This window comes from Methanoregula sp., assembly GCF_052325125.1.
In the GTDB taxonomy this organism is placed as follows: Archaea; Halobacteriota; Methanomicrobia; order Methanomicrobiales; family Methanospirillaceae; genus Methanoregula.
This window is the reverse complement of the sequence record NZ_JBKQWO010000006.1, coordinates 1-46036: the sequence shown is the minus strand read 5'-3', so window position 1 is coordinate 46036 and position 46036 is coordinate 1. Positions and strand designations below refer to the sequence as shown.

Annotated in this window: 55 protein-coding genes and 2 tRNA genes; 22 read left to right on the top strand and 35 right to left on the bottom strand. The window is 54.8% G+C overall.

Going from position 1 to position 46036, the window contains the following annotated elements:
• Positions 1–6: 6 nt before the first annotated feature.
• A tRNA-Arg gene (locus ACLQMU_RS01910) sits at positions 7–81 on the bottom strand.
• A 63-nt stretch (positions 82–144) separates the two neighbouring features.
• Here ACLQMU_RS01910 and ACLQMU_RS01905 point away from each other — a divergent pair.
• Complete coding sequence (locus ACLQMU_RS01905; RefSeq protein ID WP_424039643.1) at positions 145–1269, top strand: tRNA (guanine(10)-N(2))-dimethyltransferase; 1125 nt, start codon at positions 145–147, stop codon at positions 1267–1269.
• A 174-nt stretch (positions 1270–1443) separates the two neighbouring features.
• Here the strand turns inward: ACLQMU_RS01905 and ACLQMU_RS01900 are convergent, their stop codons facing one another.
• Positions 1444–2559, bottom strand: coding sequence for an OBG GTPase family GTP-binding protein (locus ACLQMU_RS01900; protein ID WP_422148236.1), 1116 nt, complete (start codon positions 2557–2559; stop codon positions 1444–1446).
• A gap of 226 nt (positions 2560–2785) precedes the next feature.
• Here ACLQMU_RS01900 and ACLQMU_RS01895 point away from each other — a divergent pair.
• Positions 2786–2860: transfer RNA gene (locus ACLQMU_RS01895), tRNA-Glu, on the top strand.
• A gap of 44 nt (positions 2861–2904) precedes the next feature.
• On the opposite strand, the gene ACLQMU_RS01890 is transcribed toward ACLQMU_RS01895, so the two are convergent.
• The gene (locus ACLQMU_RS01890) at positions 2905–3528 is read right to left on the bottom strand and encodes a hypothetical protein (RefSeq protein WP_422148235.1); all 624 of its coding nucleotides are present in this window, start codon (positions 3526–3528) and stop codon (positions 2905–2907) included.
• Between the two features lie 976 nt (positions 3529–4504).
• On the bottom strand, positions 4505–5416 hold the full coding sequence (locus ACLQMU_RS01885) for a tetratricopeptide repeat protein (protein ID WP_422150415.1): 912 nt from the start codon (positions 5414–5416) through the stop codon (positions 4505–4507).
• 134 nt (positions 5417–5550) lie between these two features.
• On the opposite strand from ACLQMU_RS01885, the gene ACLQMU_RS01880 reads away from it, so the two are divergent.
• Entirely contained in the window at positions 5551–5826 is a 276-nt protein-coding gene (locus tag ACLQMU_RS01880) for a hypothetical protein (RefSeq protein ID WP_422150414.1), read from the top strand.
• 197 nt (positions 5827–6023) lie between these two features.
• Here the strand turns inward: ACLQMU_RS01880 and ACLQMU_RS01875 are convergent, their stop codons facing one another.
• Both ACLQMU_RS01875 and ACLQMU_RS01870 read right to left on the bottom strand, forming a co-directional pair.
• A complete protein-coding gene (locus ACLQMU_RS01875; RefSeq protein ID WP_422150413.1) occupies positions 6024–6491 on the bottom strand; it encodes a GtrA family protein in 468 nt (155 codons plus the stop codon).
• An 11-nt stretch (positions 6492–6502) separates the two neighbouring features.
• A complete protein-coding gene (locus ACLQMU_RS01870; RefSeq protein WP_424039640.1) occupies positions 6503–8719 on the bottom strand; it encodes a glycosyltransferase family 39 protein in 2217 nt (738 codons plus the stop codon).
• A gap of 468 nt (positions 8720–9187) precedes the next feature.
• Between ACLQMU_RS01870 and ACLQMU_RS01865 the strand changes: the two genes are divergently transcribed.
• Positions 9188–11782, top strand: a complete 2595-nt coding sequence (locus ACLQMU_RS01865) for an oligosaccharyl transferase, archaeosortase A system-associated (RefSeq protein ID WP_422150411.1) — start codon at positions 9188–9190, stop codon at positions 11780–11782.
• 393 nt (positions 11783–12175) lie between these two features.
• Here the strand turns inward: ACLQMU_RS01865 and ACLQMU_RS01860 are convergent, their stop codons facing one another.
• Entirely contained in the window at positions 12176–13072 is an 897-nt protein-coding gene (locus tag ACLQMU_RS01860; RefSeq protein WP_422150410.1) for a tetratricopeptide repeat protein, read from the bottom strand.
• 353 nt (positions 13073–13425) lie between these two features.
• Here ACLQMU_RS01860 and ACLQMU_RS01855 point away from each other — a divergent pair, with 353 nt between their 5' ends.
• The gene (locus ACLQMU_RS01855; protein ID WP_422150409.1) at positions 13426–13986 is read left to right on the top strand and encodes a flavin reductase family protein; all 561 of its coding nucleotides are present in this window, start codon (positions 13426–13428) and stop codon (positions 13984–13986) included.
• A 43-nt stretch (positions 13987–14029) separates the two neighbouring features.
• Here ACLQMU_RS01855 and ACLQMU_RS01850 read toward each other — a convergent pair whose 3' ends face one another.
• Positions 14030–14377 (bottom strand): hypothetical protein, encoded by a 348-nt coding sequence (locus ACLQMU_RS01850; RefSeq protein WP_422150408.1) that lies wholly within the window; start codon positions 14375–14377, stop codon positions 14030–14032.
• 414 nt (positions 14378–14791) lie between these two features.
• On the opposite strand from ACLQMU_RS01850, the gene ACLQMU_RS01845 reads away from it, so the two are divergent.
• Positions 14792–14941 carry a hypothetical protein gene (locus tag ACLQMU_RS01845; RefSeq protein ID WP_422150407.1) on the top strand — a complete coding sequence of 50 codons (150 nt, stop codon included), beginning with the start codon at positions 14792–14794 and terminating at the stop codon, positions 14939–14941.
• 272 nt (positions 14942–15213) lie between these two features.
• Here the strand turns inward: ACLQMU_RS01845 and ACLQMU_RS01840 are convergent, their stop codons facing one another.
• Complete coding sequence (locus ACLQMU_RS01840; RefSeq protein ID WP_422150406.1) at positions 15214–15378, bottom strand: hypothetical protein; 165 nt, start codon at positions 15376–15378, stop codon at positions 15214–15216.
• Between the two features lie 99 nt (positions 15379–15477).
• Entirely contained in the window at positions 15478–15666 is a 189-nt protein-coding gene (locus ACLQMU_RS01835) for a hypothetical protein (protein WP_424039797.1), read from the bottom strand.
• Positions 15667–15878: 212 nt separating this feature from the next.
• On the opposite strand from ACLQMU_RS01835, the gene ACLQMU_RS01830 reads away from it, so the two are divergent.
• The 5 genes from ACLQMU_RS01830 to ACLQMU_RS01810 all read left to right on the top strand — a co-directional run bounded on the left by ACLQMU_RS01830 (position 15879) and on the right by ACLQMU_RS01810 (position 19094).
• Positions 15879–16283: a hypothetical protein gene (locus ACLQMU_RS01830; protein ID WP_422149018.1), complete on the top strand. Its 405-nt coding sequence runs from the start codon at positions 15879–15881 to the stop codon at positions 16281–16283.
• Between the two features lie 110 nt (positions 16284–16393).
• On the top strand, positions 16394–16741 hold the full coding sequence (locus ACLQMU_RS01825; RefSeq protein ID WP_422149017.1) for a hypothetical protein: 348 nt from the start codon (positions 16394–16396) through the stop codon (positions 16739–16741).
• Positions 16729–17241 carry a HEAT repeat domain-containing protein gene (locus ACLQMU_RS01820; RefSeq protein WP_443673508.1) on the top strand — a complete coding sequence of 171 codons (513 nt, stop codon included), beginning with the start codon at positions 16729–16731 and terminating at the stop codon, positions 17239–17241. The genes ACLQMU_RS01825 and ACLQMU_RS01820 overlap by 13 nt, the downstream gene beginning before the upstream one ends.
• Before the next feature lie 157 nt (positions 17242–17398).
• On the top strand, positions 17399–18307 hold the full coding sequence (locus ACLQMU_RS01815; protein ID WP_422149015.1) for an ABC transporter ATP-binding protein: 909 nt from the start codon (positions 17399–17401) through the stop codon (positions 18305–18307).
• Between the two features lies 1 nt (position 18308).
• Positions 18309–19094 (top strand): ABC transporter permease, encoded by a 786-nt coding sequence (locus ACLQMU_RS01810; RefSeq protein ID WP_422149014.1) that lies wholly within the window; start codon positions 18309–18311, stop codon positions 19092–19094.
• A gap of 40 nt (positions 19095–19134) precedes the next feature.
• Here the strand turns inward: ACLQMU_RS01810 and ACLQMU_RS01805 are convergent, their stop codons facing one another.
• Together ACLQMU_RS01805 and ACLQMU_RS01800 are read right to left on the bottom strand one after the other, a co-directional pair.
• Entirely contained in the window at positions 19135–19713 is a 579-nt protein-coding gene (locus ACLQMU_RS01805; RefSeq protein WP_422149013.1) for a hypothetical protein, read from the bottom strand.
• Between the two features lie 173 nt (positions 19714–19886).
• Positions 19887–20444, bottom strand: a complete 558-nt coding sequence (locus ACLQMU_RS01800) for a HemK2/MTQ2 family protein methyltransferase (RefSeq protein WP_422149012.1) — start codon at positions 20442–20444, stop codon at positions 19887–19889.
• Positions 20445–20670: 226 nt separating this feature from the next.
• Between ACLQMU_RS01800 and ACLQMU_RS01795 the strand changes: the two genes are divergently transcribed.
• On the top strand, positions 20671–20940 hold the full coding sequence (locus ACLQMU_RS01795) for a DUF4405 domain-containing protein (RefSeq protein ID WP_422149011.1): 270 nt from the start codon (positions 20671–20673) through the stop codon (positions 20938–20940).
• A gap of 300 nt (positions 20941–21240) precedes the next feature.
• On the opposite strand, the gene rsmA is transcribed toward ACLQMU_RS01795, so the two are convergent.
• From rsmA to pfdA, 9 genes are read right to left on the bottom strand one after another with little or no spacing between them, the layout of a single operon-like run.
• A complete protein-coding gene (rsmA, locus tag ACLQMU_RS01790) occupies positions 21241–22005 on the bottom strand; it encodes a 16S rRNA (adenine(1518)-N(6)/adenine(1519)-N(6))-dimethyltransferase RsmA (RefSeq protein ID WP_422149010.1) in 765 nt (254 codons plus the stop codon).
• Positions 22002–22565, bottom strand: a complete 564-nt coding sequence (locus tag ACLQMU_RS01785) for a DUF655 domain-containing protein (protein ID WP_422149009.1) — start codon at positions 22563–22565, stop codon at positions 22002–22004. The genes rsmA and ACLQMU_RS01785 overlap by 4 nt, the downstream gene beginning before the upstream one ends.
• Before the next feature lie 10 nt (positions 22566–22575).
• The gene (locus ACLQMU_RS01780; RefSeq protein ID WP_422149008.1) at positions 22576–22926 is read right to left on the bottom strand and encodes an RNA polymerase Rpb4 family protein; all 351 of its coding nucleotides are present in this window, start codon (positions 22924–22926) and stop codon (positions 22576–22578) included.
• Between the two features lie 21 nt (positions 22927–22947).
• Positions 22948–23238: a 50S ribosomal protein L21e gene (locus tag ACLQMU_RS01775; protein WP_422149007.1), complete on the bottom strand. Its 291-nt coding sequence runs from the start codon at positions 23236–23238 to the stop codon at positions 22948–22950.
• A 3-nt stretch (positions 23239–23241) separates the two neighbouring features.
• Positions 23242–24474, bottom strand: a complete 1233-nt coding sequence (locus ACLQMU_RS01770; protein WP_422149006.1) for a tRNA pseudouridine(54/55) synthase Pus10 — start codon at positions 24472–24474, stop codon at positions 23242–23244.
• The gene (gene trmY / locus ACLQMU_RS01765; protein WP_422149005.1) at positions 24465–25040 is read right to left on the bottom strand and encodes a tRNA (pseudouridine(54)-N(1))-methyltransferase TrmY; all 576 of its coding nucleotides are present in this window, start codon (positions 25038–25040) and stop codon (positions 24465–24467) included. The genes ACLQMU_RS01770 and trmY overlap by 10 nt, the downstream gene beginning before the upstream one ends.
• Position 25041: 1 nt before the next feature.
• Positions 25042–26367, bottom strand: a complete 1326-nt coding sequence (locus ACLQMU_RS01760) for a signal recognition particle protein Srp54 (RefSeq protein WP_422149004.1) — start codon at positions 26365–26367, stop codon at positions 25042–25044.
• On the bottom strand, positions 26367–27395 hold the full coding sequence (gene ftsY / locus ACLQMU_RS01755) for a signal recognition particle-docking protein FtsY (protein ID WP_422149003.1): 1029 nt from the start codon (positions 27393–27395) through the stop codon (positions 26367–26369). The genes ACLQMU_RS01760 and ftsY overlap by 1 nt, the downstream gene beginning before the upstream one ends.
• A 17-nt stretch (positions 27396–27412) precedes the next feature.
• Complete coding sequence (gene pfdA / locus ACLQMU_RS01750; protein WP_422149002.1) at positions 27413–27895, bottom strand: prefoldin subunit alpha; 483 nt, start codon at positions 27893–27895, stop codon at positions 27413–27415.
• Between the two features lie 780 nt (positions 27896–28675).
• On the opposite strand from pfdA, the gene ACLQMU_RS01745 reads away from it, so the two are divergent.
• The 4 genes from ACLQMU_RS01745 to ACLQMU_RS01730 all read left to right on the top strand — a co-directional run bounded on the left by ACLQMU_RS01745 (position 28676) and on the right by ACLQMU_RS01730 (position 33899).
• Positions 28676–29197, top strand: a complete 522-nt coding sequence (locus ACLQMU_RS01745; RefSeq protein ID WP_422149001.1) for a hypothetical protein — start codon at positions 28676–28678, stop codon at positions 29195–29197.
• A gap of 319 nt (positions 29198–29516) precedes the next feature.
• Complete coding sequence (locus tag ACLQMU_RS01740; protein ID WP_424039801.1) at positions 29517–30848, top strand: hypothetical protein; 1332 nt, start codon at positions 29517–29519, stop codon at positions 30846–30848.
• Between the two features lie 108 nt (positions 30849–30956).
• Entirely contained in the window at positions 30957–33047 is a 2091-nt protein-coding gene (locus ACLQMU_RS01735) for a hypothetical protein (protein WP_443673507.1), read from the top strand.
• A gap of 186 nt (positions 33048–33233) precedes the next feature.
• On the top strand, positions 33234–33899 hold the full coding sequence (locus tag ACLQMU_RS01730; protein WP_422148998.1) for a cytochrome c biogenesis CcdA family protein: 666 nt from the start codon (positions 33234–33236) through the stop codon (positions 33897–33899).
• A gap of 109 nt (positions 33900–34008) precedes the next feature.
• Here ACLQMU_RS01730 and rpl18a read toward each other — a convergent pair whose 3' ends face one another.
• The 12 genes from rpl18a to ACLQMU_RS01670 all read right to left on the bottom strand — a co-directional run bounded on the left by rpl18a (position 34009) and on the right by ACLQMU_RS01670 (position 40488).
• Entirely contained in the window at positions 34009–34200 is a 192-nt protein-coding gene (gene rpl18a / locus ACLQMU_RS01725) for a 50S ribosomal protein L18Ae (protein WP_422148997.1), read from the bottom strand.
• 6 nt (positions 34201–34206) lie between these two features.
• Entirely contained in the window at positions 34207–34869 is a 663-nt protein-coding gene (locus ACLQMU_RS01720; protein ID WP_424039558.1) for a translation initiation factor IF-6, read from the bottom strand.
• A 4-nt stretch (positions 34870–34873) separates the two neighbouring features.
• Positions 34874–35140 (bottom strand): 50S ribosomal protein L31e, encoded by a 267-nt coding sequence (locus tag ACLQMU_RS01715; protein ID WP_422148995.1) that lies wholly within the window; start codon positions 35138–35140, stop codon positions 34874–34876.
• A gap of 4 nt (positions 35141–35144) precedes the next feature.
• On the bottom strand, positions 35145–35297 hold the full coding sequence (locus ACLQMU_RS01710; protein WP_422148994.1) for a 50S ribosomal protein L39e: 153 nt from the start codon (positions 35295–35297) through the stop codon (positions 35145–35147).
• 9 nt (positions 35298–35306) lie between these two features.
• Complete coding sequence (locus tag ACLQMU_RS01705) at positions 35307–35906, bottom strand: DUF7411 family protein (RefSeq protein WP_424039560.1); 600 nt, start codon at positions 35904–35906, stop codon at positions 35307–35309.
• Complete coding sequence (locus tag ACLQMU_RS01700; protein ID WP_424039562.1) at positions 35906–36244, bottom strand: DNA-binding protein; 339 nt, start codon at positions 36242–36244, stop codon at positions 35906–35908. Before ACLQMU_RS01700 ends, ACLQMU_RS01705 begins: the two co-directional genes overlap by 1 nt.
• A 15-nt stretch (positions 36245–36259) precedes the next feature.
• Complete coding sequence (locus ACLQMU_RS01695; protein WP_422148991.1) at positions 36260–36859, bottom strand: 30S ribosomal protein S19e; 600 nt, start codon at positions 36857–36859, stop codon at positions 36260–36262.
• A gap of 111 nt (positions 36860–36970) precedes the next feature.
• The gene (locus ACLQMU_RS01690; RefSeq protein WP_422148990.1) at positions 36971–37222 is read right to left on the bottom strand and encodes a YhbY family RNA-binding protein; all 252 of its coding nucleotides are present in this window, start codon (positions 37220–37222) and stop codon (positions 36971–36973) included.
• Positions 37219–37533: a ribonuclease P protein component 4 gene (locus ACLQMU_RS01685; protein ID WP_422148989.1), complete on the bottom strand. Its 315-nt coding sequence runs from the start codon at positions 37531–37533 to the stop codon at positions 37219–37221. The genes ACLQMU_RS01690 and ACLQMU_RS01685 overlap by 4 nt, the downstream gene beginning before the upstream one ends.
• 104 nt (positions 37534–37637) lie before the next feature.
• The gene (gene purN, locus ACLQMU_RS01680) at positions 37638–38243 is read right to left on the bottom strand and encodes a phosphoribosylglycinamide formyltransferase (protein ID WP_422148988.1); all 606 of its coding nucleotides are present in this window, start codon (positions 38241–38243) and stop codon (positions 37638–37640) included.
• Between the two features lie 29 nt (positions 38244–38272).
• Positions 38273–39550, bottom strand: coding sequence for a hemolysin family protein (locus tag ACLQMU_RS01675; RefSeq protein ID WP_422148987.1), 1278 nt, complete (start codon positions 39548–39550; stop codon positions 38273–38275).
• 110 nt (positions 39551–39660) lie between these two features.
• A complete protein-coding gene (locus ACLQMU_RS01670; RefSeq protein ID WP_422148986.1) occupies positions 39661–40488 on the bottom strand; it encodes a sugar phosphate isomerase/epimerase family protein in 828 nt (275 codons plus the stop codon).
• A gap of 43 nt (positions 40489–40531) precedes the next feature.
• On the opposite strand from ACLQMU_RS01670, the gene xseA reads away from it, so the two are divergent.
• Together xseA and xseB are read left to right on the top strand one after the other, a co-directional pair.
• Positions 40532–41806 (top strand): exodeoxyribonuclease VII large subunit, encoded by a 1275-nt coding sequence (gene xseA / locus ACLQMU_RS01665; protein ID WP_422148985.1) that lies wholly within the window; start codon positions 40532–40534, stop codon positions 41804–41806.
• The gene (gene xseB / locus ACLQMU_RS01660; RefSeq protein WP_422148984.1) at positions 41790–41975 is read left to right on the top strand and encodes an exodeoxyribonuclease VII small subunit; all 186 of its coding nucleotides are present in this window, start codon (positions 41790–41792) and stop codon (positions 41973–41975) included. Before xseA ends, xseB begins: the two co-directional genes overlap by 17 nt.
• Here the strand turns inward: xseB and ACLQMU_RS01655 are convergent.
• Positions 41959–42387, bottom strand: coding sequence for a DUF371 domain-containing protein (locus ACLQMU_RS01655; RefSeq protein WP_422148983.1), 429 nt, complete (start codon positions 42385–42387; stop codon positions 41959–41961). The genes xseB and ACLQMU_RS01655 overlap by 17 nt on opposite strands.
• Before the next feature lie 34 nt (positions 42388–42421).
• Between ACLQMU_RS01655 and ACLQMU_RS01650 the strand changes: the two genes are divergently transcribed.
• Positions 42422–42997 carry an HVO_0476 family zinc finger protein gene (locus ACLQMU_RS01650; protein ID WP_424039566.1) on the top strand — a complete coding sequence of 192 codons (576 nt, stop codon included), beginning with the start codon at positions 42422–42424 and terminating at the stop codon, positions 42995–42997.
• Between the two features lie 654 nt (positions 42998–43651).
• Here the strand turns inward: ACLQMU_RS01650 and ACLQMU_RS01645 are convergent.
• Positions 43652–44365: a hypothetical protein gene (locus ACLQMU_RS01645; protein ID WP_422148981.1), complete on the bottom strand. Its 714-nt coding sequence runs from the start codon at positions 44363–44365 to the stop codon at positions 43652–43654.
• Positions 44366–44880: 515 nt separating this feature from the next.
• On the opposite strand from ACLQMU_RS01645, the gene ACLQMU_RS01640 reads away from it, so the two are divergent.
• The 3 genes from ACLQMU_RS01640 (at position 44881) to ACLQMU_RS01630 (ending at position 45869) form a co-directional block, all read left to right on the top strand.
• Positions 44881–45084 (top strand): hypothetical protein, encoded by a 204-nt coding sequence (locus ACLQMU_RS01640; RefSeq protein ID WP_422149867.1) that lies wholly within the window; start codon positions 44881–44883, stop codon positions 45082–45084.
• Positions 45085–45283: 199 nt separating this feature from the next.
• Positions 45284–45673: a hypothetical protein gene (locus ACLQMU_RS01635; RefSeq protein WP_424039569.1), complete on the top strand. Its 390-nt coding sequence runs from the start codon at positions 45284–45286 to the stop codon at positions 45671–45673.
• Positions 45648–45869, top strand: coding sequence for an Hsp20/alpha crystallin family protein (locus ACLQMU_RS01630; protein ID WP_422149866.1), 222 nt, complete (start codon positions 45648–45650; stop codon positions 45867–45869). The genes ACLQMU_RS01635 and ACLQMU_RS01630 overlap by 26 nt, the downstream gene beginning before the upstream one ends.
• Positions 45870–46036 lie beyond the last annotated feature (167 nt).

Genomic DNA, 46036 nt, shown 5'->3' with positions numbered 1-46036 from the left:
GCCTGACGGGCGAGGGGGGATTTGAACCCCCGACCATTAGCTTAGGAGGCTAACGCTCTATCCGGACTAAGCCACTCGCCCACTGCTCATACCAATTGCAGGGGAATATGTATAAGTTTTGCGCGCTTCAACATCTCTCCCGCAATGGACACAATTGAGGCAACGGAAGGAAAAACGACGTTTTTTGTCCCGGTCCAGGACACCCGCGAGCAGTTCCCCCCCGGTACCGCCCCGGTCTTTTTCAACCGCCGTATGGAGCTCAACCGGGATGCGACCGTCCTCCTCCTCTCGGTGCTCCAGCCCTCCGATTACCTCGATGCCATGGGTGCGACCGGTGTCCGGGGGCTCCGCGTGGCAAACGAGTGCGGGATCCCGGTCACGATAAACGACCGCGACCCGGCAGCAATCCCCCTCATCCGGCAGAATGTTGCCCGTTCCGGGCTTCCCGTCACGGTCACCTGCCGGGACGCCAGCTCCCTGCTCTCCGAACAGTCCTTCGACGCGGTCGACATCGACCCGTTCGGGACGCCGGCGCCGTTCATCGATGCCGGCGTGCGGGGGTGCCGGCGGTTCCTCCTCGTAACCGCGACGGATACGGCACCGCTCTGCGGGGCGCATCTCCGGGCCGGCATCCGCCGGTACTTCGCCCGCCCGGCGAACACCGGGTACCACGCGGAGGTCGGGCTCCGCATCCTGCTCGGGTTCGTTGTCAGGGAAACGGTAAAATACGACCGGGGTATCGAACCGCTCTTCTGTTTTGCCCGGGAGCACTTCGTACGCTTAAATCTGATGCTCACCCGGGGCGCACAGGCAGCAGACCGGACGATCGCAAAGATCGGTTTTCTGATGCAGTGCCCTTCCTGTGCCTACCGTGAGGAACAGCCCGGGATGATCCCTGCCGCTGCCTGCTGCCCCCACTGCGGAAAGCCGCTCCGCCCCATCGGGCCGCTCTACCTCGGAAAACTTTTCACCGATGAGGTACTGGCGCAGATGCAGGAACGGCTCGCCTGCAGTGAGCTGGGCACAAAAAAAGATCTTGCAAAACTTCTTGGTACCTGCTGGGAGGAACTGCCACTCTCCAGCCACTACGATTACCATCTCCTTGCCCGGTCGCTTGCCGTCTCCCCGCCGCCTATTGATACGGTTCTTGAACGGCTGCGTTCCGCCGGGTATGCCGCAAGCCGGACGCACTTCTCAGGTACCGGGGTAAAAACCGACGCTCCGCTTCGAGTGCTCCTCGAGACGATCGGCACTGCCGGTAGGGCCTGAATTACGCCAGACACGAAAAATGCACCGCATCAGACATCTCATAACAGGGATGCTTACGACAGGATTCCGGGGATCATCCGGCATGCCGGTTCTCCGGGCCGTATCCCTGCCGGAAGACCTTCTCTTTTCACAGAGCGGTTTTCGGACGACGTGCCTTAACCGGAGGCGGGGGATCTAGTGTTCGATGATGATGGTAAGGATGTCCCCGTCGAGGAGCTTGTGCGTCAGGCCCACCCGCTGGCCGCCGTGTTTCACGGATCTTCCCCAGACGCGGGCATACCGGAACCGGCGCACGAAGTCCCGGTGGAGCTTGGTGCAGACCGTCTCGACCGTGCTCCCTGTCCTGACGATCAGCGGCTCTTCGAGATCGGCCTCGCCGCTCTGGGGCTTGAGGTAGACACGCATGAACCCGAGGCAGTCGTAGATCGCATCCTTGAGCTCCTCCATGTGGTACCCGGAATGGGCGGAGATCATGAGCGGCGTGGTGCCGAACCGGTCCTGAATGTCGTGCTCGATATCGAGGTACGTCTCCTTGTCGATGAGGTCCACCTTGTTGACCGCGATGAACGCAGGGACGTAGACCCGGTTCCCCTGCACGGCGTCGATTAAGTCTTCCTGGGTCGCGTTGCCGCGGATCAGCACTTCGGCATTCATCATCTTGCTCTCGGCAAGGATCGACCGCACATCCTCGATGTCGAGATCGAGCGTCCCGACCGCCGAGAGCCTGACCCCACCGACGGAGGTCTTCTTGATGGTGATGTCGGGTTTTGGCACGTTGATACGGATGCCTGCATCGTAGAGTTCCTTGATGAGGACGTTCACGTGCTTGCCGTTGAAGACATCGACGAGGATGATGATGATGTCGGCGCTCCGCACGACGCCGATAACTTCCTTGCCCCGGCCCTTGCCCATGGCGGCGCCGGCGATAAGTCCCGGGATATCGAGCAGCTGGATCTTCGCACCCTTGTGCTCGAGGGCGCCGGGCACTACGGTCAGCGTGGTAAATGCGTAGGCGGCCACCGCGCTCTCGGTGCCGGTGAGCTTGTTGAGGAGCGTGCTCTTACCGGTCGACGGGAACCCGACGAGGACTGCGGTCGCATCGCCGGACTTCTTGACGGAGTAGCCTTCCCCGCCCCCGCCGGACTTCATCGCACGGAAGACCGCTTCGTCGCGAAGTTTTGCCATCTTCGCTTTTATCCGCCCGATATGCTTGGAAGTAGCCTTGTTGTACGGAGTCTTTACGAGCTCCGCTTCCAGCTCGGCTATCTGCTCTTCAAGACTACCAGCCATTTCTCATATTAATCGACGCCCGTTCGGGATATAGTTGTTTATGGGGATGCCCGGTAATCGCACAAAAACGCCCGGGCACGGCCGGATTGAAAAGAACCCCGTAATTTCCCCTCTCCCGGCCCCGGGGGATTTTTTCCTTTTTCCTTTTCGCGCCATCCCTTTGCAGGGCGGACAACGGCTGACAAACTTTAAGTAACTCCATCGCCCATGTTACTAGAGCAATTACGCTGCTATAGTGTAGACCGGCCAATCATGCGAGCCTCTCACGCTCGCGACAGGGGTTCGAATCCCCTTAGCAGCACTCTAACATTGATGGTATAATGCTCTATTTTGAAAAATTAACCACTATTGTGTGAAAAGTCCGATGATGTGACCGATTACATCGCGTTGCATTGGATCTACTAACCCAAAAACAAAAAATATAGGTTTTTGAAGACCATGATACAATTCCATGCCATCGTCATAAATATGAAATCCTTCAACTTTTTTATATGGAATCTTCATTGGATTCCCCCACGAAGTAAATAAATGAATATTCTTGTTTGTTATCACTAAAGCACCAAGAGCAACATCAACCATTTGATAGGTAGGTATTGATTGGCCTATATACATCCGAAAACCTTTCAATCCAAAGACAGGCGCGGATAAACCAGATCTACGAGATCCCATATATTTCGATTTCTTGGCCTTCGCCGAACATGCAATATATACAATTTCGTCACTTTTCATTGAATTTGCGAGTGAGTGAATGCCGGGAAAAGCCGTTTCAAAATTTTTCCATTCTTCAAGTTGGTCAATAGATGTCGCTTTAAGATTTTTTTCAAAGAACATGTGATATTCGGCTAACATTTTTGCTCTTTGTTGAGCTATAGCAAGATTTTCAGCCTCTTCACATTCTTTGCACATTTTCTTTCCCAATAACGATTTGAAAAAGCCAAGATCTTTACCACATTTAATGCAGGTTGCCATCGTTCATCTATCCTTGTTTGATAAAGATTCACTCACATTTTCTACAATATCCATTTACATGCGTCCCATCTTTACGACAATAATCATGTACCCAGCATTTACCAATTGGACAGGTGCCGGTCTCATAATTTACCGTGCATACAGGTGAAACTACCATTGTTGTAGCAGTCGAGGGAGTGGAGGTTATTGAGGTAGTCATCATTGAAGGTGCATTTTGGGTCACATCCTGATCTGTGACGGACGGAGATACGGTTGTAGTCGGTACATTAACCGAATTATCTGAATTGTTCATACATCCAGTTATTAAAATCATGACGATACAAACGGTAATTAATAATAAAAAAATATTTGTTCCCATAGATCCTTGGTTATAATTCCATAGTAATAATATCATCTCGATTCTTTTTCTCCCCCCTCCCTGCTCTGCAGGGAGTCGCTCTGGCGCCTCGTCGGGCCCTCGCTGGGCAAGGTTCCTGATCATCAGCTGAACAGGTAAGTGCGTAGCGCAAAACCCGACGAGGCGTTTTGCGCGTCAGGCATCGCTCAATATGAGAGAGCAGATCCAGCATTGTGCCTGCATGAATGCCACATAACAGATCTCCCGGCCCGGCATCCCCAAACCCCTATGGGGGGGAGGGTGCCTCCCACCTTCGCGGACAAGGGGGGTAGGGGGTGATCCCCCCTCTCAGGTCAAAGAGGGGTGGGGGGTACCCCCTCACCCCCCTCCCCCCTCCGGCCGTATCCGGCAGAACGGCTCCGTCGGAGTTTCCACACGAAATGCAGGATAAGGTACTGAAACCACTAGAGGGGGTACCCCCTACCTTCACGCACGCAAGGGGTGGGGGGTGATCCCCTCTCTCAGGTCAAAGAGGGGTGGGGGGTACCCCCTCACCCCCATTTTGCTTTTCCCGGAGCACGGGATCCCCCGAACCTGTAGACTTCTAAAAAAATTCCCGGAATTCCTAAAACAAAGGGCTCAGGCCCCGGCCGGTGCCGTCACGTTCCCCGTACTATTGCCGGCCACCGATGTCGCCACGGATGGTGGAATGACTGCCAGAACATCAAGGACCCCATAGGGAAGCGTTGTTGAATCTGTCTTGATCAGGGTGCCATCAGAATAGACCCTGACGGTCAGCTTATCTCCCGAGCCATCGTTTTTCTGGATGGACGCAGAAACAAGACCATCATTTGCTGCCGGTATCAGGTAGAAGTGATCACCGGTGTTGGGCAATACCTGCTGGCTGCCGGTCACCATCCGCTGGTCACCCGGTGCACCTACAGATCCTGAATAGAACTGGTCATAGATGATCTCCATCCAGATCCCTGAAGACGGTACGACCGGAGGAGTTGGCGTCGGTTGGGGTGTCTCGACCACTGTCGGCAACGGTGTCGGCACGGGTGTCGGTTGGGGTGTCGGGACGGTCGTTGGCTCCGGTGTGGGGGCTGCATGCAGGAAGGTACCGGCAGGATTCTGCATCGTTTTCATGACAAGGAACCCCCCCGCTGCGATGACCAGGATCACGATGACCACTGCCGTAAGGAGTTTTGAGCGCTTTCGTTTTAGGGCGGCAGGATCCTGCGGCGGGGGAGATGCTGCCGGTCCCGGTGCAGTATCTGCATTTTCCGGCTCTTTCAAGAGATCAAGAACGATTCTCTTGGCTTTCTGGGCATTATCGTAACCGGGATGGAAAGATAATGCCTTGTTTATGGACTGGAGGGCTTCCTGGTATTGGTCCGTCTGAATTAACGCTAACCCGCGATTATTCCACACTTCGGCCATAGTCGGGTCAATGGCGATGGCTTTATCAAATGCGGTTATTGCACGCCGGTAATCACCCTTTTCGTAAAGAGCCACACCTTCATTGAACCACGTTTGGGCCTCATCCATAATGTATAAAAAACACTTATGGGATATACGAGTTCCTAAATATAATTCCCCCATTATCAACCGGAAATCCAATACCGTAAAATACCAGACGTTTGAGCAATAGTTTCATAATCTCAAAACAGACATCTCAAACTATGACTCGTGACGATACTGCCGTCTCGTTGAAAATACCGACCGGGTTGGTTGAAAAACTGGATACTATTGCAAAACAGAAGTACCTGAATCGCGATGACATTATTATCGATGCGTGTGCCTATTATTGCCAGTTCTATGATATGAACAGGGAACAGTTTCCTGAAACAATGCGCAGTGTATTCTTCAATCTCGCCCGTCACGATGGTGAATTTCGTACACTCCTGCGGCAGGTGTTACGGGAGGATCCCACCGCTGATTCTGATAACCCCAAATAATTTTTCCATCCCGCTTTTTCACTGACGGTTATATTTTCCATTCTGAAGTGGCATCGAAAGCGAAAAAAGTGCCGTATCGTATTATTAATTCAAAAGGGGCAGCGTGCTGGCTCAAAACCCGGACTTCTCCGTCATCAAAAAGGGGACATCGATGGTGGCGCCCAACCGGTCCGGAACTTCCGGAAGTTACCTGATCATCAGCTTACATATTCTTTGAGATCTCCGCTTATCTCGACCGTACCCAGATGGAAGGTTATCCTGCTCTGGCCGAAATAATTCCAGAGAAATGCAATAATGACCGCAATTCCCTTTCCGATGAGATAGTTGACGGCAAAGATTTCCACCGCAAGAGAGAGGATTACGAGAGTCAGGGCGAGGCTGATCAGGGAAATGAGGGCAAAGAAGAAAAACTGGCGGAGATAGTTCCGGCTCGTATCCCGGAAATTGAGGTATTTGTTCAGGAAAAAATTAACAACCATTCCACAGGTGTACGAAAATGTTGCAGACCAGATGTACCAGACACTGAAATATTCGGTAAAAACATACAGGAGGCCCACATCGATGATGGTGGAGAATAATCCTATGAGAAAAAACCCGATAATTTTTTCCCGGTTAAGTACGGCGAGTATTTTACACGAGGCCCATCGTGCTCTGAGGTAGTTCATAAAAAGGTGAATTACCCGGAGCCTGCCGCCCCGGCGCAATCATACAGGGATATGGCGGTTCCTGATCCCGCAGCGACGGCCGCATTCATCCCGGTACCGTTGCCGGAAGGCAGGTTCACTGCCGTGCAGTGATCGCTTACCCAGCTGAATATTTCGCTGTTACCCGAGCTCATCCCCCCGCCCATTCCACCTGAACCGCCGGTGAGGAAGTACCGGACTTTGCCCTCCTGGATAAGAGTGGTCAGGGAGGTTATGGAAAGGATCCGGTCGCTGCCGGAGAATCCCCCGATGGACATGACCGGTTTTCCTGTTTCGATGATCAGGTTTGCACCGGTCTGGCTGCTTGGGACCGCGAGTATCCAGGTCTCATTCGTAGTGTGGGAGAGCAGGAAATTTACCAGCTGGGCATCCGAAGCACCACCGGTACCCCGCATGGTCATGGAAGTACTGCCTGATGCATAACCGGCGTTTACCTGCCCCGCGAGGCGTTCCCGGCCGGCCCGGTCCTGCAGGAAACCGCCCGTTCCCATGCCCGGCACCGTTCCGGCTCCCGCACCCATACCCCCGACTGTCCGTGCTCCGGAGGGGCCTGCTACTCCCTGGCTGCTCCCGTACATCAGGGGTGTGCAGGACCAGGCGAAGGGGGCGACAAAGAGGAGCCCGATGGCGACGGCCACCATGTATTTCTGATGGTTGGGTGAAACCACATTTTTCCGTATCTTTATGTATGCAAGAATTCCTGCGCACCCGATAGTCCCAACGAGGACGAGCGGGATCAGGAGACCGGACCATGCGGCGTCATACGAAAGGAAGAGGGCCTGGAGGAGCCCGGTGATGAGAACTGCCCCGACAAGGAGCCAGCCTTTCCACCCTTCAGTCAGGTACTCCCAGTACATCGCGACAGCACCGATCCCGACAAGCGCAGCAAGAGGCGGTGCAATGGTCGCAATATAGTAGGTATGCCCAAACGCGGTCGTAAAACTGAAGAACAGGAGGCCGGGCACGAGCCAGAGCAGCATCGCGATGAGGGTGAGCCCCCTCTCTCCCGCGATCCCGGCATCCTCAAACCCTTTGAGCGTGAGGGAGGCCGGTCTCCGCACCCATGCGAGGAGCCCGATCAGGGCAAGGGGGAGGAGCCACGAGAACTGTCCTGCGAGCTGTTCCCCGAAGAAACGGGTGATGCCCGGTGCTCCCTCTCCGTTTGCCATGCCGCCGGCAGCGCCTCCCCGGGCGGCTGCCAGATCACCATAAGGATTCGCACCGGCTGCCCGGGCGCTGCTCTGTGGTCGTTGGCCTGCTTCCCGGAAGGTGCCAGTCCCCTGCTCCCTCGCGCCATCACCTATGAAAGCCATCCCACGGCTTTCCAGGCCCAGGCGCTCAAGGCCGTTGTAGTTAACGATGAGGCCAAGGACCGTGTTGTCCCCGCTGCCACCGATATAGGGGCGCTCGCTGGCAGGGACCATATCGACTGCAACTGCCCATGAGAGGGAAACCCCGATCAGGATGATGATGGCAAGTCCGATATGGAGCGCCCGTTTTCTCAGCATCAGGTCAGGTGTGCCCAGGAAATAGATCACGAGAACGGCGGGAACAACAACGAACGCCTGGATCATCTTGATATTGAAGCCGATCCCGATGAGAATGACCGAGACGAGGAGCCACGGGAGGGACCGCTCCCGTGCGGCCCTGATGGCAACCCAGACCGCCAGAAGAAGGACAAAGATGAGCTGGGTGTCCATGGTGCCGTTCCGGGAAACCGCGACGAGAATGGGGGTTACGGCAAGAGCAAGGGCTGCAACAAGACCTGCCGGTTTTCCGAAGGGACGCGCGACAATGAAATAGATGAGGGCGACCGAGCCGATCCCTGCAAGGGCCTGCGGGAGGACGAGGACCCAGCCGGAAAACCCCAGTACTGCGGCAAAGACTGCCTGCACCCAGAGGCCGACCGGCGGTTTGTCCACGGTCACAAATCCCGCGGGATCAAAGGAGTTGAAAAAACCGGCGGCCGGGTTGACGAGCGTGCTCTTGACGGCGGCTGCATAAAAGGTATTCGTGAAGCCCTGGTTCCAGATGTTCCAGAGGTTCAGGAACGCGGATAAAACCAGTATTCCGGCAAGAAGGATCTCGGCTTTGTACTTCAGGATAAATTCCCGGTTGATCAGATCAATCACCCTGCCCCGGGCAGAACCCGGATACCCTTCCCTTTCTGCCCGGGCATATATTGTCATGTTTATTGGACATATTGTAATATATGTTTTACCGAAGGCGCTGGTAGGGCAGATTACCGGTATTTATCCTGTGGTTTCATGTCCCCCAGGATCACGAGTGATGCCGTTGCAGGGTTTTGATGGGGTAACCGCGGATATCCGGCTGTTCATACCGTACATAACCACGGTCAGCCGACACCTTGTCAGGACCTGCCGGGCAATGCCGGTCGCTGACGAGGATGGCCCTCTACAGAATCCTGCATCGCCTCATACCGGATGAACGCTGATCGTGGTGCCCCGGCTCTGTGCCGTTGCAGAAATCATCCTTCCCCCTCCTGCCCGAGGGAAAAACCCCGGAACTGCTACAGCAGGGCAGGGACACCCCCTCATTTGGCCCGGCCAAAAAATTTAGGCATAACCAAATGAATAATAGCCATAGCATCCAAGTTAGTGTAAAGTTTAGTATACATCGCAGAAAAGGGGATTGCCGTGAATTTAACGATCCTGAAAGATCACCGGAAATTAGTAATCGTCGGCCTCGTCGGCTTTTTTGTCCTCGTGGCCCTCGGGCTTCGTCTTATACCCATGCTTACCATGGGTCATACCGATATCCTCTCGATGGTCGCAAGCGATGACCCCCAGTACGATCTGCGGCTGGTCGAACTGTCCCTCGCCAATCACTTCCAGTATCCCTGGTTTGATCCGATGACCCATTTCCCCGTCGGGACTTCCATCTACTGGGGTCCGCTCACCATTCTCATTGCCGACGTATTCTGCACAATCGCCGGTGCGGTCACCAGGCCCGAGATCATCGGTGCGTGTCTTTGGGTGACACCCGTGTTTGCCGCTGCAACCGTCGCCCTGATGTACTTTGTCGGGAAGGCATTCGGGGACTGGAAAACCGGGCTCCTGGCTTCAGGGTTTACTGCGGTCGTTTCCGGGACGTTCTTCCTCTATTCCCTGTACGGGTATTTCAATCACCGCGACGGCGAAGTGCTCTTTTCCACCCTGTTCTGCCTTGCATACCTGTATATCCTGATCTCGGAGAAGGGGACCTCTATCAGACTTGCCGATTTTAGCACCTGGCGAAAAACTGCATTATTGTCCGCCCTCGCGGGCATTGCGTACCTGCTCGGGCTTTTCCTTATGCCGACAATGATCCTGTTTGCCTTTATCGTCGGCGTATTCACCCTCGTCCAGTTCGTGTTCGATTTCTACCGCGGCCGGTCGAGTGAATACCTGCTGATAGCAAACAGCATCATCTTTGCAATAGCGACGATCGGGCTCCTCGTTTTCGGGTTCAAAAATCCCGGCACGGATCTCTCGACGTATTCTGTCGGCCATGTGTATGCATACCTCTGCCTGATCGGCGCAACAGCACTGCTGTATCTCCTTTCCCGATATCTTAAAAACAAAAAGCGATATTATTACCCCTTAACTATCATCGGCTGCGGGATCCTTTTCGTGGCGATCCTCTTTGTTGCAGCCCCGCAGCTCTATACCTTGTTTGTCAGCGATCTCTACGCATTTTTCGGGCAGGCATCCGTAACCCAGACGGTGATGGATGCCATGGCATGGACTCCCGGGGAGGCATGGGCAGCATTCAATTACGGGCTTCTTCTCATGGCTGGCGGGATACTGGTCACGCTCTATAACAATTTCAGGGAAGAACGGCCCCAGGAAATTTTTGCCGTCGTGTGGGCTCTCATCATCCTCTTCTCGACATGGCAGCACGTCCGGTACGAATATTACCTTGCGGTCGTCATCGCCCTGCTCTCAGCAGTATGCATCCATTTCGTTTTCGAAAAAGGATGGGGGGATCTCCGCCAGCTGGCGACGGCAATCATGCCGCATCAGGCAGCAGACAGCTCAAAAGAGACTGGAACTGAGGAACGGCGCCGGGGTAAAAAACAGAAGCAGAAGAAAAGTCCGGGCGGTTCCCCGGAACTGAATTATCCTGTCCTTGGGGTTGTCGGGATCGTATTCATACTCGGCATTCTCTTTGCTTACTCATCAGTCACCTATAATTACCAGATAGCGTCCAGCGGTGTCAACACCATGAACCCCGACTGGGAAACAGCACTCGAATGGCTGGGCAACAATACGCCGGATACCGGCGTGAATTATTATGCGATCTATGACCAGAAGACATTCCAGTACCCTTCGACCGCGTACGGGATCATGTCATGGTGGGATTACGGGCATATGATCACGTACATCGCACACCGCATCCCAAATGCCAACCCATTCCAGCAGGGGGTTACCGGCCCCAACGGGTCAGCAGCGTATTTCATGGCAACCAGCGAGGACACCGCCAATGCCATTCTTGATGCCGATGGCACAAAGTACGTGATCACCGATATCGATATGGATACCGGTAAGTTCTGGGCGATGGCAACCTGGTATAATACGACGGTAGCCGGTACTCCCTACCAGACAAATATGTTCTATCCAAGCCAGTCCGACCCGAGTCAATACAATGCCGTCACGCTCAACGAGGAGCCATACTACCAGACCATAGTATCCCGGCTCCACAACTTCGATGGATCCATGACCCCAGCGACATCTGCTTTCTACGTTGAATATGCGGATCCGAGCATTACCCAGGCCTCCCTTCCGGTGCTGACCGATGCGGAGGTGATGAATGTGTCCGATGCAGCCACGAAGGCGGAACAGTATAACCTGGGTGCCCCGGCAGGGCACCATGCAACCGTTCTCAGTTTATCGATTACCCAGCCTATCGATGACGTTCCTGCCCTGCGCCATTACCGTCTCATCTACGAGTCGCCGACAAACACGGCGAAATCAGACAGCGGTGATGTGAAGTACGTGAAAATCTTCGAATACGTCAAAGGCGCCCACATCAAAGGAGACGGCATAATCGATATCCCGCTTGTCACCAACCAAGGCAGGAACTTCACCTACCGGCAGGAAAGCATCAATGGCGAATTCATTGTCCCGTATTCAACGGGAAGCGACAACCCGTACCCGGTGAAGGCCGTTGGCCCGTACCATATTGAGGGGACCAGCACAACATTCGAGGTTCCGGAGTCAGCGGTCGTGCAGGGAACAACAATAAACTGATAGCGGAGTGCCCATCCGGCCTCATATTTTTCCAAGAATGAATTCTTAATTACAACGTTTAACCGGATTTTTATTATCACAGTTCTCGTGCAAGTTCAGGACATTCTGGGGGTTTTGAAAAATTCCATGACCGGATTCTCCCGAACCTGCCCGGGTATTCCACATGAGTCCGGGAGGAGTCCTTCTTCCTAAGCGGATCGACCGGCCACGACAATGCCCCTTGCCGGGCAGGGTTCCGGATCCGTTAAAATGATCAGAGTGCAAAACCCGGCAGTCGTTTCGGTGCATCCGGCATCGTTTCTTACAGATGCAGAATTGCCCGCGTCCATGCCACGTGCAACCCGCCCGCCAAACCCTGACGGGGGCCATAGAAAATATTCAGCTGGCTCATGGTCAGGAACTGGTATCTGAAGATGCCGGAACGGTTACATTTCCGGAACGGTTGGCGACTGATGTCGTCGGCACCGGAGTGGCAAGGACTGCCAGGATATCGACATTCCCGTAAGGGATGGTCGTTGAAGCCGTCTTTAGCAGCGTGCTGTCTTTGAAAACATTTACGGTCAGATTATCTCCAGACCCATCGTTTTTATGGAGCGATGCAGTTATAAAACCGTTATTTTCCGGTATCTGGTAGAAATGGTCTCCGGTATTTGGTACCATCTGCTGGCTGCCGGATACCATCTGCTGGTTGTTTGGCGTTCCTACATATCCTGAATAGTACCGGTCGTAGTTGACCTCCACCCAGACTCCTGAAGACGGTACGAGAGGTTGCATTGTCGTCGGTACGGCAGTTGGTGTCGGCACTGCGGTCGGGACTGTCGTCGGTTCCGGGGTGGGTGCCACAGTGAGGGGGGTGCAAGCGCTCTTCTGCATATTTTTCATGACGATAAAACCACCGGCTGTGACTGCAATAAGCACGATCACGATGATCGCTGCTGCAAAGATTTTTGAGTGTTTCCGCGCCGGTGCCCCAGAACCCTGCGGCAGGGGGGATCCTGCCGCTCCGGGTGCACCATCTGCATTTTGCGGATTATTTAAAAGATCGAGAATTATTTTCCTGGCTTTTTTGGCATTTTCGTAGTTGGGATCGATAGTTAATGCTTTATTAACGGATTGGAGAGCCTCCTGATATTGTTCTGTCTGAATGAACGATAATCCGCGATTATTCCATACTTCGGCCATGGTCGGATCAATGGCGATTGTTTTATCGAATGCCGTTATTGCACGCCGGTAATCCCCCTTTTCGTAAAAAGCCACACCTTCCTCAAACCACTTTTGGGCCTCATCCATGATGTACAAAAAACACTTATGGGATATACAAGTTCCCAAAAATAATTCCCTGACTAGCGGCAGGGCACCGCTGCTTTGAGACTGGTGAGACAAAAAACCGATTAAATTCCGGTCGACAGTCGTGAGCGTGAAGGTTCCCTGATTGCGGCTGCCGGCCATTCGAGGGTATACGGTTTTTCAACAGCGCAGTTTACCGTGCCGGCCACACCACCCACAATCGCACCAGCCACTTCTGAGGGAACGAAAAAACGTCACTACTGGCCAGCGCAGGAAACCATGGCAATCGTCCATGCGATCCCCGGTAAAGATACCCTTAAACACCTCCCCCGCGAACCTGAGTCCGGTGATGCCAAATGGCCAAGGTAACAGTCGGCCCGATGCCGTACATGAGTGTCATGCCCACCGTTCTCGTGGGTGCAAATGTGAAAGGTAAACCAAACTACATGACCGCCGCGTGGGCAACGGTTGCCTGTATGGCGCCACCCATGGTCTGCGTGGCGATCAACAGGGTGCGGTATACCGCAAAGGGAATCGAGGAGAACAAGACCTTCAGCCTGAACATACCGTCCACCCGGCAGGTGGTCGAGACCGACCATTGCGGTCTTGTTTCAGGTGTTCAGGCAGATAAATCCGCAGTCTTCCGGTCGACCTACGGAAAGCTGAAGACCGCTCCCCTCGCGGAGGAGTGCCCGGTCAATATTGAATGCAGGTTGTTTGAATCCGTGGAGTGCGGAAGCCACCTGCTGTATATCGGCGAAGTCATGGAGATCCATGCCGATACAACCTGTCTGACGGACGGGAAACCGGATATTGCAAAGATCAACCCGATCATCTATGCCCAGGGCACCTATTTCGGTGTGGGTAAAGAGGTCGGGAAGGCCTTCTCGGCCGGGAAGACCTACCACAAAAAGTAAGACCGGGAGTGTTCCCGGGAACTGTTTTTTTTTCATTGGGGTATCAGCAGTTGACGTGCAGAACCGCAACGAACGGACGTGTTTCCTCCGCGAGCATATCAATGATTTCCGGTGTCGGCCGGACCACGATTTCATAGTGTTCCAATAACTCCCTTGCATCCGGCGTAAGTGGAAGATCCCCGTATTGGCCGGTCCCTACGTAGACAACTGCCGGGTGTTCCCCGGCCAGGAATCCGATTTCGCCTTCGGAAAGGGGCGTGTGCCCGTAGGCATCCTTGAATTTTTTTGACTGTTTCTTATGCCGCTTTGTTACGCTCCTGTCGGAGTGGATAATCACATCGTGGTCGTAACGTATCCCGTCAATCTCCACCCACCCGTTCCTGGTCTTCATTGCTAAAAAACACCCTTTGGTACCGGAAAGTACCGCACAGGATCATTTGATTCTATCCGAAGTACCCCCCAATAGGTCTCCAGAGATCTCATATCAGACGGGGCGAGCGTATCACCAGAGCCGAAAAAATTGTTTTTCCCATGACGGGACTGCATGCCGGTACAGCCTGCCATTATCCCGTTTTACGATTGTCCTTTTTTCGTAGTGGATATGCGGTACGGGACTCATCAAATGGTCGTATGGTTTTCCGGAGGGGGATGTAGTTTTGCGCCAGTTCAACCCCGGGTGCCGGTTGGTGACACGATACTGGCGTAAAAGGGCGTACCGGCAATAAGGCTGGCGCCATCAACACTTTTTTAAGGATGGAAACAGTAAGAACACCTCTTTAAGAATCGTACGGCAGATGAATGACTGATGCTCTCCAACCATGCATACCTGTCTCTTGTGATCCCTCCGCAGGATCGGATCCTGCTCGCGGTCGCCCTTCTCCTTATTGCTGCCGTGCTCGCCTATTTTCTGGTAAAAGCCCTGCTGTATTCCGCGGAGCACGAATCCGGCCAGTAAGCCAGGGGGCGGACAGTCAGCACTTTAGGAATATAAAAAGGTCAAGGGTATTCCTGCAAGCACTCAGGTGACTTAAGTCCGGATTTTCTGCACAAGGGCCATTTTTTCCGGATCCCGTCTTCTTTTGCGGACCGGATTCGGTTGATGATCCCGGTGATAGGCCGGGAGAGACGGATGAGGTTCTGCGGCCGGCCGATTGATTCGGTCCAAAACGACCTGCTCGCGATCCAGCCCCGCTCAGGGAGATACTGCACCGCGATGCTGACTTCCGGTTACCGGAGATCGGCGCCCCTCTCGATATCCCGTGAGGTTGCTTCAGGAGTGTTTCCCAGAAACACCAGGCCTTTTGCCACGTTCCGGGAATGCCGGATGCCGGTCAGGAGATCGGTAAACACCCCTTCCTCCACGGTAAAATACAGCACATTCCAGCCCGGCATCCTGTCCCATCCCGCCGTTCAGACCGTATGTAGATTGTACTTTACCCTTTGGGAGATGTAAACATTGATTTGGGCCAACATCAGGATTTTCCCCGGGACTCATATCACCCGGGAGATCTTTACCGTGATCTTGTCGTCCTGTTTTTTTATCTCTACATTGATCATCTTGTCCTTAAACGGGACTTTATGCACGCCATATTTGCCTGATGCAATGATCCTCTGGAGTTTTGCCATATCTGCACGGGGCATCCTTCGGAAATCATCATCCACAAAAACAACTGTTGCCATGACCACTACCCCCCGGGTATCCCCCGTTCGGGATTGCACGGGATATCTACTCTTTTGCGGGCGCAGGTATCAACCTTGTGCGAGGGGTTATTTTTTTTTTTCGGCGTTTAACGCTCTTTTTTCAACCCGGTTTGTGGATTAAACGCGTATCTGCGATTTTTTATGAGGAAGCATTAAATATCGTATCCCAGCATATCCCTATGTGAAGTACTATGAGCAGGGAGAAGATCAAGGTACCAGGCAATGTGTATGAAGAGCTGGTCGCTCTTGAGCGCGAGATCCATTTCACGCTGGACACCCAGGACACGGTGCGCCGGGCGGAAGACCGTGGATACATGGCGGCTGCAAACTGGATCCGGCAGAACGAGAATGCATACAAGGTCGGGTTCTCGTGGGGATTCGAACCCGAGGCAGAGGAACCACACAGCACGATCCGGGACGTTCCCGAGCGGACAGAACCGGTACAGAGGCGGACAGTTTCCCACCCTCCCACCCTCCAGGCCAGCCGGCCCCAGCCCCAACCCGGCAGGTCGCCCCAGAGAAAATCTTCCTCCGGCTCCGGCAGCGGCAACGGTATTATTGCCGGGATAAAAAACTGGATCAATAAATACTTCTGATCACCCTCTTTTTTCAAAGGAGAGTACCGGTATCCCGGTGGGTATGCGTCCGGTAAAAAGACTAATCTGAAGCTGACGGGAAATACTTTTCACGGGAAGTACGATCACCTATGGCACGTGAACTCAATGAAAAGGATCTGGTAATCTTAAAAAAACTCGCTCCTGAGTGTGATGACCTCACCTGCGGCGGATCGGGACACCGGTTCCACGCGATCCTGCCCCCGGTCTCCAACCATTTTGCCGAAAGTGCCGAGGATTTTATCGGACGGATCAACCGGCTTTCCGATGAGGAACTGACCTATATCACCGAAAAAATCCTGACCGGGGAAGAGGGTCTCGGATGTGTAGAGGTCGAGGATGCCGAAGCGCTCGTTAAACTCATTCATGACAGGATCTCCCCGGAGATGGCAAACAAGGTGATCGCAGCCTACGAATCCGGCGGTGAATGCGACCGCTGATCCCACCGCCGGAAACAAGCCCTCTCATGACCGATATCACCCTCCTGATTTCTGCGCTGGGCTCACCCGTGGTAAAGACACGGCGTGACGCCGCAGCCCGTCTCGGCAGATCCGGTAATCCTTCAGCGGTAGCGCCGCTCATGCAGGTACTTTCCGACGCTCACCCGGTCGTCCGCCGGGAAGCGGCACAAGCCCTCGGGAGGCTGGACGACGACCGGGCCGTGCCCGGCCTTATCACGGCCCTGGCCGATACTGACCCCGAAGTCCGTGCCGGGGCAATCGCGGCACTCGGGCGGCTGAAAGACCGCCGGGCGGTCATTCCCCTCACCGGCTGCCTCAAAGATCGCGATGACCGGATCCGGACCGGGGCGGCGGAGGTGCTGGGGAGGTTAGGCGACAGCAGGGCAATCGGCCCACTCACGGGCGCAGCCATCGACCCCTTTGAAAGCGTCCGTGAGGCAGCTGGCAAAGCCCTTCTCCACCTCCGGAAAAAAGCATAAACACGATATTCGGGAATCGTTCCCGTGAAAGCGAAGTTGCAGCACCCCCACCCTGAAATTTTTTCCCTGTTCCTGCTGTGCACACCCGACGCAGTTTTTGTAGTATCACGAGAAATTTATGGATGCGCGGTGCACTGATGAATACGAAGGAAATCTGATGTCCGTTATCATCGAAGCCGAAAACCTGATGAAGACCTACAACGACACGATTGCCGTCAGCCACATCAGATTTAGTGTGAAAAAAGGGGAGATCTTCGGTTTTCTCGGGCCAAACGGCGCAGGAAAAACAACCACCATGCGGATGATCGAGTGCGTCTCGCCTCGCACGTCGGGAATGCTCCGGGTGTTCGGCATGGATCCTGAAAAAAACCCGGCTGAAATCAAACAACGGATTGGTGTCGTCCCGCAGGAAACCAACCTCGACCCGGACTTCACGTGCTCGGGAAACCTGCTTACCTACGCCCGGTACTTTGATATCCCCCCGGCCGAAGCGGAAAAACGGGTGGGGGACCTGCTCGCGTTTGTGGCGCTCACCGAGAAACGTGACGTGTCCATCGATAAACTCTCCGGGGGCATGAAACGCCGGCTCATCCTCGCCCGGGCGCTCATCAACAACCCGGATCTGCTCATCCTGGACGAACCGACCATCGGCCTCGACCCGCAGGCACGCCACCTGATATGGGAACGCCTCCGGCTCCTCAGGGCACAGGGGAATACTATCGTGCTCACTACCCATTACCTTGATGAGGCGGCCCGGCTCTGCGACCGGCTGGTGATCATGGACCACGGCACGTTCCTTGTCGAGGGGACACCCGCCGATCTGGTCCGGGACCAGGTGGGAAGCGAGATCATTGAAATGGATAACACCCCGGAAGTGATCGCCTGCCTTGCGGATCTTGGCGTGACTTACGAAATCCTCGGCGACGAGGTGCAGGTGGCGACCGACGCATCCCGGGAACTCGCAAAAACCCTGCTCGACCGGTGCAAAAAAAGCAGGGTGAGTACCCGGCCGGCGACACTCGAGGACGTGTTCCTGAAACTGACCGGGAGGACCCTGAGGGAATAGCATGCCGTCTGTCTGGTCGTTTCCCCGGATTACCCGTCGCGCAGAAAAGGTCTGGCAGCGCAACCTTGTAGTTTTTTTCAAGACATGGAAGGTGAATTTCTTCCCACCGTTCATCGAAGCGTTTCTTTATCTCTCCGCCATCGGTCTCGGCATCGGAACGTACGTGGGGGCTATCGACGGCGTTCCGTATATCGACTATATCGCGCCGGCCATCCTTGCGATATCGGTCATGAACTCTGCGTTCTTCGAATGCACGTACGGCTCCTATGTGCGGATGTATTACCAGAAGAGTTTTGACGCGATGATAGCGACGCCGCTCTCGATCGAGGACGTGATCGCAGGAGAAATTCTCTGGGGCGCGACAAGGAGCCTGATCTCGGTTGCAATCATGCTGCCGGTTCTCGTGGTATTCAGGGTCATCTCGCTTCCGTTCTCTCTTTTTGCCATCCCGCTCGCATTCCTTGGCGGGCTCACGTTTGCCGGCCTAGCGATGTGTTTTACCGCGATCACGCCGAGCATCGATACGCTCAATTACCCCTCTTTTTTACTCATTACGCCCATGATGCTGTTTTCGGGCACCTTTTTTCCTCTTTCCGTCCTCCCCGCGATCTTCCAGTACGTCGCCCTTGCCATCTTCCCGCTCACCCATATTGTGGCACTTATGCGGATGGCAACACTTCCTGATGCAGGCGCACTGCTTCCCCTGCACATCGCATGGATACTCGCCGCTACCTTAATCTTCTGCGTGATCTCGATCAACCTGATGCGGCGCCGGCTGATCGTATAAGGATATGAGGCTTTAAAAAAAGTTACCGGAACCCGGCCCGTTACTTCTGTCTGCGGGCACGGGGACACTGCTGCCAGAGAGGATCGGACATGCTGACCGCTCCTTCGGGCGGGTTCTTCACCGGCAGAACCGTACGTTCAGCATCCTGTATGTTACGGAGCGCATCGTCAAGGAGGATAACCTCCCGTTCGATATCGGTCAAAGGGAAATCCCTGCGCAGTTCCAGCAGGAGGATCGCGATCTCGTCCCTGACGAGGAGATCGGCGCTTCCCCCCTCATCGCACATGCCCAGCTCGTGGTAGCAGAGCAGCGTCCGGTACGTTTCCGTATACGCGGTTAGGTCGCGGAAGAGTTCTTCGCGGTAAGCCCGGCCGCCCGTGCGTTCCACGATTTTTAGTTCACGGGTGATGCGGTCGTATTCTGCCAGCGCTTCCGTGAGTGCGGCATCGCCCTTAAAGGAGGCCAGAATCTCACGCAGGGGATACTGTGCAAAATACGGTGCACCGGCCCGGTACCGCCCGAAACTGCTGCGTTCCAGGGCGTGATCGCGGGTCTCCTGCACGGCCGTGTCGTACCGGTGCAGGCGGTGCCTGATATCGTAGGTGGTGGTTGTATCCATGGGATTACCTGCTGGTGAATGGGTAAAACGGGAAACGGATTAGTAAAAAACTGCTCCAGATATTGCCGGTTATTCCTTAAATAATTTTAATAGAGCGAGGAACAGGATACCCTGGAGGGGGTACCAGGCACTCCGCAGCGCAAAAACCGGCCCTGCGGTTAAAAGGGAATGCATCAGCCCTGTTTTCTGATGAGCCGGAGCACGTAGAGTTCCTCGTCTTCAACCTTCTGTCGGCATGCCACTTCAGCAGTAAAACCGCGATCGACAAACAACTCCACAACCTCGGAGAGCCCGGTCAGCGAGGATACCAGAAGCAGGATCCGTCCAGCCGGAGCAAGCACCTCGCTGACTGCGTCTGCGAAACGCCCAATCACATCCCGACCGGTGGCGCCGCCGTCCAACGCAGACTCCAGCCAGTCGTCGATCCGCTCCCCAGGCTGTGTCGGGAGATACGGGGGGTTGAAAATGATAAGATCGAATGTGCCCCTGATGCCAGAGAAGAGATCGCTTCGCACCACATCTATGCCTTTCTGCCGCGCACAGAAAACTGCATGGGGGTTGATATCGGTCGCTACGATCTCACAGTCCCGCGCCAGCGCCGCGGCGATACAACCCGAGCCGGTGCCGACTTCGAGCACCCGGTCGCCGGGCCTCACCTCGGCCTGTGCTGCCGCGAGGAGCAGGAACGTGTCCGCTTCGGGCTGGTACACCTGCGCAGGATAGTAGGGCATAGCTGAAAGAAGAGTGGGGCGGGGAGGAAAATAAGGGATCGCCCGGGTCGGCCATAAGAAATCGCTTCAGCCCCGGCAGGAACCAGGTGCATCCAGAATGTCAGAAGATTTCCCGGGAGAATGGCGTAATTATGCATCCGGTTCTCAAGGACGTGTGCAATTGGTACGCATGTCTTCCCTAAGCGCGTACAAACCAATATGAGGAGACAGGAAAAATGCAGATCAGATGGACAACATCAAACTCAAATGGCTGGTTGATCTTCTTCTGGGGATCACCTTTATTCTCTGTTTTGTCAGCGGGCTTCTGAAATATACCGTACTGTTGCAGCTGACCGGGTTAAGCGACGTTATCCTCCCTGCAGCGTTGATCTCCGACCTCCATGACTGGTCCGGTCTTTTCCTTGGGCTTTTCGTCTTTCTCCACCTGCTCCTGAACCGCCGGTGGATTATCTCAACAACGAAAAAGATCCTTTCCGGGAGCAGGGGAGAGCCCTGATCCCTTAAACCCACCGGCAATTTATAGAGCGGGGTGGCCGCACCAGTGAGGAGAGCTTTCCCCTTGGAGAGGGGGGCTAACTGGCATGGGCGGCGGGAACTGACGCTCAGTGGTACGGATACTGCTGCACCGGATATTTCTATGCAGGATCTACACGGGATGTTTTCCCGTCTCACCAGCCTTTAACCCCGGTCAGGATTCAAGCGAAAAGAAAGAAAAGAGGAGATTGCGGGAAAGAGGGGGCACCATACAGAGCATTCAGAAGAGGATATACCACAAGAAGACAGCGCTAACATAGATTTACTCAAAATTCGCGATCGTTGCAAAATCTTCCAGGTATAATTCTTCCGGCCGGCTCTGGAGAATTTCGCCCGGCAGCACATCAATAACACGCTTTGCCCATTCGGGATCAAGGATTCCCGACGACCCCCTGATGCCGTTTCGGACCGTCTTACGCCGGTGGGTAAAGAGCGCCCGCACCACGTCAGCATACCGTTTTTTGTTGTCGACACCGAAGATCGGCAGCCGGGGGGTGATCTTCACCACCATCGAGTGGACCTGGGGCTTGGGCGAGAAACAGGTGGGCGGGAGGGTGAAGCACTGCTGCACCACTGCATAGGTCTGGACCATGATCGAGAGCCGGCCGCAGTTTTTCGTGCCAGCCGGGGCCACCATGCGCCGGGCAAACTCCTCCTGGAACATCAGCACCGCCACCTCAAACCCGATATCGAGGAGCCGGAAGGTTATCTTCGAGGAAACCGAGTAGGGGAGGTTGGAAACCACCATCCCGAAGGGCGGGAGGGGGCACCGGGTCGCATCGCCGTGCGTGACCGTCAGCGTCCCGTCCCGGATCTCTTCGGAAAAAAGATCGACGAGCTCCTCGCAGAGGGCACCGTCCAGTTCCACCGCATGGACAATAGCCCCCCGGTCGAGCAGGGCCCGGGTCAGCGCCCCGTTCCCCGGCCCGACCTCAAGGACCGTCTTCCCCTTCACATCCGCACAGTCCGCAATCCGGCCGATCGCATTCTTGTCGATGAGGAAGTGCTGGTCGTGGTGGGCTTTCATTTCGTTGTGAAAAGGTGGTACTTGACGTCCTTGTCCTGCAGTTCTTCGAGAATCCGCGCCTGGATCATCTTCTCCGGGTGGGGGATTGACTTGATCCGTGTAGAGATATCCGCGAAACTCTCAAACGGCTTCCTGTTTCTGGCCTCCAGGACCTCCCACATCAGTTTCTTCCCGATACCGGGCAGCAGGTGGAGCATGTGGAGCTTAGGCGTGATCGAGATGGCCTTGTTAAAGAACGTGACAAAATCCGTTTCCCGCCCGGTGACGACCTGCTCGATCATGAACGGCAGTTCACCCTTTGCGGTCGGGGTCAGCTCGTCGTAGCTGATCCGGCGTTTCACGCGTTCGATCTTGTCCCTCTCGGAGTCCCCGATATAGACCTTGTCATGGAGATTGATGACCATGCCGGGCTTGGGGATAAGTTCAAGCAGTTTGAATTGCTCAAGACCCATTGCCTGGACAACCGGTTCACGCTTAAACTGGGGCCGGGGATCGTCGGCATGCCCTTTCATGAGCACATCCAGTACGATCGCATTGACCTCTTTTTTCTCGACCTTCATGACCTGCACCTCAGAAGTGTGCCATGACCAGATCGATAATGGAATCAATCTCTTCGGGAGCGAGCGTGAACCGCTCCTTTGCGAAGATCGCACGGACTTCGTCCCGGCTCTTGGGCATGATATTTGCTATCCGGTAGGCGATCTCCGGCTTCATCTTCTCAAGTTTGAGGAGCTTGTCCACGAGATCCTTGGATTTCTCGGGAGTGGTCTTCGCTAGCTGATTGGCATGTTCCATGCTCCGCCGAAACTCATAGGAAAGCTCCTTCTCGGCAGCAATCCTCTCTGATTCCACGCCCATAAGAACTGCGCGGAGTTCGGGGAGTGTAACCTTTTCTTCGCTAAGAATACCCTTCACTTTCATGCCAATCACCTGACATTGAGTTTACTTTTGTGCTTTTAGATGTTGTGGTCGTGCAATAACCGTTTTTTCGGCATTGCCGTCGTGAATGGAGAGCATCCACGCACGGCCGCGTTTGCCGATCACGGTGCCCGTGAGCCCGTGGAAACGGCGATGCGGCATCCCCTTCTGGATGCTTGAGTTCACGACGATGTGAACCTTCTCGCCGACCTCGAACTGCTGGATAACGGAGGTGACCGGCGGCAGCCCGCGTTGTCTTAATTCTTTCTTGAATTTATACCGTGTTTTTTTTCTGGGTCCATTGTGGTGTGCCATTGTCTAATCTCCCTCCTGTGGTCCTTCTACCTGCACGACATCAAGACTGGTGACGTGCGCCGATCTCTGCAGGATCTCGGCAAGACTCGGGGTGGTCCTTCCCTGATCTCCTGATACGAGTTCTTTGATGTAGAGACCGGCTTCGCCCAGGACTTCAAGGATAAACTGTCCGTCCTGTACCCCTACGCACTCGATATCGAGGACTTTACGCTCCCGGATCTTATCTGCTCTCCGGTGGGCGACCCGTTCGGGCGTGCGCTGCTGTATTGTGACGCCTTTTAAGGCTTTTAGGTCATTTGCGAGTTCTTCCGCAGATAATGGCCCTTCAACCTCGACCAGGATCCTGTATTTTTTATGCGCTTTACTTGATTTAAGGGTTTCCACGTCCGAACGGTCGCTCCAGTGCGAGAGAGCAACCGCAACCCTCCCGTCAGCGCTCCGGTTGATCTCCGCTTCAACGGCGACAAGGTCCATGGTACGCTTTTTCGGGGCAACGACTTCAAGGATGAACGGCCGGCCGGTTCCCACGCAGCGGGCGTCGATATCCTCCCTGCCGGCCCCGTGCAACACCGCGTCCTCAGCGTCAAAAAGTTCGATGACCGGCCTGCCGATCAATTCCTCGACAGAGTCCAGGTACTGCTTGCCAGTATAGTTGCACTTCTCGCAGCCGGCCCCCCTGCAGGCCCGGCAGTTCCAGTGGGTCTGAGGGATACCGCGCTCGAACTTCTGGTATCTCCCGTAAAAGAACAGGGAGTTGACCTGGATATCCACCATACCGGACGCCGGGTCGAGCAGGGCGATAATATCGGGCTTCTTGAAGTCCACGGTCTTTCCCGTGAGCGCCGAGACTGCCTTTCCCACCTCGCGGTTCACCTCGGACTTAAAGGGTTCCGGTTCGCCAAGGGAGAGGTCGCTCCAGACCATCTCCTCGTTCTCCGCAATCAGCGGGGGAACCCGGCAGCCGATAAGGAATGAGGAGTACTCATGTCCTTCCATCGCACTGACCACTTTTTCTGCCCATTCCGGGACAGCATCGAAGAAGTTGCCGCAGACCCAACAGATGCCGGTAAAACGCTCGTACGGCTGGTTTAAGGCCAGTGCCCGTGCAATACGGAGGCCCCGGCCGCGTTCATCGTCAGAAAGCCCATGCGAGCGCTTGCCAAAGAACCGTCCCAGGCAGTGATCGCAGCAGTCCCCGTATGCGAGGATCTTTTCGACTTGTTCGTTTATTTCCATCCGTTGTTCCTCCGGTCGATCTCGTTCGAGATGACCGTAATCGTATGATCGGCGTGCAGGCAGACCGGCCCGACCGAATACCGGGGGGCGTCGCGTATGAGCGCCTCCTCTGCATCCGAAAAATTCTGGTGGTCGGAGAGCAGGAACACCGCAGGCATCACCGGTGCCGTGCGGATATCGGTACCCTTCTCGTCCAGTACGGCAAACGGGTGTTCGGCGATCAAGCGTTCAAGGCCGCCATTTCGTACAAACACGCCCGGCGCGGCTTCCCGGAATTCGCTCCCGCAGGGGATGGAAAGCGCCTTTTTGATGAGTGCCCCGGCACTCCGTTCATCTGGCGAGAGTGAGCGGATCGCATTTCCCCGGAACTGCACGGTCTTTGGCTCCTTTGGCCCACCGAGAAGAACAAGAGAGCAGTCCGCGTCCCGACGCAGGTTGTGCGAGAGGAAGAGCGAGGCGTTCACGCACCGACAGAGAACGTCCATGCGCCCTGCCCCGGGGAGATCGTTTAAGGAAAAATCCCCGTCCGTGCGGGCAAGGTGCCCGACAATCGCAAACGAGGCCATGTCATTGCATTCCGGAGAAACGCTTCATCAGGCGCTGCATGTTGAGTTTTCCGCCGCCCGCGCCCCGGAGTCCCTTGAGGGTCTTGTGCATCATCTTGTAGTATTTTAAAAGTTCCCGTACTTCTTCGGGACTACCGCCGGCGCCCCGGGCGATCCGCTGCATCCGCGAACTGTTGATAAGACCGGGATCATCGAGCTCCTTTGGTGTCATCGAGTCCATGAGGATCCGGTACCGGACCATCTTCGTGCTCGTGACATCGTAGACTCCCTCGGGCAGCTGCATATTGCCCATAGGGAGCATGTTCATGATCTGTTTTAAGGGGCCCATCTTGTTGAGCGCTTCGAGCTGCTTGTACATGTCGCGGAGGGTGAAGTGGCCCTTCATCATCGCTTCCATGTCAATCTCGCCTGCCATCTGGGCTTCCTGGGCTTTTTCCATCAGCGCCTGGAGGTCGCCCATCCCGAGGAGCCGGGAGATAAAGCCGTTCGCGTCGAAGCGTTCGAGGTTTTCTATCGTCTCTCCCGCCCCGATAAAGACGATCCCGCTCTTGGTCTCGGCAACGGCCGAGAGGGCGCCGCCGCCTTTTGCGGTGCCGTCCATCTTGGTGATGATCACGCCGTCGATCCCGATCGCTTCATGAAACCGGCGCGCCTGCTCGCTTGCCTGCTGGCCGAGTGCAGCGTCGATCACGAGCCAGCGGTGGGTGGCTTTCGTGATCGCGTTGAGGTCGATAATCTCCTGGATAAGGTCAGGTTCAAGAGCGTGCCGGCCCTGCGTATCGACAATAATAACTTCCTGGTCTTTTATCGCGGCAAGCCCATCTTTGACAATCTTTCTCGCATCGGTCGCCTTCGGGTCGCCAAAACAGGGGACGTTGATTTTCGCACAAAGCGTCGAGAGCTGGTCGTAAGCCCCGGGCCGGAATGTATCGGCGCAGATCACACCAACCTTCATGCCTTTCTTCTGGAAGTAGCGGGCGATCTTCGCCGTCGTCGTCGTCTTGCCGCTCCCCTGGAGCCCGGCCATCAGGATGACCTGCGGTTCGAGTTTTAAGTCGGCCGTGGCATAGACCAGCCGGACGAGTTCCTGGTAAACGATGCGCAGGACGTGTTCGCGGACGTTAGTGTTTTTCGGCAGTTCCTCGTCAAGCGACCGGGTCCGGATCGCCTTTGAGAGTTCCATGACGAGCTTGACGTTCACATCCGCGGAGAGAAGCGCCCGCTGGAGGTTCTTGACCAGTTCGTCAACCGCCGCCCGGTCGACCACGGCTTTACCGGCAAGTTTCTTAAGAGCGTCCTTGAGCGAGCCGGAAAGACTGTCCATCATCAGGCACCACTCCCGAGAAGTTCCTCGACAACTGCGCCGGGCTCGAACGGGACGATGTCCTCGTAGGCCTGTCCCGTGCCCAGGAAGAGCAGGGGTTTCCCGATAGTGTGGGCGATCGAGATCGCCGCCCCGCCCCGGGAATCCATGTCGGCCTTGGTGAGAACGATGGCATCGGCCCCGACCGTCCTGTCAAACTCGGCAGCCCTGACGACTGCATCGTTTCCGGCAACCGCCTCGTCCACGTAGACTATAAGATCGGGTTTCATCACGCGCCGGATCTTGTCGAGCTGGCTCATCAGGTTCGCCTTCGTGTGGAACCGGCCGGCAGTATCCGCGAGCACGACGTCCGTCTTGTGGGCGAGGGCGTACTGCACAGTGTCAAAGAGCACCGCTGACGGATCGGCACCGGTCTGGTGTTCGATGACCTTGATCCCGATCCGTTCGGCATGCACGCCGATCTGTTCGATGGCCCCGGCCCGGAAGGTGTCGCCGGCACCGATCACGACCGAGAAACCCTGTTTCTTGAGGTATGCGCCGATCTTTGCGACGGTCGTGGTCTTGCCGGTCCCGTTCACCCCGATAAAGAGGATCTTGACCGGCCGCTCGCGGGCCCGTATATACGCAGGAAGGTCAAGACCAGTACCGAGCACCTTCAGCAGTGCGGACCTGAGGGCCCCGACGACAAGCGTGTCGACCGATTCCCCGATCTTGCGATGCCTCCCTACGAGGCCGGTTCTGATGTCTGCAATGATCGCATCGGCGACCGGCAGGGCGACATCGCTTTCCAAAAGTGTCATCTCCAGCTCTTCAAGGGCCCCGGCAACATCCTTTTCAGAAATGACAAGTTCGCGGTCGATAATCAGGATTTTTACCTTGTCGGCAAGAGTCGGGTTCTTTCCCGGCATGGCAGCAGTGGAAGGTACGGCCTGTTCTGCCGACGCGGACTGCGCAGCTTCCGCTGCTGCCCCGATACTCGCGCCAAGCCGGTTCCGTGCGGACTGCAGCTGTTCCCTGAGACCCGAAAACATGTGCGAGGGTTCCCCGGTTACTCTTCGTCGTTATCTTCGTGTTCGTGCCGGCGGGGAGCCGGGTTTTCAGCCGCGGATGCCTGCCGGTAACCCTGTTCGAGCCGTTTTGCGATCTCGTTCATCTGCCCTTTGAGTTTGTCCAGTGCCTCGGCCACCTTCTTCTGCGAGGCTTCCATCTCGGTGATCCGGTCTTTCAGGTACCCGACCGCATCCGGGTTGGTCTTTTCCACGATCACATCGGAGCCGATATTGAGGAGGACTTTTTCCGGATCGACGATCTTCGCCCGGAGGCTTGCCCCGCCGCCGATCTGGAGGAGCACATTGCCGTCTTCTGTTGAGACAAGTGCCTCAAGCGCCTCGATCGCGGCAAACGCCTCCATGCGCCCGTTTTCCATCAGCTCGAGCTGGCCGGCAAAGACCTCGGCCTGCTGTCCGTATTCTTTTAAGTAGTACTGGAGCGTTTCGATTTCGCGCTGGTCCATGGGTTGTGCTGCTGCCAAGATTCCTGCCTCCCTTTTTCTGTTGCGGGTAACCGGGTCTTTCTGATATGTTTGTCCGCAGGGAGCATAAATACATCATTATGGGTTGTTCCGCCGGCTCCCTCTGTACTCACCAGTCCACTGTCGTGCGTCGTGCTTGCCTTTGGTAAAATACCGGATGTCATAGGATTCAGACGGGTGTTTCTGAGCGGTTTTTATCATTTTCACGCCCGGCTCATGTACCTGCGGGGCCCTGCTCCCCCTCAGTACCGGATGAAGGCTCATACCATCAGCAAACCCGGTTACGAATCCCTGAACACGCCGGTCATACCGGATCATCGCCATGAACCAAGGCTCGGTGTGACCCTCGGGGTATCTTCAGGAATCCCCAAATTCCCTTGCCGGTACTGGCAAAAACAAACCCTATCCCGGGAGGATAGTGAATGCACGGCTAAATGGTTCACATCCCGGGAAACGCGCATGGCCAAAACCCATTATTTCATGCAAATTCCGGAAGATTTGCACATGCCGGATTTTCTGATCGGGCCTTATTTTTACACACTGCTATTTATAGTACTCTTTATAATTCGGAATAGATAGAATATTTTTTTTTGGTTTTTAAAAATTTATGATCCATGAAATCTACATTTTTGCGTTCGTAAAAAATCAGTAAAACCGGGAAAATTCCACTGTTTTTCGGGGATATTTTTCCGTTTCCGGCTTTGAAAAAGTGGCGCAAGTTTGATATGAACGGAAATGAGTGTAACTCTTGATCATTACGATCACAGGAGGAGAGAAAACATGAAAACAAAACTATGGATTATTGTTGGGGTTCTGATCATCGCATTCGCAGCGATGGTTGCACCGGTGATGGCGGATGGTACTGTTACAACTTCTGGAAACCAGCCTACAAATGCCTCGGTTTCGATACTTAATGCTTCTACCAACTTCGGAAGTTTTACAGTGGGTACGGATACCATATCTCCCAGCCATTATAACACATCAGTTGGTTTCCCGGTAATAGATGTGTATTCCAATGAGAACCAATGGTATGTAAAAGTGAACGGAAACAACGCTGAAATGACCAATGGTGTTTATACTCTCGCTAATCCTTTGACTATTCAAAATGCGACACCTGTCACTGATATCACTGGGGTCGCCAGTCCGTTGACACTAACCACCAGTGCGACCCAATTGCTGATGGGTTCACCTGTTGACGAAACTTACGTTCCCCTTGTACTTCAGCAACCAATTATTCCGACGGATACAGCTGCCAACGGCTATCAAATGGTAATTACCGTGGCATACTCTGACACGGCCTAGTCATTTTCTCCCATCACGGGGGAAATAAATACTTTTTATGACTTTTTTGGGGAGATTCTACCGGCAGTTCTGCGAAATATATCGTGCGTACCGCTCGGAGTCATCACAAGCCATTAAAAAATGTTAAATATTCTCCCATTCAAAGCAGAAATAGTGATGTCGAAGAAACGATATGCCGTTCACCGGTACGATCATCTGATATGGCACTAGCAAAAGACCTTAAAAGGGTTTATTTTCCTTACAGTTTCTCATAAAGAGGTGTGAAATGAAAGATCGAATCAAGAGATGGGCAATGATAAATGGATTGCTGATCCTGATAATGTTGGTAATACTCTGTACCGTACCTGCATCTGCGATCAATATCCTTGGAACAAAGTATGTCGGCAGCATAGCACCAGGTGGAACGGATACCTTCCCGATGACCATTGGTCTTGGACCGAACGAAAATCCATCCGATATATCGGTTGAAGTGATGGGATTCGGTCAACAGATGGACTCGGGTTTTGTCCCCATTGATCCGGCGAACGACACGAACCCGTATTCGGCACGGACATTTATCTCCCTTGATAATACAACCTTTCATCTGGAGCCTGGAGCATCCCAACCGGTAACTGCGACTATCACCCTCCCAAAGGACGTGGGCACGGGAGGTAGATATGCTATAATCTATGTCCATGCTCTTCCAGTAGGAAGTGGACAGACCACCATTACGACGGCAATAATTGTACCGGTACTGATCACCATTTCGGGAACCACCCCCTCCTTGACCGGCAGCATAACGGGAGTAGACGTCGGAAGTTTGACCGTTGGCCAGCCGATTGTAGTCACCACGACCTTTAAAAACACGGGAAATTACCAGTATCGATATATCGTCAACAATGTCACGATCACTGATGGGAATGGGAACATTATAGGAGAGGGTTCGGCGCAACCGTGGCCGAACTCCATCATTCCCGGAAATACCGTGCAATATGTTGTCACCCCCGATGTGAAGAATCTGTCTGCGGGAACCTATACCGTCGATTCAAAGATCCTCCTCGAAAACGGACAGGTTCTTGATGATAAGACAAACACGTTCACAGTGGGAACAAATTACGTTCCTCCAATAACCGCGTCCAGTATCTCCCTCACACCGGGAAGTGCGGGAACCCTGACATCAACTGATGGCCGGATCTCGATCCTGTTCCCGCAGGGTGCGGTACTGGGTGATGCCATGGTTACCCTTCAACCGTACTCCCTGGATTCCCTTCCCTCCGCACCAGCGGGCGCAAAATTTGGGGCAACCTGTTTTGAGGTCACCGGGCTCTCCGGTCTGCTCAGCAAGGATGCCACGGTCCGGGTCACTTATTCGGCTGACGATTTTGCAGCGGCCGGTGGGGATGCATCCCAGCTGAAACTCTCCTACTATGACGCTGCCCAGAATGCGTGGGTCATCCTGTCCACGCAGGTGGATTCTAGCAGTACAACGCTGACTGCGACAACCAACCACCTGAGTGTCTGGGCCGTCATGGTTTCATCGTCAACCACCGGTGGCACCGCAGCCGAGGCTGCACCAGAGGCAACCACAACCAAGAGTCCCCTTCCCCTGACCGTGATTCTTGTGGCAATTATTATCGCTGGTATTGCATTCTGTAAGAGTGGCAGGAAATGAAAATGAATGAAAAATAATTTTTTAATTTTTTTTGTCATTTCCTTTTTTCTCTGTCTTACTTCAGGATTTTTCGTAAATCCCGTGGATGCAGGAAACACAGGAATAGTGGTGATTACCGGAACAATGCCCCTTATCACCTATAATGTATCGGCCGGAGGGATCGGTAGTAACAACGCCACGATAACCTGGAACACAAACGGTAATGCCAACAGCACTGTTAATTACGGTACTACAATCTCTTATGGCTCAACCAGCTCCGATGATGTGATGGTGTCCACGCATACAATCGGGTTGAACAGCCTCTCCTCAAACACAACATACCATTACCTGGTGACATCAACAACTCTTGACGGGTTATCCGTTACCAGCGCGGATGCGAATTTTACAACCCTGTACCCCACCGGGATAACCGTCGCCACCCAGACTCAGGGGACCACCTTCTCCGGTACCACTACCACGACAGTCGCCGGTACCCAGCAGGTAAATCTCACCCTTTCAACAGTTTCCGGGACGCCAACAGTTTCCGGAAACACGGTCACGGTCAGCAATCCGGGGAATGGCTGGTCCAGCCTGCAATACACCGGAACAAATGTGGTAAACGACGGGCAGAACATCAGTATTGACGGCATACAGGGCGTCACCATGCAGAGCGCTCCGGTCACCGCTAGTCTTGGCGGGAGTATCGGGACGGTCAGCACCCAGATTACGGTCCCCCTGACCCAGCTCGTTTCCGGCGCCACAATCCAGCAGAATGTCATTAGTGGGGCGACGTCTTCCGTGTCCGATGCTTTCCAGGTTGCAGCAGCCGACAACAACCTCAATATCCAGGCAATTGCCTATACGGTTGAATTCCAGAACACCGGGTCCCTCAATGCCAACCTGGGAAGCGCCGGAGTGACGCTGGACCTGAGCGTCGATGATGCATGGGTGGTCGCAAATGGTGGCAGGAGCAATATAAGGATCCTGCGGTTAGGGGATGACGGGACAAAAGAAGTTCTCACCACGCAATATGTCTCAAGCACGGGTTCCACCGATTATTTCAGGGCTACTTCACCTCACGGGCTTTCGACCTTTGGCATGTCTGCCACCAGTGGCAGCGGCGGGGGTAATAATGGGGGTGGTGGCAACGGAGGGAGTAATAATAATGGTGGGAGTGGTAGCGAAGGGAGCAGCAGCGTCTCGGGGGGCTTCCTTTCGAGCCTCTTCGGGATTCCACCGGCGGCCCCGGTGGCATCCCTCCCGGTCGCGCAGCCGGGCCTCCAGCTGGGTCCGTTCGAAACAAATGCAACAACGACAACCCGGTCCCTCTCGGTCGCAGGATTAACCGCAACCACCGGAACTGCGGGGACACAGACCTTCCTTCTAGACACTGCACTCGCAAGACAGTCAGGATCAATAATTTCCCTCACAGATAACGCAATCACCATCATCCAGCCGGGCTTCACTCTTACAGTGGTAACCAGCGACATGTCGATTAAGGATAACGGGTTGATATCCGGTACCGTCAAAAGCGTGGGATTGAATACTGCACCCGCGTATGCAGAGACGAATGCAGGCACGGTTTCCATCTCGGTCAGTACACCACTTGATTCAATTCCTGAAAATGCATCAATCACAACCGCTATTTCATATATCGCAAACCAGGGAATACAGGATGCGTTCCAGTCAGCTGCCAAAGGCAATAACCAGCAGATCGAAGGGATAGCATACAGTGCATACGTCGGGAAAAACAACTTTGTTGCACCCGGGCTGGCGATTATAAACCTGACCATCCCCCCGGACTGGGTTACGAATCATGGAGGGATTCAGTCGATAGGAATTGCACGTCTCTCTGATGAGGGGACTTCCGCCATACTCAAGACCGATTATACAGGGTCCGATAATAGAGGAAATATGGTCTTCCAGGGAACATCTCCCCAGGGGTTGTCCATATTCGGCCTGATCAGCCTGAAAAACCAGACCGGACCTGCGCCGACAGGGGCTGGAACCCCGGCTCCCGCACCATCATCCCTGTCGCAGTCTCCCGGCGGAATCATCCGAAGCTTTGCAGGAGGCGTCGAAAGGATTATTGCGAACAATATTGTTATTGTTCTGGTAATCGGGGGATGTCTTATCCTGCTGGCAATTGGAACCGGTGTTATCGTGTATAACCGAAGGGTCCCTAAAAAGAACAACCGGAACGGAAAAAATGAACGATGATCGTTGGCAGGAAAGAATTATCCATTCTGTTTTTGTCCTTGCCGTTGAGGTCAGCGTTTCTGTCTGTCATCCCCGTCAGGATGAGACAGGAGACGAATTTAAACTCATCCGGGTTCTCCTGAATATGGTTTTGTAGAGTGCCCCTATTCCAAATCTTTTTCCCCTGCTCTGGACAACCCTCATGAGATGGCCGCCTTCGACCCGTCCCTTCTTGGGATCTTCATCTTCGGTCTTGTCGCCGGCATCTGCCCCTGCAACAGCGTCCTCTGCCTCGGCCTTATCGGGTATCTCACCAGCGGAACTGCGCGGCTCACGCTCCCTACTATCCTCAGGCTCACTCTCGCATTCTGCACCGGCACCATCCTTGTACTCCTGCCACTCGGCGTGATCGCGGGGTTCCTCGGGAAATATCTCCTCTTTTTGAACAGCACCATCGCCTGGTCCCTCGGGGGTATCCTCCTCATCCTCATGGGCCTCCAGCTCCTGCACCTCTATAAACCCCCGATACGGAGCATCTTTTCGCACCTGCGGGCGCCGGTGTCCTATACCGTCACCGGCGCGTTCCTGCTCGGCCTCTCATTCGGGGCGATCACCTTGGGCCGGGGAGCGCCGATGCTTATTGTCGTCCTCACGTACATTGCGCTCTACCAGACCATGACGCAGGGACTCCTCACCATTCTTGTCTATGGACTCGGGATGAGCATCCCACTGATCGTCATCAGCTCGATTGGCGGGGCGGTCGGGAAAACAATCAAGGAAAAAGCGAACGTAAGCGGCGAACTTGCCGACCGGATCATCGGCTGCGCGATTATCGTGATCGGCATCTACTTCCTGTACCTGGCATTCAGGTAACGCCGGCACCCGGACGGCACATACCGGATATTCGGACGGCTCCATTCAGATATAACCGCAAAGTTCCTGAAATTCCCGGAGGATGCCACCGGGGTCCCGGAAAAAAGATTTACTCAGGCTTCGCCAGGCTGACGCCATCGACCTTGATGTAGCGCCTCTTTAAATTATGCTTGCTGCCGAAGACCGCAAACGTGCGTTCCCTAGCCTGATTCTCGTTTGGCGCCGCGATCACTTTCGTGTAGGGCACCCAATCTTCGCCCATAAGGAATGTTCCTTTTACTTCATACTTCTGCTCTGCCATAATCACTCACTCCAGAAATCCAAATACGTCCTCGACCCTGCCGAGTTCAAACCCGCTCGTCGCGTTACCGGCAATGTAGCCCGCATCGTTCACGAGAAGGCCGGTACCGATAAGGCCGCTGCCCATGTTGATCGTGCCGGTACCGACCGGCACCTTCGCCACCGCTTCGATCTGTGCAATCTGCTGCGCGGTCGCATTCGGGTGCACGATCACACCCTTGTTCGTGGCGGCGCCGGCCATGCCGACAGTCCGCACGCCCCCAAGCATCAGGTGGATCACAACGACCCCCAGGAACTCCCCGATTGTCGCTGCGATTTCAGCAGGAAGGTCCGGGTGCACCACGGCAAACGTATCGTTTGCCATGATCACGTTCCCTGCCGCGTTCATTGTATCTGAGAGCAGCATGACCTTCCGGTGCTTTTTGAGCACCGCAAGCTCGCTCTCGGTTGCAAGCCCCGAGACCACGAGGCCCCGGCTGTTCCCTGCGACAAGCGACCCGATGATCGAACTGCCCTGGATGGTCGTCTCAACCAGTTCCACGGAGAGCGCCTCTTTAAGCGCGTCCCGGAACTCATCCGCCGATTCCGGCGGGATCACCGCGATATCGCCTGCAACCCGGGCAAAAACCCCGATATTGGGGTCCCCGTCAAAGTTAGTCGTGCGTTCCATATGCTTACGATTCCGGGGCAAGTTCTGCCTGGACCTGCCCGTCTTCCATCTTCATGGCGCGGACCCGGATCTTTGATGGCGGCTTCTCGCTTCCCCGGCTCCACACCTTCTCGTTGATGGTCTTGTCAAGCTTGACATCTTCGGTCTTCATGTGCTTGGCAAGGTACTTGCGGATATCCTTGATCGCGCCGTTCGCCCGCTTCCACCGGGGCATCCTGCGTGCATCCCGCAGCGGGATGATATAGACATGCTCCTGCATCTGTTCTGCCATGATTTTACACCTTTAACGTGCTTCTGCGCCAGTTGCGTCTCTTCGGGTGCGAAACGACGCTTCTTTTCGTCCTTACCATGACCCACTGGGGCACACGCCGGTTCTGTTCGCATGCCTTGGCGAGCCGGATCTTCCTTCCTTTGCTGAGCTTGCTCATGTTCTTCACCTAGTTGTTATTGCACTTCTTTCTTCCCACCACAAGCGACTGCTCGTGGTGCGGGGGGAACAGGGCAGCGGGATCAACTCCGCGGGCACGGATCGCCGCCCTGATCTCGGATTCGTAGTCCCCGTTTGGTATCATCCCGGTCTCCCCGTATTCTACCACGAGGAACCGGTCCGCCAGCCGGTCGACTTCGGATCGCATATAACCGAGAAGCGGGCGCACATACGTGCTCCCGGTCCGGCCGCAGATGCTCTGCACCTGCGCCCTCGTGAGCATCGGGACCCGGTCGTCAAACCGGGTCCCGTCGCTGACGACCTTGTACTCACCGGCAAGGGTCCCGATGGCAGTCTGGTGGATGCGGTTGATCGCATCGTTGGGATACCCGCACGAAATTACCATGTCTGCCATCTCTTCTGCCATACCTTCGGGAAATACCCGTTTCTTTAAAGGGAACCCCAGCGCCTGCGCGGCATTCTCTATTGTCGGGATTAAGCGGGCGGGGTCGAACACAAACGTGTTGAGTTCAACCTCGTAATACGTACCCAGCATGATCGCTGCAAGGGAACTATCCTTCCCGCCGCTGTAAAGCACTCCTGCTTTCATCACTTTCTGGTGATCGAGTAATCCCGTTTTGCCGGCGCAAGCTGCCGGAGCAGCTCTTTTAGCTGTGCATCGGTGATCTTCTGCTGGAGACGCCCGCTCTGGGCAAGCATCACCAGCTGCTGTTCCACGGCGCCCGCGAAGTCCGGTTTTGTCAGCCGGATGGTGTTCAGGCGTTCCCGGGCGTCGGGCTCGAGAATCTGCATAAGCACCATCTGCACCTGGGACTTGAGACGCTGCTGGCGTTCGAGCTCATCCTGCATAGCCTGCTGATCGCCGGCCTGCTGCTGGAGTTGCGCCATCCTTCTCTTGCGGATCTCACTCAGCTCGTCGTCTCCCATGGATTGTCACCTCAGTTATGATTCGGGCTTCTTGCCTTCAGCCTTCTTGCCTTCGCCCTTCTTTGCGGCAGGTTTCTTCTCGCCCTTCGCATCGTCAGACTTCTCGGCCTTGGAGGATTTCTCAGCCTTGCCCTTCTTCGCTTCAGCCTTCTTTGGCTCTTCAGCAACCGGCTTTACCCTCTTCGGGACGGGTGCCGGCGGGTGGGCGATAACCTCCTGGGCCATACTGTCCAGGAAAGCCATGCCGGCCGGGGAGACTTTGCGCCCGGTCTTGTCGTGCGCAATGAACCCGGCAGCCTCAAGCTGCTGGAGGGCCTTTCTGAGAATCGAGCCGCTGCCCTTCCGGAAAGCATTCGGTTTCGAGCCGCGGTTCTTGTTCCCGCCATAGAAACTCCGCATCCGTTCAACGCCCAGGGGGCCATCGACGTAGACGCGTCTCAGCACTGCTGCTGCCCGGATAAACCACCAGTCGGGGTCTTCGGGCGGCATCTCCTTATGTACCCCGGTCTTTGCAAAGGCAGCCCAGGCCGGCGGCTTGATCTCCTGCCGCTTCTTGAGCTCCTCGGCAACCTTCCTGATAAGGTGGTCGGCCGGGACATCATATACGGTCGTCATGTAGAGTCCTCACTGTTTTTAAAATTAAATAACAGTCTTATCTTATTGGTAAGCGAGGTTTTTATATATTTCGAGATAACGAAAACCCCATTCTCACGGTACGAAAACGGCTCATTTTTTCCCATTTTTCCCGCGTTCGGAAAGTACCATGGTCTTTCCCCGTACTTCGACGAGGACCGCACGCGCTGCTTCCGCCACTGCTTCCGGGTCGATCTCCGTGTTCTGGAGCCATTTTACCTTGATTACCTTACGCTTTTTGAGCTGGGCAGCAATCTCCTCGATCGTTGCCGCCGTGCATCCCTGTTTCCCGATCCAGACCGTCGGTTTGAGGTCCTGCATCGCGGGATCAGTCTTTGTTGTCAAGAGGATCTCTCCACCCGGTACCGGGTTATCTTCCTGCATTCCAGGCAGGTGGCCGACACCCATCCATGGTGCACCCGCACCCGCATGTTTGCCCCGGGCACCAGGTACCGGTAGCAGTGGTGGCAGTACCGGCGCCGGTACTCCCGGTCGATCCTGACCCGGTGGCGCATGGCAATCTTCCGGGCAAGAGTAACGTACCGGTCGCTGTATTCGGGATGCTCAGGGAATGTCTTTTCTGCCTGGGAAAAGAGCACCGCAATACGCTCCCGTGCGAGGGGTTTTATGGAGGGGGGGCGGTTCCTGTCCTTCATGGTGAACGGTACCTTTCAGGTGTCATACTATCCGCGCCCGGGATATAAAAATGACGGTGCGTGGAAAGGAAAGCGACGTGCTCTCCCCTTCAGGGTAGGGCAATTTACCGGGCCCTGACCTTCCTTCCTTCGATGCTCAGCCGGTCCTCGCAGAAGAGCCTGACTGCCTCCGGGAGGGCGAGATGTTCCTGTATGAGGATACGGTTGGCAAGGGTATCCTCGTCGTCATCATCCATGACCCGTACACAGCGCTGCAGGATAATGGGGCCGCCGTCCAGGCTCTCGTCAACGAAATGCACGGTACATCCGGTCACTTTTACCCCGTGAAAGAGCGCCTGCCGCTGGGCGTGGAGACCGGTGAAACTGGGGAGGAGCGCCGGGTGGATATTGATCATCATCCCGGCATACTCCCGCACGATAGCCGACCCCAGAATGCGCATATAGCCGGCGAGTGCTACAAGGTCAGGCCGGGCTTTCCTGAGTGCATCAAGAAGTGCCCCCTCGTAGAGCTCACGGGTGGCGAACCTGGCATAATCGACCACAACAACCGGGATGCCGGCAGCCTCTGCCCGCTCGATTGCATACGCTTTCGGATTGTCGGTGACAAGCGCCACGCATACGGCAGGGATACTGCCTCTCTGCAGGGCTTCGATGATTGCCTGGAAGTTCGAACCGCGTCCCGATGCAACCACTACGATCCGTTTTGTCATGATTCCTGCGCTCCAGGACGGTTCTTCCATCACCGGGGTTCTGCCTCGCCCGGGGTCGTTGGGCGGGCAATACACTTGATCTTCACGATGCGCCGGCCGTGCATCTGCATGACGACAAGCGTGATCCTCCCGGCCTCGATCTCCACTTTCTCCCCCGGGTGCTGCGGGATGTGGCCGAGCCGGTCGATGAGAAGACCGCCGACGGTCTCATACGATTCGTCCAGGGGCAGCCCGATGCTGAGCTCATCGTTGATATCGTCCACCCACATCTGGGCGTCAAGCACGTAGACCCCCTCGGCGATGTTCTGCACCCCGGGCTCCTCCTTGTCGTATTCGTCCCTGATTTCTCCCACGATCTCTTCGAGAATGTCTTCTACCGTAACGATCCCCACGAAACTGCTGTACTCATCGATGATAATGGCAATCTGTACCCGGTGTACCTGGAGTTCTTTTAAGAGATCGTCGATCTTTTTTGTCTCCGGCACGAACGTCGGGTCGTACATGATCTCTTTTATCGAAATATCCGTCCTCTTTGAAACCATCGCGGAGAATACGTCTTTTACATTGAGGACGCCCGTAATGTTGTCGATCCGGTCGTGGTAGATCGGGATGCGGGAAAAACCGGTCTCGTTGAAGATCCGGATCGCCTCGCCGATGCCTGTGGTATCCTCTATGAGGATCGCGTCGACGCGGGGGGTCATGATCTCCCGGGCGGTCGTGTCCCCGAACTCAAGAACCGAGTAAAGCATCTCCTTTTCATCTTGCTCGATCGTCCCCTCCTCTTTCCCCACGTCTATCCATTCCTTGATCTCCTCTTCGGTTACCGCCGGTTCACCCATATCCCTGCCGACGCCAAGGGACGGGCTCACCCGTTCAACAACCCAGATAACAGGCGAGAGGATGCGGGAGAGGAAAAGGATAATTGGCGCTATAGTCCGGGGGAAGGTATCCGGGGCCCGGGTGGCATAGATCTTCGGGCCGATTTCACCGAAAACAAGCAGGATGATCACGACAACGCCAGTGGCAATACCGACACCGATGCTGCCAAAGACACTGATCGCAATCGCGGTTGCAATGGCAGCCGCAGCAATGTTCATGATGGTATTTCCTACAAGGATCGTAATCAGGAAGTGATCCGGGTTCTCTTTTAATGTGGCAAGGGCTATGGCACCGGGCTTGTTGTCATTGACAAGCGTTCGGACCTTCGCCTTGGTGATCGAGATCAGGGCAACCTCTGAACTGGAAAAAAACGCGGAGAGAAGGATACAGATGACAAAGAGCAGAAGATAAAAAACGTTCTCAATCATCCTATTTCACGCCGTGGAAAAACACGCCAGATCCTTTGGTTCATAGTCGTTGTACACTGAAGTTATGGGGAATGGGATTTAATAAACCCAACGGACTGGGGTATCCCGGTTTAGTCCGGCTCCATGCATTCGTGCATAAACGCACGATCCCTCGCAAGGATTACGCACTTCTCTTCCGCGGAGAGTGGTTTTCGGAAATTGAGATCGTCAATCTCGAGCATCAGGCCCCGCCGGTAGCGGCGGTCACGGAGCGCTCCGAGGATCCGGGCGATTACCGGGTTCCGGTCCAGCGGGAGATGGAGCTGGCCGTTTCCTGCACAGCTGATGTGCACGTTTGCAAGCCGGTCAGCGCAGAGATCGATATACTGCAGCACCGTTTCCTCAGATGCTGCGAGCGCGTGGGATGTGTCGAGCGTGAACATAAGCCACGGTTCGGCATCAAGCACTTCGCGCATCCGTTCGGGCGTGCAGATGAGGGAATTGATTGCGGGTTCCATGTTTTCGAGCGCAACTTTAACGGTATCCCGTAAGGCGGCCTCGCGGAGCGCCGCGATATAGTGATCGAACCGGGCGATATCGGCCTCGCCCGGGGGACGTTTTGCCGTTCTCCGGCCGGGATGGACGGTGAGGACGCTTGCCCCGAGAACCTGCGCCATTTCAACTGACCGGACAGCATAGGCAACCGAGATCTCCGCCACATCGGGATTGATGGAGCAGGGATTGAGGTCGAGAACCGGCGTGTGGACGGTGAGAGTGGCAATCTCCGGGTGGGCACGCCGGCAGGCGATCACTTCGTCTGCCGGGAGATCGCGGAGCCAGAAATGCGGCGTCTCCAGCCAGTACTCGATCCCGTCGAGGCCTGCCCTGGCGACAAACGAGAAGATCTCTTCACTGGTGTATTCATGGAAGAACATGCTCGATACGCCGTAGGCAGTCATGATAATACTAATTGATAAGCGCTTTGTGCATAATATTTCCTTCATGGACTGGTTTTACCGCACCGAGCCCCCGGAAGCGCAGGAACCAAAGGAATTATCCGTACTACCGGATATTCCGCTCACGGTCGGCGAGGTATCCGGCATCATCGAACGCCTTCTCGATGACCGGCAGCTCCAGGATATCATGGTACAGGGCGAGGTCACGAACTACAAGCACCACGCCCGGGGCCACCGGTACTTCTCTCTCTCGGAAAAAGGGGGTGGGAGCTTGGCGGCGGTGATCAAGTGCGTCATGTGGCGGTCGGATGCCGAACGGCTTTCCTTCGAACCGGAGGACGGCATGGAGGTCATCATCACCGGTTCGGTCCGGGTGTATCCACCGCACGGGGCTTATCAGATACAGGTAAAAGAGATGACCCGGGGAGGAGCCGGGGAGAAGTACCTGCTTGTCGAGAGGTGGAAAAAGGAACTGGCGGCGGAAGGCTGGTTTGCCATCGAACGGAAACGTCCTCTGCCATCGTTTCCTACACGGGTAGGCGTAGTCACCTCGGAAACCGGGGCGGTTATCCACGATATCCGTACCGTGATCGCCCGCCGCTATCCCGTGGAGATCGTCATCTCTCCCACAGCAGTACAGGGAGAGGATGCCCACCGGGAGATCGCACGGGCAATCGAACGGGTCGCGGGACGCGTGGATGTCGTGATCGTGGCACGGGGCGGCGGGAGTTTCGAGGATCTTTTCCCCTTTAACCATCCCGATGTTGTGCGAGCGATTGCCGCATGCCCGGTCCCGGTCGTATCGGCTGTCGGCCACGAGGTTGATGTGACACTTGCGGATCTCGCAGCCGATATGCGGGCACCCACCCCTTCGGCTGCGGCCGAACTGGTAGTACCGGACAGGAAGGACCTCCGGCTCGCGCTCCGGGACCTCCGGTGCCAGCTGGGCGGGGCGCTGCTTTCCCGGGTCTCACGGGCACAGGACGATATTGCTGCGCTCCGGGACCGTCTCCGCCCGCAGCGGTTCTGCCGGAAGATCGGCGAGAAAAGGCAGGCAACCGTGGATCTCTCTGACCGGCTCGAACGGTCGTTCTCGACCCGGATCGAGCGCGACCGTCTCATGCTTGCGGAGATGAAGACGGCACTTGAGGGAAGGAGCCCGCGTGCGGTGCTCGCCCGGGGGTATTGCGTTGCGGAAAAGGACGGCATTGTTGTGAAATCCGTGGATGCCCTCTTGGGAGATGACCGGCTGAACCTGCGGTTTTACGACGGCAGGAGCCGGGTCGTGGTGGAGCGTGTGGATCATGACGGAAACCTATGAAGAAAAGATTGAGCAGTTACGACTGATTATCGCAAAGATCGAGGACGGCGGAACAAGCCTTGACGAGAGCATGAAATTATATGAACAAGGGGCAGCGCTCGTCAAACAGTGCGAAACCCTGCTTGCCGGGGCAGAAGAAAAGATCACCACGCTCAGCCGGGACGTGTAACAGTTAGGATAACAGTCATCTCTTCCCCGTTTCTAAGTGCGGTGATAAGCTCCCGGGGCAGTGCTGCAGCCATGCGATCCGTGCAGATGCCGATTGTCCTGCCGCAGGTAAAGGTACTGCGACGCCAGACCATATCGGCCGGGTGATCGAGGGTGAGGTGTGCCGACCCCCGTGATCGCACCTCGACGAGAATGTTCCCTGCCAAAAGCCGTGTCACAAGAACCGCATCGTCGTGGACAAGCACCTTTTTGAAGTCCGCAGCAAGGCCGGCACAGCCCTTGTCGGCAGCGACCCCGATGATGCAGTTGCCGTTTTCAGAAAGATGCTTTTCGCATGTCACCTCAAACGTGGTCGGGTGGGTGCCAAGGACAAGAGGATGTCCCCGGCACCGGATAATTTCCTGCGCCTCCATGCTTTATCATGTGAGGGTTGCCATTCATATTTTAATGTTTATCACCGTTTTGTGCCCCGAGTGCGGGGAAGAGACCGAGCACGAGGTTCTCTCTGAGTCCCGCGACCGCCTCGTCCGGTGCACCGCGTGCGGGCACCACCACCGGATTCCGTGGGAGAAGGAACCTGAAATGCTGGTGATAAAGACGATTGTCTCCCGGGAGGGAACTTCCCTCTCCGGCACGATTGAATTTGATCCCGAGGACGAGTGTTTTCTCGATGACCATCTTGTTGCAGAATGCGGGGATGAAGCCTACGGGGTCGAGGTTACGGCAATCGAGTGCGGGGAAAAACGGCTGCCACGTGCGAAAGCAAAGGACATCACCACCCTCTGGACCCGGACTATCGACCGGGTGGTCGTGAAGATCTCCGTCCATGACGGCAGGAAGACGATCCCGCTCTACCTGGAATGCGAGGGAGAGGATGAATTTGTGGTTGGAGAGAAATATGTTGTCGACGGGAAACGGTTTACCCTCTCCCATCTCAAACTGCGCGACGGCCCGCTGATGAGAAAAGAGGGATGGAAGACTGTCGCCCACCGGATCAAGCGTATCTACGGATTCCGGTCATAGGACTTTTTTAAAGAGTTCACCAACCATGCCAGTGAGGTCAACCCGGGAGCAGATCTCAGTACTTCACTCAAATTCGACAGATCAATCATCCCAAAAAATCGGCATGAGTCTTTTAATAACCGAAATGCCCACCCATTTTCATCATTTTCCTGTACTTCACTGATCCGGATCGGGGCCTATAACGGCATTCCGGGGCCCTATCCGGTGCCATACGACAATGTGGCCGACCCAAAAAACACTGCCTGCAGAACACCGCTAAAGAGGAGATATAAAAGCCCTGTATTTTGCCCGGTTTTGGATTTTCGCTCCAAATAATGGGGATAATTTGCAGGGTGGACAAAAAGGGATCATTTTTTTGTTTACCAGCAGGTCCCGATGGGAAAATAAGCCCATTTTGGCCCCGGATTTAAGGGGTCAGACTGCATGTCTGATAACGAGGGGTTTACACCTGGTGGGGATGGAGAACCATTCCCGGGTCATGAAGGATAATTGATAGAAGAACTGAAATGAGTGAAGTACTGGATCCGGACAGGATACATTGATCACCGCGGATTCAGAACATTTTACACAGATATACCCGTGGTGCATTCAGGCCGGGTTTTTGAGAGCAGGGTGTGAGAAGAGCTCACGGTACTAAAAATAAAAAAAAATATATCAACTTGATGCCGCGTTAATTGACTCAACGGTGACATCCGCACTCGGGTAGGAGAAATCGATGGTGATGCCATCCGGCGTCTTGTTGGCCACCTCTCCGATCCTGACGTAAGACTGGGCGGTAGAATTAACCTGCGCCGCCTCAGGGTTGCTGGAAACACCAAGGGCGATGAGCTCACCGTTCTGGATTGATGACAGGCTCATGTTACTGGCTGCCAGCTGCTCTGCCGACCAAAGCTGGGTCATAGGCTTAGCCGTTGCCAGGGAGATCGTTTTCTGGCTGTTGGCCTTCATGCCAACAATGCCCGAGCTGATAGTATCGTATTCATCCCGGAACAACGCGAACTGATTCGAGGCCGACCAGCCGGTTGAAGCCGTATAGAATTGTATCGGGTATACGTTGGGGTATACTGTGGTGTCAAGGGACTGGTTGGCCGTGATTGTCAGCGGCTTGGAGTACAGGACCCCGGAACCCTGGTTGGTGAGCTGGGTGTACAGCTGCTGGTTCGAGGTCAGGATCGGAGTCCCCTGCGCATCCCGCAGGGTATAATCCAAAACCACCACATCGCCGGGTTTTATCGTTGCAAGCGATGAAATCCAGCTTGAACCCATGGCTGATACCACCATCAGTACGACAAAAAGTACACCGGCGATAATCGCGAGTGCTTTTATCCACACTTTCTTAGATTTCACTGCCTGTTTTTTTGCGCCCATTCCTACAATCCTCCTTACTAATTCCATGTTGAACGGTCTTAAACTATTCTGATACGAGGAATTGAGATATGAGGAAGAGCGGAGGTAGGTGATGAGACCAGGAGGAAAGGAGCGAGCCGGGCGGTCCCTGATGAAGAGGGGGGTAGACCCTACCCCCCTCCCCTTCATGACCGCAACCGCAATTCCGGGCTATAAGATGTACATTTGATAATCAGATGTACAATTGATAATCAAATGTACATCTGACTAAACCGGGCAGGCCACTGACGGACGACCCGGGCGGAGAGGAGGCCGGAGGGGGGATGGTGGTGGGGGCACCCCCTTTTTTAAAAATCGGCAGCACCCCCCACCCCTTTTGTCCGTGCAGGTAGGGGTCACCCCCCCCCACGTGTGGATGGGCAGGGTCGGTCCGGCCCGGATTGCGGAGGAAGAAAAGACGATGATCCTCAAGCCTGTGGTTGAACCATACAAGGGAAAGGTAGTTCATTTATAATGGGGGGGAAAATGAAAGCGTGGTGAAACAGGATGAAATACAGGTACAAAAGGCATGTAACAAACACCCTCCTCTATGCAGTGATTATCACGGCCCTGATTGCCGTGATCAGGCAATACACCATGGAGGGGGCACTCGTTTTACCGTGGCGGCTGTGGCCTTGTTAGTTGCTGACAGGATTGTGGAGAACCAGAACCTGAAGAAAGAGGAGGAGAAGGGGAAATAGAAAAGCGTTGCAATTCTGAATCATGGGAACTGATAGCGAGGGTTCCCCGTCTCAGGGCCTCTCACGGGGCACAGCGGGGCGAGGGCGGATTAACTGGCGAATATACCGAACAATCTGGCAGGAAACCAAGGGGGGACAATGATTGGGTTGATAATCAGGAAATGATTTTTATTCTATATTCATTTATTAATGTACAATAATGCTCATAGAAGGTTTCTTTGAGGGTCTTATTGAGGGGTGCGTAGTTCCAGTTATAGAGGTCGCCTTTGCAGGGATATTTTCAACGATGCATTTTGGTTCTCAAATCACATCTACTAATATCCCATTATCAGAGACAATTACCTTTTTAATTTTTAACTTAGTGTTTGCTATAATAACGTCATCAATGGTGACGTATTGGCAATATTATCGAAATGCATACGAAAATCCCTTATATTCCTTCGGATATTTATTGGGGGTTATTGCATTGGTATGGTCTGCAATTAGCCTCAAAGATATTCAGATGTCCCTTTATTTTGTCGGTATTATTATCGTAATTGTTCTGGGATTAATAACCAAAATATTTGTGTATACAAGATTCGAAAATTGACAATTTTATCGAGACCGAAGAGAAATCCAAAGGTTACTACATGAGAGAGAGAATCTACGGCACGCTCCGGCGCGTGGTGGCACTACCCACGGACGTGTCCCAAGGCGATGCAAAAGCCAGCTTCAAAAACGGTGTGCTGGAAGTTTGGCTCAAACGCCAAGCGGTTGCCCCGTCCTCACGCATTGCGATTGAATAAAGCCCCTTACTCCTCATACCTCTCTTTTTTTAAGAACTTCCTGCTCTGTAGAAAACCTCAGTGACGAGAAATTGTAAGAACCGGTGAATGTTACAGACAATCATTTTATTTGCGATTTCCTTCATCTGAACAATAAATTTCCTTGCTTTCAGATCTCCGCCGAACTT

Excerpts from the sequence above, each read along its gene's own strand:
- ACLQMU_RS01840 (WP_422150406.1), bottom strand. The coding sequence starts at position 15,378 with ATGCCGGGCTGGAATGTGCTGTATTTTACCGTGGAGGAAGGGGTGTTT.
- ACLQMU_RS01810 (WP_422149014.1), top strand. The coding sequence starts at position 18,309 with ATGCCGTCTGTCTGGTCGTTTCCCCGGATTACCCGTCGCGCAGAAAAG.
- ACLQMU_RS01695 (WP_422148991.1), bottom strand. The coding sequence starts at position 36,859 with ATGACGACCGTATATGATGTCCCGGCCGACCACCTTATCAGGAAGGTT.
- ACLQMU_RS01800 (WP_422149012.1), bottom strand. The coding sequence starts at position 20,444 with ATGCCCTACTATCCTGCGCAGGTGTACCAGCCCGAAGCGGACACGTTC.
- ACLQMU_RS01855 (WP_422150409.1), top strand. The coding sequence starts at position 13,426 with ATGGCCAAGGTAACAGTCGGCCCGATGCCGTACATGAGTGTCATGCCC.
- trmY (WP_422149005.1), bottom strand. The coding sequence starts at position 25,040 with ATGGCCTCGTTTGCGATTGTCGGGCACCTTGCCCGCACGGACGGGGAT.
- ACLQMU_RS01870 (WP_424039640.1), bottom strand. The coding sequence starts at position 8,719 with ATGACAATATATGCCCGGGCAGAAAGGGAAGGGTATCCGGGTTCTGCC.
- ACLQMU_RS01825 (WP_422149017.1), top strand. The coding sequence starts at position 16,394 with ATGGCACGTGAACTCAATGAAAAGGATCTGGTAATCTTAAAAAAACTC.
- ACLQMU_RS01830 (WP_422149018.1), top strand. The coding sequence starts at position 15,879 with ATGAGCAGGGAGAAGATCAAGGTACCAGGCAATGTGTATGAAGAGCTG.
- ACLQMU_RS01655 (WP_422148983.1), bottom strand. The coding sequence starts at position 42,387 with ATGGAGGCGCAGGAAATTATCCGGTGCCGGGGACATCCTCTTGTCCTT.
- ACLQMU_RS01635 (WP_424039569.1), top strand. The coding sequence starts at position 45,284 with ATGCTCATAGAAGGTTTCTTTGAGGGTCTTATTGAGGGGTGCGTAGTT.
- ACLQMU_RS01805 (WP_422149013.1), bottom strand. The coding sequence starts at position 19,713 with ATGGATACAACCACCACCTACGATATCAGGCACCGCCTGCACCGGTAC.
- ACLQMU_RS01685 (WP_422148989.1), bottom strand. The coding sequence starts at position 37,533 with ATGAAGGACAGGAACCGCCCCCCCTCCATAAAACCCCTCGCACGGGAG.
- purN (WP_422148988.1), bottom strand. The coding sequence starts at position 38,243 with ATGACAAAACGGATCGTAGTGGTTGCATCGGGACGCGGTTCGAACTTC.
- rsmA (WP_422149010.1), bottom strand. The coding sequence starts at position 22,005 with ATGAAAGCCCACCACGACCAGCACTTCCTCATCGACAAGAATGCGATC.
- ACLQMU_RS01885 (WP_422150415.1), bottom strand. The coding sequence starts at position 5,416 with ATGGATGAGGCCCAAACGTGGTTCAATGAAGGTGTGGCTCTTTACGAA.
- ACLQMU_RS01835 (WP_424039797.1), bottom strand. The coding sequence starts at position 15,666 with ATGGCAACAGTTGTTTTTGTGGATGATGATTTCCGAAGGATGCCCCGT.
- ACLQMU_RS01715 (WP_422148995.1), bottom strand. The coding sequence starts at position 35,140 with ATGGCAGAACAGATGCAGGAGCATGTCTATATCATCCCGCTGCGGGAT.
- ACLQMU_RS01795 (WP_422149011.1), top strand. The coding sequence starts at position 20,671 with ATGGACAACATCAAACTCAAATGGCTGGTTGATCTTCTTCTGGGGATC.
- ACLQMU_RS01900 (WP_422148236.1), bottom strand. The coding sequence starts at position 2,559 with ATGGCTGGTAGTCTTGAAGAGCAGATAGCCGAGCTGGAAGCGGAGCTC.
- xseA (WP_422148985.1), top strand. The coding sequence starts at position 40,532 with ATGGACTGGTTTTACCGCACCGAGCCCCCGGAAGCGCAGGAACCAAAG.
- ACLQMU_RS01815 (WP_422149015.1), top strand. The coding sequence starts at position 17,399 with ATGTCCGTTATCATCGAAGCCGAAAACCTGATGAAGACCTACAACGAC.
- ACLQMU_RS01705 (WP_424039560.1), bottom strand. The coding sequence starts at position 35,906 with ATGAAAGCAGGAGTGCTTTACAGCGGCGGGAAGGATAGTTCCCTTGCA.
- ACLQMU_RS01850 (WP_422150408.1), bottom strand. The coding sequence starts at position 14,377 with ATGAAGACCAGGAACGGGTGGGTGGAGATTGACGGGATACGTTACGAC.
- ACLQMU_RS01780 (WP_422149008.1), bottom strand. The coding sequence starts at position 22,926 with ATGAAAGTGAAGGGTATTCTTAGCGAAGAAAAGGTTACACTCCCCGAA.
- ACLQMU_RS01890 (WP_422148235.1), bottom strand. The coding sequence starts at position 3,528 with ATGGCAACCTGCATTAAATGTGGTAAAGATCTTGGCTTTTTCAAATCG.
- ACLQMU_RS01710 (WP_422148994.1), bottom strand. The coding sequence starts at position 35,297 with ATGAGCAAGCTCAGCAAAGGAAGGAAGATCCGGCTCGCCAAGGCATGC.
- ACLQMU_RS01905 (WP_424039643.1), top strand. The coding sequence starts at position 145 with ATGGACACAATTGAGGCAACGGAAGGAAAAACGACGTTTTTTGTCCCG.
- ACLQMU_RS01770 (WP_422149006.1), bottom strand. The coding sequence starts at position 24,474 with ATGGAAATAAACGAACAAGTCGAAAAGATCCTCGCATACGGGGACTGC.
- ACLQMU_RS01645 (WP_422148981.1), bottom strand. The coding sequence starts at position 44,365 with ATGGGCGCAAAAAAACAGGCAGTGAAATCTAAGAAAGTGTGGATAAAA.
- ACLQMU_RS01745 (WP_422149001.1), top strand. The coding sequence starts at position 28,676 with ATGAAAACAAAACTATGGATTATTGTTGGGGTTCTGATCATCGCATTC.
- rpl18a (WP_422148997.1), bottom strand. The coding sequence starts at position 34,200 with ATGGCAGAGCAGAAGTATGAAGTAAAAGGAACATTCCTTATGGGCGAA.
- ACLQMU_RS01670 (WP_422148986.1), bottom strand. The coding sequence starts at position 40,488 with ATGACTGCCTACGGCGTATCGAGCATGTTCTTCCATGAATACACCAGT.
- xseB (WP_422148984.1), top strand. The coding sequence starts at position 41,790 with ATGACGGAAACCTATGAAGAAAAGATTGAGCAGTTACGACTGATTATC.
- ACLQMU_RS01650 (WP_424039566.1), top strand. The coding sequence starts at position 42,422 with ATGTTTATCACCGTTTTGTGCCCCGAGTGCGGGGAAGAGACCGAGCAC.
- ACLQMU_RS01730 (WP_422148998.1), top strand. The coding sequence starts at position 33,234 with ATGGCCGCCTTCGACCCGTCCCTTCTTGGGATCTTCATCTTCGGTCTT.
- ACLQMU_RS01760 (WP_422149004.1), bottom strand. The coding sequence starts at position 26,367 with ATGATGGACAGTCTTTCCGGCTCGCTCAAGGACGCTCTTAAGAAACTT.
- ACLQMU_RS01785 (WP_422149009.1), bottom strand. The coding sequence starts at position 22,565 with ATGAAGGTCGAGAAAAAAGAGGTCAATGCGATCGTACTGGATGTGCTC.
- ACLQMU_RS01775 (WP_422149007.1), bottom strand. The coding sequence starts at position 23,238 with ATGGCACACCACAATGGACCCAGAAAAAAAACACGGTATAAATTCAAG.
- ACLQMU_RS01845 (WP_422150407.1), top strand. The coding sequence starts at position 14,792 with ATGCTCTCCAACCATGCATACCTGTCTCTTGTGATCCCTCCGCAGGAT.
- ACLQMU_RS01875 (WP_422150413.1), bottom strand. The coding sequence starts at position 6,491 with ATGAACTACCTCAGAGCACGATGGGCCTCGTGTAAAATACTCGCCGTA.
- ACLQMU_RS01880 (WP_422150414.1), top strand. The coding sequence starts at position 5,551 with ATGACTCGTGACGATACTGCCGTCTCGTTGAAAATACCGACCGGGTTG.
- ftsY (WP_422149003.1), bottom strand. The coding sequence starts at position 27,395 with ATGTTTTCGGGTCTCAGGGAACAGCTGCAGTCCGCACGGAACCGGCTT.
- ACLQMU_RS01740 (WP_424039801.1), top strand. The coding sequence starts at position 29,517 with ATGTTGGTAATACTCTGTACCGTACCTGCATCTGCGATCAATATCCTT.
- ACLQMU_RS01860 (WP_422150410.1), bottom strand. The coding sequence starts at position 13,072 with ATGGATGAGGCCCAAAAGTGGTTTGAGGAAGGTGTGGCTTTTTACGAA.
- ACLQMU_RS01820 (WP_443673508.1), top strand. The coding sequence starts at position 16,729 with ATGCGACCGCTGATCCCACCGCCGGAAACAAGCCCTCTCATGACCGAT.
- ACLQMU_RS01675 (WP_422148987.1), bottom strand. The coding sequence starts at position 39,550 with ATGATTGAGAACGTTTTTTATCTTCTGCTCTTTGTCATCTGTATCCTT.
- ACLQMU_RS01720 (WP_424039558.1), bottom strand. The coding sequence starts at position 34,869 with ATGGAACGCACGACTAACTTTGACGGGGACCCCAATATCGGGGTTTTT.
- ACLQMU_RS01700 (WP_424039562.1), bottom strand. The coding sequence starts at position 36,244 with ATGGGAGACGACGAGCTGAGTGAGATCCGCAAGAGAAGGATGGCGCAA.